The organism is Kitasatospora sp. NPDC093806, from assembly GCF_040683335.1.
In the GTDB taxonomy this organism is placed as follows: Bacteria; Actinomycetota; Actinomycetes; order Streptomycetales; family Streptomycetaceae; genus Kitasatospora.
The window spans coordinates 1-55110 of sequence record NZ_JBFBDO010000049.1; the positions used below are offsets into that span (position 1 = coordinate 1).

Here is a 55110-nt window from a genome sequence, read left to right on the forward strand (position 1 = left end):
GGACGGGCCGCCGCTGCTCGGCGCGCTCCGGCTCCCGGAGGCGGGCGCCGGGCAGCCGGGCGGCCAGAGCGTCGACGGTGGCGCGGTGGAGCGGCGCCAGCCGGAACAGCCCACCGGTGAGCGCGACCAGGGGTGCCGGGAGGCCCGCGCCGTCGGCCGCCGCGGCGGCCGCACCCGCGATCTCCTCCCCCGCCCGCCGGAACAGCCCGGCGGCCACCGGGCAGCCCTCCTCGGCCGCCGCCCCCACGTCCGGGGCGAACGCGGCGAGCAGCGCGGCCCGGTCCGGGCGCGGCTGCAGGGCCGCCGGCAGGCCGGTCACCGGGCCGTAGCGCCGTTCGGCGGCCGCCAGCAGGGCGCGGGAGCCGCCGGGCCGGCCGTCGAAGGCGCGCAGCGCCGCGTCCAGCCCGGCCCGGCCGAGCCAGGCACCGCTGCCGCAGTCGCCGAGCAGCTGCCCCCAGCCGTCGGCGCGCCGCCAGCCGGTACCGGGGCCGAGGCCGATCGCCACCAGCCCCGTCCCGCCGGCCACGGTCACCCCGGCGGCCGACCCCAGGGCGCCCGCGTAGGCCGCGATCGCGTCCCCGGCGAGCACCAGGCACCGGGCCCCGGTGGCCCGGGCGAGCGGGCCGGGCAGCCGGGCGGCCAGGTCGCGCCCGAGCAGCGCCATGCCAGCGGCACCGACCGCGACCGCGTCGATCCCGGCCCCCTCCGGCAGGTCGGCGACCAGCGACTCCAGCGCGGGCAGCAGCCGCCCGAGCAGCACCTCGGCGTCCTGCCCGCCCGCCCCGGCCACCTCGACCGTCCGCGCCCCGGCGGGCCACCCGCCGGGCGCTACAGCAACCCGCACCCCCGAGCCACCCACGTCGACGCCCGCCACCCAAGCACCCGTCATGCCGTCCGCCTCCCGCCGCTTGCCGTTCATACCATCCTCGGCCGGTGCCTCCTCCCTCATGCGCGTGAACGGCCGCCGTCGTCCGAGGACGGCGGCGGCCGAGTGGAGCGGGTCCTGATCAGGTATCAGCGCGTCAGCGGATCAGCGGACGAGGGTGGTGACGGTGAGGCCCGGGGCGGAGCGGATCTCGGCCTCGGTGAAGCGTTCGGTCACCCACTGCTTGCGGGCGTAGCGGCGGGTCTGGTCGGTGTAGTACGGAGAGGTCGGGTCGGCGGACTGCCCGTAGGTGAGCAGGGTGCGGGTGCGCGGCCCCCGGTCGGTCAGTTCGGTGGCCATCAGGAAACTGGAGCCGTGCGGGACGCTCCGGAGGTCGGCCGGGTAGGTGCCACCGCCCCCGCCCGAGTTCGGCCCGGCGGTGAGCACGTTGAAGCAGCCGATCCAGCCGGAGCAGCCGTGCAGCGGGATGCCCGCCCAGCGCTGGACCAGGCCGATCGGGGCGTCCACCGGCAGTCCGCGGGCCGCCACGGCGCGCACCGCGTCGGCCAGCGCGCGCTGGGCGGCGGGGTCGCCGGCCGCGATCCCGCGCGGCGTGGTCAGCGGCTGGGCCGGGTCGTAGGGGACGGTCTGCCAGCTCCGGGTGCGGGTGGCGGCCAGCGCCTCGCGGTAGGCCACCCACAGCACGGTGCCCCGGCTGTCGGCGTCGGCCCGGGTGTCCCAGGCGGCGAGCGTGTCGCATGCGGCGCGCACGTCGACCGCGGTGCCGTCGCTCGCGGTGAGGTCGGGGTGGGCGCGGCAGAGGGCGACGGCGTCGGCGCGGTCGAGTTCGGCGCTCTGGACCCGGTTGCCGAACATGGTCGCCTGGAGGGTGGCGAGGGTGAAGCCGGGGACGCCCAGGCCGTCGGCGCCGGACCGGCGGTCGGCGATCATGCGCAGGCTCAGCTGCGGCCGCGCCGCGAGCTCTGGCCGGGTGTTGTAGATGGCGGGCAGGCCGGTGAGCGGCGCGTCCGCGTTGGTCAGGTACGGGCCGTTGTTGGCGTTGGCCACGTAGTCGGTGCGGCTGAGCTTCGGGTGGTTGGCCGGGCCGAACACGCCCGGGAGCAGCGCGTCCGGGTCGCTGCCGGGGTCGCACGCGGTGGTGGATCCGTCCAGGACGCCCTCGACCGGGGCGTCCGGCACGACGCAGCGCCCGAGTTGGGCGTCGGTGAGGTGCGGGACGGCGGAGGAGTCGGTGAAGTAGGTGGTCCCGCTGGTGTCGACGGCCGTGGTGTAGACCCACGGGGCGCCCTGGTAGGTGCGCTGGGCCTGCCGCAGCTGGTCGAGGTTCTGGGCCCGGCCCATCGCCATCCACTCGTTGAGCGAGCGGAGGTTGTCGGCGTTGGCGTCCCGGACGGTGAACGCGGACTCGGCGGTCCAGCCCTCGCCGAGGACGAAGCCGTGGCGCGAGCGGTAGAGCGTCCGGTCGACGGTGGAGAGGGTGCCGTCGGCGGCCCGGACGGTGACCGGGACGGTCTGCCGGGTCATCTTCTCGACCTTGCCGTCCACCAGGTAGGAGGTCGGGTCGCCGGGGGTGAGCGCCAGCCGGTAGATGCTGGCGTGGTCGGCGTAGCTGGTGGTGTGGGTCCAGGCGAGGCCACGGGTGTGGCCGATCTGGACGAACGGGACGCCGTAGAGCCCGGCTCCGGCGACGTCCAGCTCGCCGGGGATGGTGAGTTGGGCCTGGTAGAACCGCTCCCGGCCGTCCCACTGGAGGTGCGGGTTGGCGAGCAGCAGGCCGTTGCCGTTGCGGGTCGCGTCCCGGCCGATCGCCCAGGCGTTGCTGCCGCGGTCGGTGGCGCCGGGGGTGTCACCGGCCCGGGGCAGCCAGGAGGTCGCCGTCTCTGGAGCAGCCGCTGTCCGTCCGGTGGCGGCTCCCGGCGGTACGGCCGCGCCGACGGCCTTCTTGACGCTGCCGGCCAGGGTGTTGACGTCGAGGACGAGGCTCCAGATGTCGTCGGAGGTGATCGGCCCGACCCAGGCCCCGCCCCGGCAGGACGGGTCCGGCAGGCGGTCGACCCCGGTGTCGCGCAGGTAGCGGTTGTACCCGGCGACGTACCCGTCGACCAACTGCCGCGCCTGGTCGGTCGGCCCGAGCGGCGCGGGCCGGTCGAGCAGCCGCCGGACCGTTCCGGCGCGCAGCAGGCCCTGCTGGTAGGTGTCGCTCACCAGGTTGGGCGGCCCGTCGACGGACAGCCCGTCGGGACCGAAGTAGCGGGACCGCTCCCCGCGCAGGGTGACCACCTGGTCGGCGAGCTGGCAGAGGTTGTCCTGCGCGAAGGCGTACCCGTAGCCGTAACCGAGCCCGGCGTAGTCCCGGGCCAGGACGTGCGGAACGCCGTGCTCGGTCCGCCGGATCTTGGCGGTGTAGCCGCCCCGGTCGGCCCCGGGATCCCCATCAGCCGCCTGCGCCGCCCCTGGCGTGAGCGTCACCACGAGCGCCGAGGTCAGCCCGAACGCGATCGCACCGGAGGCCAACCTGCCGATTAGCGATCGACTTTGACGCTGCTTCACTTTTCTGTTCTCCGTCATACCCCCACGCTGCCGCCGAAGGCAGCCGAAGGTCATCGCCCTGGGGAAGGAATCACCCCTCACCCAAACGGCGTACGCCCCCGAACGATCATCGGGGTCGCCACACCAAGGCAGGCCTTTCCGTTCGGCCATCCCCACGGGCGGGGCTGCGACACTCACCCTTCGCGGCACAGCCTCGCCCGGAGGACCATCCCCACGTGTGCGGGGCCGAGCTGATCGCGGCGGCGTCGGCGGCCAACGCGTCGGGACCATCCCCGCGTGTGCGGGGCCGAGGCTTTCTGAGCTGGGATGTTAGCGGCAGAATCGGGCTGCGGGAATCGGTTGGGGCGGGATCCCCCGGGTCGCTCCGCCCGACGCCCGTCAGCGGTACATGGCGAACCCGCGCGCGTGGGCACTTCGGCCACGGGGGCGGCGTGACTCGTGCAGGTCGAAGCCGTCCGCACGGCGCCCCGGCGCGCGCAGGCGGGCAGGCCCGCCACGGCCACCCGTAAGCCGGCCGCATCCACCGTCTCCGCCGGGTACGACCGGCCGGCGCGGTTCAGTCGGAGTCGCCGTCGTGCTCGTCGCGCGGGCGGATCCGCTGCCCCTTCGCCACCCGGATCGCCTTGTTCAGGCGGAACTTGGTCTCTCCGGCGGACGTCGTGGGGTTGTCGTCGCGGTCCTCGGACGCGTAGCCCGCCATCGCAGCCTGAGCGGCAGCCTCGGCCGCACGGTCAGCCGGGGTTGTTGAGGGGGTGGACTTGCGGAAGATGCCCATGACGGGTCGCTCCTATCAGCGAATGGTGCAGATGACCAGCAGGGTGGCGAGGACCAACACGCCAGCCGCCGAGACGGCGTAGGCGGCCGTCAGGCGCGCGGGGAGTGGCAGGCCCTGGCGGTGCTTCGGCGACGGTGCGGTACTCGGCCTGGCCGTCGTCGATCACCGCGAGCGCCGCCGCGGGCGCTCACCGGCGCGCGTGGGGGGCTCGCAGTCGTGGCCGGACACCAGCTCAGTTCGCTCGTCGACCGTGGTCACTAGGACGCCCTCGACGGGATGTTGCCCGCAGGAGGCGCACGTGCCCGTCGTCCGCACCGACTCCGGCTCGGTGCCGCCGACCGCGCTCACCTGGCCGCCCGGGGCGTGAGGCTCTGGGCGTTGCAGCCGCGGTGGCCCGCGATCCAGTTGGTGATGGGCGTCCGCTCGCCGTCGTAGGTGCCGTACCCGCAGTCGCCACAGACGCGGCAGTACCCGGTCGCTCCGAGTTCCGCCTCGGGCTGTTGGGGGGACGAAATGGTGCGGTCGTCGGTCACTGCTCCTCCTCAGGGGCGGTAGGACGGCAGGCAGGGTGCGCGACGACCAGCCAGCCGAGCCCGGGCAGGTCCGGCAGGTAGACATACCCGTCGGCCACGAGCTCGCCGGCCTCGCCCTCACAGGCGATGCACGCGCGGCCGTCCTTCTGGGCACGGCTGAACGGCATCGGCTCCGGGCGCTGGCTGGTCGTCACGGGCCCAGCATCGGCATCCCCGCAGGCGGCTACCAGGGCCACGGTGAGTACCCACGGTGGAGCGCGACAGGCCGATACGCTCGTGCCACCATCGACCCGGGAGGCCCGTCGTGCCCGCACCGGAACCGCTCCCCGCGCACGTGCTCGCGGACCCCGCCTTCGTCAGCGCGTGCGCGCAGAGAGAGATCGGGGCTGTCTTCCAGCTCGCCCGCCGAGCTGGGCTCGGCCCCGCACAGCTCGCCCGTCGTACCGGCCTGACGACCAGCCGCGTCACGGAGATCATGACCGGCGGCCGGACCGTCTCCAGCATGGACGTCATCGAGCGGATCGCCGACGGCCTGCGCGTCCCTGGGCGCATGCTCGGCCTCGCCGACCGCCCGTGGGAACCCACCCCCGGACCGACCACCTACCGACCTGCAGTCATCCCTGAGACCTGGGAAGTCCTCGACATGGTGTCCCGCTCCACCGCATCCGACGCCGCGCTGACCCACCTGGAGACAGCCGTCGCCGACGTGGCGTACCGCTACCCGGTCACCCCACCGACGGTGTCCGTGCCGATCCTCCAGCGGCAGCTCGTCGGCGTACACGAGATGCTCGACCGACCGCAGGCCCTCGCCGCCCGGCGCCGCGGTGTGCGGATACTAGCCGTCGTCTCCGGTCTGCTCGGCCTCGCCCACCACGACCTCGGCGACCGCAGCCGCAGCGATGCCCACTTCCGACTCGGGGCAGTAGCAGCTGGAGAGGCTGAGGCCGACGACCTGACCGCGTGGCTCCTCACCATGCAGAGCATCGTCGAGTACACCGCCGGACGGCGTGACACGGCCGCCGCCCTCCTGGACCAAGCCGACGCCATCGCCGCCACCGCAGCACCCCGCCGCCGCGCATGGATCGCCGCCAACCACGCTCGCGCCGTCGCCGCCTGGCGAGGCGACCGCACCGCCGCACTGGCCGCGCTCGATCAGGCCGCCCACTACCTCGACCTCGCCGACGAGCCGTGCGCCGCCCTCGACTTCTTCACCAGCCCGCGTCTCGACGGGCTCGCTGGCGAGACGTACGCCCACCTCGGTGAGCACGAGGCCGCCAGCCGCCTCCTGGAGACAGCCATCGCCGCCCGCGCCGAGGTCGACGTCAAGGGCCGGGCGGTGCTCACCCTCGACCTCGCCGAGGTGCAGCTGGGGCAGGGTGCTCTCGACGCCGCGTGCGCCACCGCGCAGGCCGCCCTCGACTTAGCCGGCGCCACCGTCGTCCAGCCGCTCCTGCTTCGGGCCCGCGCTCTTCAGCAGGCCCTCGCCCCGTGGGCGGCGGAGAGGCCTGTGCGGGAGCTTGTGGCGCGCGTGAGAGAGTCGAGCCAGCAGCTTGCACGTGCGTGAGGAGGCCCCGGTGACGGCAGCGGAGTGGCAGGTCTACGGCCGACGACAGGTGTATGGGTCGCCTTGGGTGGAACTGTGGTTGGACGACGTGGACATCCCCGGTATCGGCCGGATTGAGCACCACGTCGTCCGCATGCCCCGGGCCTCCACCACAGCTGTCGTCACCGACGACCAAGGCCGCTTCCTCCTCATTTACCGGCACCGATTCATCACCGGCCGGTGGGGCTGGGAGGTTCCGGCCGGCTGGGCTGACCCTGGTGAGGAGCCCGCCGCTGCGATCGCCCGAGAGGTCGAGGAGGAGACTGGCTGGCGTCCCGGCCGCGTGGAACTGATGACGGAGTACGACGCCATGGCGGGCATCAGCGACGCCCACTTCCGCTCGTACCACGTCACTGGCTGCACCCGGATCGGCGAGCCGGAGGACATCTCCGAGGCGGCCCGGGTGGAGTGGGTGCCGGAGGCCGAGGTAGTCAAGCTACTCGTCGGCGGTCAGGTCTCCGACGGTCCGTCGCACGCGGCGCTCTCCTACTACCTCGGTCCCCACCAGCTCGCCAGAGTCGGCCGCTGACCTGGCGCCATCCCCGCGCGGGAGGCCGAGCTGTCCGCAGTGTAGACGCCCTGGGCGAAGGCCGGACCATCCCCGCGCGTACGGGGCCGAGTCGGCCGGCAGATCGACATGTACGGCCAGTGGGGGACCATCCCCGCGTGTGCGGGGCCGAGTTTCCGTTGCCCTTCTATACGTCATCCCAGAAGGGGCCATCCCCGCGTGTGCGGGGCCGAGCGGGCACGTGATCACGCTAGGTGTGTGGGCTAGGGGCCATCCCCGCGTGTGCGGGGCCGAGGCTTTCTGAGCTGGGATGTTAGTAGCGGAAGTGGGCTGCGGGAATCGGTTGGGGTGCTCCTGCCCGCGCCCGCTACTGGTACGCCGCGAACCCGCGTGCGCGTGGGCGCTTCGGCCACCAGGGGCGGCTTGACTCGTGCAGGTCGAAGCCGTCCGAGCGGCGCACGGTGACCCGGCGCGTGCGGGCGGGCAGGACCGCCACCGACAGCCGTAGGCCGGCCGCGTCCACCGTATCGACGGGGTATGACCGGCCGGTGCGATCCGTGACCACCCAGGGGCTTCCCGGGGCGTCCGGGCCGGCGCAGGCCACGACGACCGGTTCGCGTTTGGCCCGCGCGATCAGTGCCGACGGCCCGCCGCCGTCCCGGAAGATGCCGCGGACCCGGTGCTCGCTCCCCCGCACGCGAATGGTCACCAGCACCCGTCCGTCCGGCAGTCGCTCGGCCTCGGCCGCCCACGCCCGTTCCGTCATCGCCCCTCCCCCGGCCATCGTTTCACCCTGTCCCCGTGATCACGGGGCCGACAACGTCCTGGAGTTCGTCACCGACTGACCCCTGGGGCCATCCCCGGCACGCGGGGCCGAGTCCTCCGTCTCCGGGTCCAGGTCCTCCCACAGCGGAGCATCCCCGCGGGGCGAGGCCATGGCCGTGCACAGGAAGTCGGACGGGCCGACTTCCTGCGCACACGCTACCCGGGTCAGGGCTTCGGGTGGGGGGTGGGGACGAGGCCGGTCTGGTAGGCGAGGGCGACGAGTTGGGCGCGGTCGCGGGCGTCGAGCTTGGCCATGGCGCGGTGGATGTGGGTGCGGATGGTGAAGGGGCTGACGTACATCCGGGCGGCGATCTCCTCGTTGCTGAGGCCGGTCGCGGCCATCGCCATCACCTCGCGTTCGCGGGCGGTGAGGCCGGCGAGGCGTTCGGGGGCGGCGGTGGGGGCCTGGGGCGCCGCGGGCTGGGCGAGGAGCTGGTCGATGACGGCGCGGGTGGCGGCGGGTGAGAGGAGGGGGTCGCCGGCGGCGACGCGGCGGATGGCGGCGAGGAGTTCGGTCGGTTCGGCGTCCTTGCCGAGGAAGCCGCCGGCGCCGGCGCGCAGGGCCTGGGCGACGTACTCGTCGATCTCGAAGGTGGTGAGGATGAGGACGCGGGTGCCGGCGAGTTCGGGGTCGCCGCAGATGGCGGCGGTGGCGGAGAGGCCGTCGACGCCGGGCATCCGGATGTCCATCAGGACGACGTCGGGGCGGGTCGCCTTCGCCAGTTCGACGGCCTCCCGGCCGTCGGCGGCCTCGCCGACCACCTGCATGTCGTCCTCGGCGTCGATGAGGACGCGGAAGGCGCCGCGGAGCAGGGTCTGGTCGTCGGCGAGCAGTACTCGGATGGTCACGCGGGTTCCTCTCGGGCGGCGGTGCGCAGGGGCAGTTCGGCGGAGACCAGGAAGCCGCCGCCGGGCCGGCGGTCGGCGGTGAGCCGCCCGCCGACGGCGGCGGCGCGTTCGCGCATGCCGATCAGGCCGAAGCCGGTGGATGCGGAGCTGGTGGATGCGGAGGCGACAGTCGGGGCGGCGGCCGACCGGCCGTTGGCGACGGTGAGCCGGACCCGGCTGCCCGAGTACGTCAGCGTGACCTCGGCCGTGCTGCCGGCGGCGTGCTTGGCCACGTTGGTCAGGGACTCCTGGAGAATGCGAAAGGCGGTGAGGTCGACGCCCGGGGAGAGCGGCTGTGGCTCGCCCTCGACGGTGAGGTGGACGGGCAGGCCGGCCCGTTCGAAGGAGCCGATGAGGTCGGGCAGCCGGTCGAGGCCGGGGGCCGGTTCGAGCGGGGCCTCGGGGTCGTCGGCGCGGCGCAGCAGGCCGACGGTGGCCTTGAGCTCGCGCAGCGCGGAGCCGGTGGCGTCGGTGAGGTGGCTGAGCATCTCGCGGGCCTGGGCGGGGTGGCGGTCGAGCAGGTGGACGGCGATGCCGGCCTGGGCGTTGGCGAGGGCGATGTGGTGGGCGACCACGTCGTGCAGGTCGCGGGCGATCCGGATGCGTTCGTCGGCGACCCGGCGGCGGGCCTCCTCCTCGCGGGTGCGTTCGGCGCGCTCGGCGCGTTCCTCGATCGCGGCGAGGTGGGCACGGCGGTTGCGGACGGAGTCGCCGAAGGCGCCGGGCAGCAGGACCCAGGAGATGACGCCGATCTTGACGCCGAGCGAGGCGTGCGGGTCGTTGATGATCGTGGCGCCGGTGACCAGGACGGCGGAGACGGCGGTCGCGGCGCGCGCGGTGTTGCGGTCGGTGTGGACCGCGAGGAAGTAGAGGGCGGCCAGCAGCGGGACGATCAGGCCGGGGCTGAGCTGGGGGGCGACGAAGCAGATCGCCAGGCCGCAGCCGAGGGTGACGGCGAAGACCGCGTACGGGTGGCGGCGGTGGGCGAGCACGGCGGCGCTGGAGACGACGGCGAGGGTGAGGGCGATCGGGTTCGGCTGGACGTGGTTGCCGAGGCGGTCGACCAGGGTGGTGCCGCCGGAGACGACGAGCACGCCGAGCGCGAGCACCGCGTCGAGCAGGCGGGGGTGGCGGCGGCGGAATCGGCGCAGCCAGGTGTCGGTCATGCTCGGTTCTCCAGCGCGGTACGGGTGGGACGGTCGTACTGCAGATGCAGTAGGCAACAGACAGCAGGACGGTTCGTACTATTTTGACCGGTCCGGACGCCGGACGGCCCCGCCGCGGTCCCGATCGGGTCGGGGCCGCGGCGGGGCCGACGGTCAGACGCCCACCGAGTGCCGGTCCTGCGGGGACGCGGCAGCGGGCGCGCCGGCCGGGACGGCGGCCGGGGCCGCGGTCTGGAGCTTGGCGCCCTCGACGTCGATGTCGGGCAGGATCCGGTCCAGCGGGCGCGGCAGCCACCAGGCGCGGCGGCCGAGCAGGGCCAGGACGGCCGGGACGATCGCCATCCGGACCACGAAGGCGTCGAAGGCGACGGCGGCGGCCAGGCCGAAGCCCATCATCTTGATCATCGGCTCGTCCATGCCGATGAAGCCGGCGAAGACGCTGATCATGATGAGCGCGGCGGCGGTGACGACCCGGGCGTTGTGCCGGAAGCCGGTGACCACGGCCTCGCCGGGCTCCTCGCCGTGGACGTAGGCCTCGCGGATCCGGGTGACCAGGAAGACCTCGTAGTCCATCGCCAGGCCGAAGACCACGCCGACCATGAAGATCGGCATCATGCTCATCACCGGGCCGGTCTGCTCGATCCCGATCAGGTTGGCGAGCCAGCCCCACTGGAAGACCGCGACGACGGCGCCGAGCGCGGCGGCCACCGAGAGCAGGAAGCCGAGGGCCGCCTTGAGCGGGACGAGCACCGAGCGGAAGACCACCAGGAGCAGCACCACGGCGAGGCCGACCACGACCGCGAGGTAGGGCACCAGGGCGTCGGTGAGCTTCTGCGAGACGTCGATGTTCATCGCCGTCGGGCCGCTGACCAGGACGGTCGCGCCGGTCTCGGACTTCAGGCCGGGGGCCTTGTCGCGGATGGCGTGGACCAGCTCGGTGGTCTTGGCGTCGCTCGGACCGGTCGCGGGCACGGCGGTGACCAGGGCGGTGTCCCCGGCCTTGTTGAACGCCGCGGGCAGGACGGTGACCACGCCGGGCAGGCCGGCCACGGTCTTGCCGATCCGGTCGGCGGCGGCCTTGGGGTCGGCCACGCCCTTGGCGTCGACCAGTACGGTCAGCGGGCCGTTGAAGCCGGGGCCGAAGCCCGCCGAGAGCTGGTCGTAGGCGCGGCGCTGGGTGGTGGAGGTGGGCTTGGCCTCGTCGCCGGGCAGGCCGAGCCGCAGGTCCATGGCGGGCAGCGCGAGGACGCCGAGGCCGATCACGCCGCCGAGCAGCACGGCGACGGGGCGGCGCAGCACCAGGCGGGCCCAGCGGGTGCCGCCGTTGGGGCGCGGCGCGGTGACGCCGGGCGCGTCCGGTCCGGCGGCGGCGCGGCCCTTGCCGGGGCGCGCCTTGCGGGGCAGCACCCGGCCGCCGATGAAGCCGAGCAGCGCCGGGACCAGGGTGAGCGCGACCAGGACGGCGATCACGACGGTGCCGGCCGCCGCGAGGCCCATCTTGGCGAGCAGCGGGATGCCCACCACGGAGAGCCCGGCCAGCGCGATGATCACGGTGAGTCCGGCGAACACCACGGCCGAGCCGGCGGTGCCGACGGCCCGCCCGGCGGCTTCCTTGGGCGCGTGGCCCTCCAGGAGTTCGGCGCGGTAGCGGGAGACGATGAACACGGCGTAGTCGATGCCGACCGCGAGGCCGAGCATCATCGCCAGCGTGCTGGTGGTGCTGGACAGGCCGAGGGTGCTGCCGAGCCCGGTGATCAGGGCGATCCCGAGGCCCACCCCGACCACGGCGGTGAGCAGCGGCAGCCCGGCGGCCAGCAGCGAACCGAAGGTGATCACCAGGACGACGGCCGAGATCGCCATGCCGACGGCCTCGGCGGAGCCGCCTGCCTCGGGGCCGGCCATCAGCGCGGTGCCACCGATCTCGACGGTGAGCCCGGCGTCGCGGCCGTGCTGGGCGGCCTGCTCCAGGGCGTCGGTGGCGGCCTTGCTCACCTTGCCGGGCTTCTCGCTGTAGCTGATCGTCGCGTACGCGGTGCTGCCGTCCTGGGAGACGGCGTTGGCCTGGAACGGGCCGACCGCGCCGGTGACCTGCTCGCCGTGGGCGAGCTCGGCGACCGTCTTGTCGACCGCCTGCTGGTTGGCGGCGGCGGTGATCTTCTGCCCGGACGGGGCGACGAAGACGAGACGGGCCGAGGCGCCGTCGGAGGTGGCCCCGGGGAAGCGCTCGTCCATCAGGTCGAAGGCCTTCTGCGCCTCGGTGCCGGGCATCGCGAAGCCGTCGTCGGGCGCGGCCGGCGCCTTGGCGGCCAGCAGCCCGACGGCGGCCAGCAGGGCGACCCAGAGCAGGGTCACCAGCCGGCGCCTGAGGAAGGACCATCGGCCCAGGCGGTAGAGGAAAGTGGCCACGGGAGAGCGGACTCCTTTGGAATGGCGGGCAGGGGCACGGTGGGGGCGGGCGGATCGACCGTCGACCCACGGGCTGGTGGGCCGGTGGACCGGGGGCGCCCGGAGCATGGCCATCCTGCTGCGGCGGGGGCCTCGTCGTCGTCGGCCCTGTGCAGGCATTCCGGGGTACTGCGGACGCAGCAGCGCGCCCCGGACGGAGTAGTGCCGTGCTCGGAGGGCCGGCCCCCGACTCCGACCTGCGGCGGAGGGGCGACCCCGAGGCGGCCGGCCGGGCCGGGTCACCCGTGCGGAGGCGCGGACGGGCCCGGACGGCGCGGGCGACGTAGCGTGATGTGCCTGGCCCGACTGTTTCGTCCGGCCTGGTCAGGTTTGTCGGGAAGATCCCTTATCGGGAGATTCCGCCGCGCAGTGGTGCGGCGGAATGAGCACGCCGGAGGTGGCCCATGGGCGTTCCCGCCGCTCGCATCGTGTTCGACGAGAACGACCGCGCTGCCGTCGCGGACGCGGTGAGCGAGATGCTCGCCACCGGCGCGCTCACCCTCGGTCCGTGGACCGAGCGGTTCGAGCAGTCCTTCGCCACCGAGCACGGCGCCTCGCACGCGGTGGCCGTCGCCAGCGGAACGGCGGCGCTGGAGATCATCCTGCGCACCGTCGACGTCCGCGGCCGCGACGTGGTCATCCCGGCCGTCACCTTCTACGCCACCGCCGGGGCCGTCCTGCACGCCGGCGGCCGGCCGGTGTTCGCCGACGTCGACCCGGCGACCCTCGCCCTGAGCCCCGCCACCCTGGCCGCGGCGCTCACCCCCGACACCGCCGCCGTCGTCCTGGTCCACATCGGCGGGCTGATCACCCCCGAGGTGGACGCCCTGCGCGCGCTCTGCGACGCCCGGGGCGTCCCGCTGATCGAGGACGCCGCCCACGCCCACGGCAGCAGCTACCTGGGGCGCGCCGCCGGCACCTTCGGCCTGGCCGGCGCCTTCTCCTTCTACCCGACCAAGGTCACCACCAGCGGTGAGGGCGGGATGATCCTCACCGAGTCCGCCGAGCTGCGCGACGACGCCCGGATCCACCGCGACCAGGGCAAGGGCTCGTTCGCCACCAACCACCACGTCCGGCTCGGCGCGTCCTGGCGGATGAGCGAGCCGAACGCCGCCATCGGCACGGTGCACCTGCGACGGCTCAAGGAGTTCGTGGAGACCAGGCGCCGGGTCGCCCAGCGCTACGACGCCGCGCTCGCCGCCCTCGCCGCGCAGGGCGGCCTCAGCCCCGTCACCGAGCCGGCCGGCTGCCGCGGCAACTACTACAAGTACGTCGCGCTGCTGCCGGCCGGCGTCGACCGGGCGGCCTTCAAGCGGGCCGTCGCCGAGGAGTACCAGGTGCGGCTCTCCGGCGAGGTCTACGACCTGCCGCTGCACCTGCAGCCGGTGCTGGCCCCGTACCGGCGGACGGAGCTGCCGGTGGCCGAGGACGTCTGCGCCCGGCAGATCTGCCTGCCGGTGCACTCCGACATGACCGAGGACGAGACCGACCTGGTGATCGAGGCGGTCACCGCCGTCCACCGCCGGCTCGCGGGCTGACCGGCCGGACCAGTCGGACCAGTCGGACCAGTCGGCGAGAGAACCCGTCAGGACAAGGAGAGAGAACCGTGCGGATAGCCGTCACCGGGGGATGCGGATTCATCGGCTCACACGTCGTCGACCGGCTCCTGGCCGCCGGGCACGAGGTGCTCGCGGTGGACACCACCGACAAGTACCTCAACCCCGACGCCGACCACGCCCGGATCGACATCCTCGACCTGCCCGCCCTCACCGCCGCCCTGGACGGCTGCGAGGTGGTCTTCCACCTGGCCGCCCAGGCCGACGTCGAACGGGTCGCCGCCGACCCGGTCAGCGCCGTGCGGATCAACATCGACGGCACCGAGACCGTCCTGGAGGCCGCCCGCCGCAACGACCTCAGCCGGACCGTCCTGGCCAGCACGGTCTGGGTGTACGGGGCCGCCCTCACCGAGGCGGGGCTCGACGGACTCGACGGCGAGGAACAGGAGCTCGACGAGCACGTCCCGATCGAGCTGGAGCACAGCGGACACCTGTACGTCGCCACCAAGCTCGCCGCCGAGATGCTCGTGCACAGTTACCGCCAGCTGTACGGGCGGCACTTCACCATCCTCCGGTACGGCATCCCGTACGGCCCGCGGATGCGCGACGAGCTGGTGGTCGCCCGGTTCGTGCAGGCCGCGCTCGCCGGACGGCCGATCACCATCGCCGGCGACGGACGGCAGAGCCGCAACTTCGTCTACGTCGAGGACCTCGCCGACGCCCACGTCCGCGCCCTCTCCCCCGCCGCCGAGGACCAGACCTTCGCCCTGGAGGGGTCGACCGCCGTCTCCGTCCGCGACATCGCCGACACCGTCGACCGCCTGCTCGGCCCGGTCACCATCGAGCACATCGAGGCCCGCACCGCCGACTACGCCGGCCGTCGGATCTCTGCCGCCCAGGCGAAGCGGCTGCTCGGCTGGTCGCCGCGGACCAACTTCGCGGACGGCGTGCACCGCTACGCCGACTGGTACCGGGCCGAGGCGGCGCCGCCCGCCGAACCCCGCCCCGGCGCCTGACCGCGGGACCGGGCGTGCCACACGCGCTGCTGGTCTCCGGCTCGCTCGGCCAGGGCCACGACGTGATGGCCCGGGCCTGCGCCGACTCGCTGGAGGCCCGCGGCTGGTCCACCGCCACGGTCGACGCGATGGCCCTGCTCGGACAGCGCGCGGGCGCCGCCGGGGAGGCCGTCTTCCGGCGGCTGCTCGACCTGCCCGGCGTCTACGACGCGTTCCACTTCTCGGCGCTGCGCCCCGGCACCCGGCTCGCCCTGCTCGCCGACGCGGCGGCGCGGCGCCGGCTGGTCCCGGCCCTGCGGGCGCTGCTCGCGGAGCAGCGGCCGGAGCTGGTGGTATCGGTGTTCGCCACCGCGACCTCGGCCGTCAACCGGCTGCGCGCCGGGCCGGCCGCCTTCCGCCACCTGGTCCTCTGCACCGACGTCACCCCGCACCGCCTCTGGGTCCAGCAGGAGACCGACCTCTTCCTGGTCACCTCCGAGGTCGCCGCCTGCGCGGTCCGCCGCTACCGGCCGAACGCCCCCGTCGCCGTCCTCCCCGCGCCGCTGCGCGCGCCGTTCTACCGCCCGCCCTCCCGGGAGGCCGCCCGAGCCGAGCTGGACCTGCCGGCGGGCGCGCCGTGCGTCCTGCTGATGTCCGGCGCGTGGGGCCTCGGCCCACTGGCCCGCACCGCCGCCGCACTGGCCGACGCCGGCCCGCACGTCCTCGCCGTGGCCGGCCGCAACGCCGAACTCGAACGCCGCCTACGCCAGGCCGCCCACCGCCGCCCGACCCTGCACCCCTTCGGCTGGACCGACCGGATCCCCACCTTGATGGCCGCCGCCGACCTGGTGGTCACCTCCTCCGGCGACACCTGCAGCGAGGCCCGCGCCCTCGGCCGCCGCCTCCTACTCCTCGACGTCGTCCAGGGCCACGGGCGGGACAACCTCCAGCACGAACTGGAACTCGGCCACGCCGACGTCACCAACGCCCACCCCACCGCCGTAGTCCCCTCCGCCCTCGCCGCCCTCACCCGCCCCGCCCCTCCCCCGTCCCCAGGCGCCACGCCGGACGGCTGGCGCACGGGCTTCGCGGCAGCACTACGCCAAGTCGGCCTGCCCTGACCGAACCGACGCGCCCGCCCACCTGCTCCGGATAGCATCGCGGCAGGTGTGGGCGTTGATCAGTCTCACGGTGGTGGCGGATCCCCAGAGCCGGGCTCGTCACTCTTCGTCGAAGTCGTAAGGCGGAATGGTCCATCGCAACACCATTTCGCCCGCCCCATCGGCTTCGAGCGTGACCGGATAGACCTGGTCGGCGTCACGTTCACCGTGGTGCCTGATCGAGTGGTCGCCTTGGTCCCATTCGATGCCGAGCACCTGGCAGCCGCCGACCTCGATCGCACCGACGCGAAGCGGGTGGTGCCACCCGGCCCGCCGGAAGCGATGGAAGTCGGTGTGCTCGTCGATCGAGACCATGAGGCCCTTGCCGTGCAGGCGGTCGCGCCAGGCGGTGAGTTCGGCCGAGCGTGCGGCTGCCTCGGCCAGCGGGAGGTCGAGCCAGCCGTGCGGTCCGTCGACCCCGTACTGCGCGATCCGCTCTCCGCCGAACTGCGCATACGCGTCGTCTGCGTACCGGCCCCAGTAGGTGACGTCGGCGAGCCCGTCGGCCGGCTCGTCGTCCATCCCCCTCCCTGCGTCCAGCCCTGAGGCGTCGCCGATGACCATGCCGCACCGGTCAACGGGCAGGTCCCCGAGCCGCACCGGCACCGATCGGTCCCCGTGCTCGGGCCACGGGATGCCGAGGCTGACCTCCAAGACCGCGATCGTCGGTTCCTCGTCGAACGGAGACGGTGCGGTGCTCGCCCTCACCGCCAACGGCCGGTCTCCGGCTGCCGGGACCGCGACCGCCTCGCACAACCACTCGCGAAGATGGCCTCCCCCCGAGGCAGCGGCCGTTCCGGCACGCTCGGACAGGGGCTGACCCAGTTCCTGCCAGTAATCCATCCACCCGGCCATGCCGAGCACCAACACACCGGATGGTGCATTGACGGATCCCAGATCGATGAAGGTCTCACGCATGCGCCGATTGTGCCTTCCCCGTACGACAGGATTCGGCCCGAGCTGTCTGCACCCTTCGTCAGAGCCTCCGCGCCGAGATGGTGGTCCGGGCGGGCCGGACCTGGCCGGACCGAGGCAGACGGGCTCAGTCCGCGCCGTCCCAACGCCGACCAAGGCGGCGGCCTCGCCGGTTCCGATCCGGGTGAACTCTGCCGCGGTCCACTCCGCCTCAGGATCACGGGCACGCGGCAACTCGACGACGCCCCGAACATCCTCGCCGACCGTGGCGAAGACCCAGGAGTCCTCGTCTCGTTCGGCGCGATGACGTGCCTCACCTCGGTAGCACCCGAAGACCACCTGTCCTGTTGTTCGGCCTTGTTTCACCGCCGGGCTACGCGGGCTCGGCACGCTTCGCAGGCGTGGACTCCGGCATCGCCGTACCGGTTTATGGGCGCCCCGCAGCCGGCGCACGGTCCGATGTCCCACGGCTCGCATCCATGCTCGGCTGCGGCGGCACGGCGTTGGTCTTCGGTCGTGGTCAGCCGGCGGACCTGTCGGGGGATGGTGAACAGCCGGTTGGGGACGTCGTCGAAGGTGTGCAGGCCGGTGCCGGCGGAGTTGCCGCGCCGGGGCCTGGGGTCGTTGAAGGTGAAGGTCTCCTCACCGTATCGGCAGGTCGCGTCGAGTTCCTGGTGGGAGTAGGTGATCTCGGCGTCCCCGGTTTCGGGTTCGGCCGGGGAGACCTCGTCCATGTCGGGGCCGAACATGTCGTGCCAGCGGTCCCGGTCCGCAGTGGGCACCCACATCCGGGAGACGGCACGCACGTCGCGTTGGCTGGGGATTCGCATCGGCACGAACTCGCCGCCGGCGCTGTCGACGACGAGCCGGTCGACCTCGGTCGGCGGCTTCGCGGGCAGGCACAGCGCGGGCAGGAACCATTCGGCGTGGAAGCGGCCGCAGGAACTGCCGTTGTCCGGGCAGGGCCGCGCGCTGCTCGGCAGGCACTTCCACTGCTCCAAGTGGCGAACCCCGGCGCGCACCACCAAGGCGAGTGGGGAGGCGATCTCCTTCCAGCCGAAGTCGTCGACGCGGGCCCATGGCGCGCGCTCGACCACGGCGGATCGGTCGCTGTCGGTCACCCACAGCGGGACGATCCCGTGCTCGGCGGCGGCCCGGGAACGGCGGCGGACGGTGTCGGCGCTGATCGGCGAGTACTGGGCCTCCCAGCCGATCCGCCGGCCGTTGTCACCGGTGACGAGGACGTCGGTGCGGATCCGCCCGTCGGTCGCGCGTGCCTCGACCTCTGCGTGGAGACCGTGGTGTTCGGCGACCCGGGCGATCCGTTCCTTCATCGCCTTGTGCTTCGCGCTCTCCTCCGCCGTGGGGGTGTGGCGTACCGGGAGGTGGGCGGCCACCCAGACAGTGCGGCCGCCGACCGTCCGGCGGCGGATCGTCATCCACGGGGACCGGCCGTCCTCCTCCGCCTGGCAGGCTCCGTCGCGATGGTGTTCCAGGCATTCCAGGAGCTCGCGCTCGCGCCGGTCGATCGGGGTGGTGACCTCCTCCAACAGGCCGGGCCGGTCCGGATGGCCGAGGTCGGGCAGGGTCAGGTTGATCTCGATTCCGTACACGGTATGGAACACGCCGTTCGCCATAGCCGGAGAATAGAAAAAGGTGCCGGCAATTTAAACACCACCGCGAACGTTTAGGATCGCCATAAAGGATTCTCGAATGGCGGGAGGACAAATCCCCCTTCGACGACCCGTCGATCCCGGGCCGGGCGGAGATCAGCCGACGAACTCCTTCCATCGTGGACGCGCCCCTCACAGCGCCGCTCGGAGCCGTTCTCCGGCGCATCACATGGCTCGCGCTGTCAGGGTCGTGACAGATCTTCGCGATCGCGGTGGCGCCTCAGGATGCGGTCGGCCGGCGCTCGCAGGGCAGGTGAGGTCAGTTCCAGGTCGCGGTTGTCGCGACCGTCGAGCATGTGGTCGAGCCAGCGTTCGTACCAGGCCAGGAAGTCGGTGGCCGACGAGACGTTGGGGCCCCAGAAGCCGTCAGCGTTTCCGGTGACCACCCGGCCGGCCAGCGGACCGGTGATGCCGACGAGCACCAGGTCACTGCACCCCGCCTCGATGACGTGCAGGAACAGGTCACTTCGGTGGGGCGGGCCGCCGGCGAACGTGAACCCCCGGGGGCGACCGGGCTCACCTTGGGGGTCCATTGTGAACAGCCGACATGACTCCAACGGCATCAGGCCGTAGAAGGGCGAGGCTCCACTCGCGCCCAGGGCGGTCAGGAAGCTGCGGTAGGTCTCGGGCAGTTCAATACGGTGGTCGGCCTCGAACTCGGCGACCTTCGCGTCCGGCAAGGGCGGTTCGAGGCGGAACCTGTGCTCCTCTTCACCGAAGGAGTGGCTTCGCAGCGCGGCATACGGCACCTTGGCCAGCTTGCGTCGGATGCGGGCGATCCGGGCGTCCATGCGAGCTCTTCTCTCTGTCCTCCGGCAAACTACCTGCCGACCAGCAGGTATGTCACCAGTGGATCGCGCGGCCGGGAACGAGGAACACCGCTTCCACGCCGAATCGTCCGGGGACTGTTGCCGGACATCACCACCGAGGAGATCCTCGTTCCTGCCACTGTCAGATGGCCGGCCGCGCCTCGGGGCTGATGCCGCAGCCCTGCGCGCGCCCTTGTCCTCCGGCCCCCGGCCGCACATCCTGGATGGCCCGGGCGAGGAACGGGGGTGGGGTATCGGTGAGAGCACGGGATCGCCAGGCACGGGCCGTGGCGGCGGCGGGGGCGCTGACCGTCGGCGTCACGGGGGGCGTCCTGCTGATGGGGCAGGCGTCGGTCTGGCTGCTCCACCGCTGGGCGGGCACCGCGGACCTCAACGATCTTGTCATGCTGGTGGTAGTGGCGATCTTCCTGCCCCTGGCCATGCTGCTGCTCGGATCCGCCCACCATGGCACGTGGCGGTCGCGGCTGACGACGGCCGCGTTCGTCCTGTTCACGGCCGGCTGGGTGCTCCACCAGTGGGCCGTCCTGCACACGGCCCAGGTCCAGGCCCTGCACGAACGCGGGAGAGCGGCCCAGGGCGTGGTTCGCAGCGTGGTCAAGGGCCGGGACGGCGACGTTCTCGGCCTGGAGGTCTGTCTCGCGGACGGGAGCACGCTCGGTCGCGTCCAGGTGGGCTTCGGCTCCCGGGTGCCGGATACCGGGGAGGAGGTCGTGGTCACCTTCGACCCCGACGGGCCTGTCCTCCCCCTCCTGGGCCCCGTGCCGGGACCGCCGGACAATACCGTCCGCAACGCTGCCCTGGCCGCCGTCGCCCTCGCCTCGCCCGTCATCGGCACCCGCCTCGCGCGGGCATTGCGAGCCCGCCGGACGAAGCGCGACGACCCCGGTGCGCAGGTTCGACGGTAGCGCTGTCGTGGTGCTGGGCGTGGCGGTCCGGTGCGCAGCTGCTGCTGTTCGAGCCACTGCCGGGCCTGGTCCCGCAGGGCGGCCACCGCCTGGGCCTCGTCGCCCTCGTACGGGCCGCCGGCCTCGACCGCGCGGCACTCGGACCGGACGATGAGGCCGAACGGGCCGTCGACGAGGATCCCGCACCGCTTCCTCGACCTCGTCAGCTTCACCCGGCTCCCACACAAACCCCTGTCACGTCGAATACCTCAGACGTGTCCGACGCGACGGCCCGGCGGGCGAGCTACCGCTTGAGTCAGGCGCACAGGGCCCGGCAGACGGCGGCGCCAGCAGCGAAGGTGAGTGCGACGGACAGGCCGCCGAGGAACTCGGGCAGCGCCGCGGCCAGGATCTCGCTCATCGGGCTGCCCCCGCCGCGGCCAGGGCCCGCTGGGCTACCGACCGCCGAGCCGCTTGAGCTGGCGGCGGACCCGCTCGCCGAATTCCGCGGGCAGGCCAGCGTTGAGAGCGGTCTGGACCCTGGTCTCGCCGCCACCCGCCCGGACGCGGGCGAGGGCCTGCTCGGTGGCGCCCAGGCCGCGCAGCACGGCGAGTAGCCGGCTGTCCGCCAGTTCGGCGAACAGCGCCACGGTCGCCGGGGAGCGGTGGTCGGCGAGCAGATGGTCGTCGGCTTCAGCGAGCCGAGCGACGGCCAGCGGTCTCTCGCGCGCCGTCGGCGAAGGTGTGGGCGAAGGTGCGGGCGAGTGGGCGGGCGGTACAGACCCGGTCGCCGTAGTGGCATGCAGCTCGGTGACGACGGTGCGACGCTGGCGGCCAGCACAAGGGCCTGGGGTCAGGGGAGGCGGCGCCCGGCTGATCTTCTCCGCCCACATGGCTTTTACCACGTAGGGCTTGATTCTGTCTCGAGTTCCGCTGTTCCGGACCGTCCCGGCATTTTCTCCCCGACAATCCCCCGAAGGAGTGCGGCACCAGACCGACGGCACCGCCACCGACGTTGGTGATCTGGAGTATCTCCATATGAACCGTCAGGGCTGACATGAAATCGGGAGGTGCGATGGCTGAACCGGATGATGAAAACGAAACCGGAGGCGCACCCGGGAGCGGAAACGGTGGCGAACCGGATGCGGCTATCATCTGGTACATTCTAGGACTCTTTGCCGGATTATTCCTGATGGGGAAGATATCCGTTTCCCGGGGTCTCTCCGGAAAGCCGATGTCGACGACAACATCGTTGCTGGTCGTTGCCCTGTTTCTCGCCCCAATGTTCCTCCTTGGGAGCATCTCGAAGCACCTGAGCAGCGAGGCTTCCAAGGGGAATATTTCATGGGCCACATACTGGACAACAATGTTCGGAATTACCATCTCCATGCTCGCCCTGCTAGGCATCACCGGCATTGATGATGTGATCGAACTCTTCAAGACGTGGAGTGCGCAAGACAAATAATGACGCACCTCCTTTCTCACTCCCCTGGGGCCTGCGGGTGGATGTGCCCTTGATCGAGCGCCCTCATCAGTATGATGATCCGAAAAGCTCCTGGTGGCGGCGGCCAAGGATTCCTCACCCCATGCGCAGAAGTGCTAGGAAGTCGGCGCGGCGGGTGAGATCTCCATAGAAGCAAGCCTCGACGAGATATTCAGCGCGGTGCAGTCGGCCCTCAATAGCGACCGGTGTTCCCCAGCTAAGGGCTGTCCCGTAACCCCATTGGAGCTGAGGTCATGGAGCGTCCGGGGCGGTGCCGATGGCGCCGGCCGAACGAAGTGAGCGGCCTAGGTCTCCGGTGAGGATGCGGGGGTGTCGACGCCACCACCACAGGTCAGGGCCTGGCAGGCTGTGGAACTGGCCGAGTGCCTGGCCGTCGTCGTCGATGGTCGCGGCCTTGAATCGGTCGTCCAGAACCTTGATCCGCGGGGTCCAGAGCTGAACGAGGTGCTCGTCCAGCAGGAGCCATGCCTCGTGGAGCCAGTTTCGACAGTAGAGGTCGTTGGTGTACTCGGAAATGAAGTCCTCGTAGCCGTGCTCGATGACGCTCACCAGGGCGTCCCACGCATCCACCCTGGCAGCGACCGTAAACGTTGTCCGCCAGCCGCGCTGGTACAGCAGCTCACCTACCTCGGTTTCAGTAGCCATGATCACGAGGCTCCCACGCCGAGACCACCCGGGCCACCAAGTTGCGTCCAGCCAGCGGCTGGCGGTGCCAACGGTGGTCAAGATGAGACGATCTTGATGTGGCTGGTGTGATTACGGCGTCGGTGCCTTCCTGGATGGCCCCGTTCACCGGGCTGAGCCCGCGGGACTTCCGAAAGCTGGTGATGGCCACGCGCCGTGAGGGTGCCGACACGGTGCGGCCGGGCCGGCCGTGGAGTCTGCCGTTGGAGGACCGGGTGCTTCTGGTTGCCGCCTGCTGTCGAACCAACCTGACGCTACGGCAGCTCGCGCCGCTGTTCGGCGTGTCCAAGTCGGCGGCCGACCGGATCATTGACCACATCGGCCCGCTGCTCGCACTCAAGCCCCGCCGCCGGTTCCGCAAGGACGCCGTGCTGATCGTCGACGGCACTCTGGTTCCCACCGGTGGCCGGCAGGGCAACTGCCACAACTATGGCCAGCTGATCCAGTTCGACCCTGCGTGCCTGACCCCGTGAGAAGGAGGTGACGATGAACACGGAACAGCTGTCGGTCCTGCTTGCAGCCTCCGGACTGATCCTGGTGGGCCTGGAGGAGACGGTGACCTCCTGCCCCCCGAATGCCGCGTTCGCGGCGACGGGATGCGGGCCTGAGGACGGGCGTGTCGACATCGTGGTCGAGTACGACGGCCCCGATCCGCTCGGGGACGTCGACCGGGCCTGGTTCGCCCAGGCGACCCGGTTCGGACTGCTCGGGGACTCCGGGGAGTTCCTGCTCCAGGTCAACGTGCACGACGACCCGTACGATGCTGATCTGCGGTGGGCCCGGGTACGACTCGGACCGCAATGGAGCGTCGCGGGCGACCGGACGACGACGATCAACGGACCCACCAGGGACGGACTCATCACCATGTCCCTGCGCGGTGATGTCATCGTCGAAGGATCGACGGGCCAGGAGAACATGAGGGTGCTCGCGGTCCCGAACCCGCACCGGGCGAGCGCCATCCGGCACTACGTCGGGTTCATGCTCCAGGACGGCCGCCTCTCGGGTGTCGACGCCGACAACGTGAGGAACTGGCTCGCGCGGCCGTAGCACCACCTGCAGCCCCGGGCCCGCCGGATTGTCCGGCGGGCCCGAGGCTCTTGTACGGGCCACCTCGACAGGGCGTGTTGTGATTAGGACCTGGTAGCCGAGGAGACGCGCTGCCGGGGAGACGGCACACGTAAGCTTCCATCCCGGTAGGCCGATCGCCGCGAGGCCGAGCCGAGCACACGTGCCCTTGGGCCTCCTATGTGACGGCGGTCGCCGCGCTCGTAGGCCACCAGATCTGCGGATCCCGAGTGCCGGGCTGACAGCAGCGCTCCGTAGTGTGGTTCAGCGATGCCGGTACAACTGCTGAAGGCGGAGGGCTTCGGTCTGCCAGTGGGAGCGGGCTTCGCCGGCGGTGGAGGGGACCTGTCGGCCGATGCGGGCGGCCAGGTCGCGGTACAGGCCGGGGGAGGCGGTGTCAACGACGGCCAGCATCGAGGAGAGGAGCGGTTCGTCGGCCTGGGTCCCATCCTCCACCCGCAGCAGTACCTGGACCTGGTCGTCGGGGTGGAGCCGGTGCAGGACGTCCGCAAGTTGGCGGCCGTACTTCGGTGACGAGAGGACGGACCCCTGGCGGGCGGTCTGCTGCAACGCGCTCCGTACCGTGGTCGCCACCTCTGCCAGCTCGGCCGGTGCCGATCGGCGCGGGGGCGGGACCTGCCGTTCCGCTCCGCCGACGGGCTGGACCTCGGCCTCGGTCGCGCTTGCGCGCTGCGTTTCCTCGGCCCGGGCCAGCCACCGCTTGACCGCTCTGGCCTGGCCTGGGGTGACCAGAGCGCCGGCTGATTCGGCTTCCTTGGCCAGGGTGAACACCCGGTAGCGGAGCTCGCGGTGCGGAAGCCGCTCCGCCTCACGTCCGAGGTCGCTCAGGATGCGGCTCATCCGCTCGTGGGCGGCCCGAGTCCGGCCGTTGCGATGCGACTCGGCGCGCTCCTGACTGGACCTGGTACGGATACGTCCCGCCGGCTGGGCGAGCTTTGCTTCGCGGGCGGCCTGGGCAGCTCGGCGCTTCACGTCCTTCAGGAACACGGCGGCCTGCGCGGCGATCTCGTGCTGCTCCGCGGTGCGCTCGCGAGCGGCTTTGAGTCTCACCTGGGTGAGCAGCGACTTCACTGCCTCGGCCTCACTGTCGCGCACGGCCTGCGTCAGCCTTCCGAACAGGTCCGCGCGCAGCTGCTCCTGTTGCTCCAGCCACAGTCGCGCCTGCTCGAGGAGGCCGGCCACGGTCCGGGCCTCGGTGCCTTCGTACGGGCCGCCGGCCTCGATCGTGCGGCATTCGGACCGCAGGATCGACATGGAGCCGGACTTCAGGGCGCCCTCCAGACGCTGCACGGTGGTGGGCTCCTTCGTGGGCGCCCACGCGAACGGCGTCCAGGCGGTGCGCTTCGCCGCGGCGAGGATCTCCTCGACGGCCGGCGTGCGGAACCCGTCGGGGGCCATGTGGCACTCGCCGAGGGTGAACCACTCGATCCCCCGGGCGGGGGCCTGGGTGCCGATCCGCACCCGGCGGGAGGTTCCGGCGCTGTCCAGGCGGACCCGGTGCACATACCGGCGCCGGACCAGGGTGTCGACGTCGACCGGCACCGCCGTGCCGAGGACCGGCTCGATGAGGTCGTCGTCCCACACCGGCGCCACCGCGCCGTCCAGGTGCAGGCGCAGCCCGCGGGTTCCGTGTTCCCAGGCGATGTCGACGACGGAGCCGAGCGGCTCGCGCAGGCGGACGGCGCCTTGGTGCTCCTGGTCGCGGAGCCAGGCGATGGCGGCGGACTTCACGTACAGGTGGTCGGCGCTGGCCACGTCCCGGGCCCGGCGCTCGCACACGTGTGAGCCGGTCGGGTCGGGCAGGTGTGCGAAGTGGCAGACCCGGTCGGTGTACAGCTTGGTGGTGAGCCGTTCGCCGCAGCCGCCGAGCAGCAGCCCGCACCAGAACGCGTCCGTGGTGTGGTCCTGCCGGAAGGCATCCAGCTCGATCGCCTCCAGCGGCAGGATCAGCGGAACCTCCGACTCCGCGCTGCCCAGCACCGCCGTCTGAATCCGCCGCTTGTCACCCGGCAACGACAACCCCCGAACTCGGGCCTGACCATGGCCACTTCATCGTGCCACCGCGTCACGCCGGGTAGTGGGGAAACAGCGCAGATCCCCCTCAGCCGCTCGGCTGCCCGTGGCGCTGCCCGGGAGTCATGGCGCCGGCGGCGGCGTGACCTGGCAGACGACTACGAGCTCGAGGCGCGGGACGACGTAGTAGGGCCGGACGACGTCGCAGACTCCGGAGGCCGAGACACGGCTGCGGAAGAACGTGACCGAGCTCAAGGAACGGGTCTCCGAACTGACCGGACAGAACTCCGAGCTGAAGACGCAGCTCACACGCCTGGCCCTCGCGGGCGCGGTCCTGGCTGACCGGCTACACGGGTCTGAGGAGACGTCCCGGATGCCCGACAACGTCGTGCGTTTCCCCAAACCCTGACCGCCAACAACGTCGACTGACTGTCAGGCCCTCATGATCGGCGTCGCACCCTTCCATCAAGTTCTTGACTCCCTCAGATCTGGTGTCGCGAGGGTCGAACTGGGGAAGTTTCCCGGACCCTGATCGAACCGGAGGGAAAGCATGTCCGACCCCGACAACGTTGCACGCCTCATCGCTGGCGGTAGTGCTCTGGCCGCTGCATTCAATCTGGCTCTCTCGTACGCCACTTATCGAAGGAAGCGGCCATCTCTATGGTTCAAGGTCAAGGTTTACCCGCACTCCTTTAGGGACCGCGACGGCTGCAAAGAATCTCACATTCGCTTTCACCTGAAGCTTCGCAACCGCGGCGAAGCACCCCTGAAGATTGAAGGGGCAGAGTGGCAAGTAAGGCTGGACGAAAGGCCACGCACGCTGATGCTGAGCCTGCTTCGACGGCTCCCCTGGTACGTCCATCGGCGCACTAGCCTTCAGCCAGATGTCGGAGACTTTCCGATTGATTTGGCGGGCTTTGAACGACGGATAGTGAGCGCCGAGTTTCCCGGATGCCACGCAGACTGGTTCGAAACTGGAGGAGCGAAGGGGCGGATGAGGATCCGACTTCCCGGAGGGGAGGAGCTATCCGATCGCTGGAGGAGGCTGTAATTCCTCGCATGCACATGCGAAGACTGCCGGCCGTCGGCCAGCCTTCAACTGAGCTTCGATGACCTCGAAGAATAGCTACGGTCTTAACCAGCTCCGAAGGAATGCAGGGCGGGGACCGCGCACGCTGCCGATGACCGCCTGCTGCCGCCAGTGGAACGTGAGGCAGCCGAACACAAATACTTGACAGACATCCCATGAGCTGGCGTGTCAAACAGCGAGTGCGCGGGCCAGGGGGCCAAGCGGTCCGGGAATGGTCCGCCGCCTTGGCTGTGGTCAGCCTGCTACCGAGCGTGATCTTTCGGTAAGGGCGCCGACCTCGGCGGAGGTTGTCTGGCAGAGCTGCTCCGCTGCCGAGCGAAGCGCGATCTCCCAGGCCTGGAAGGCGTCAGGACGCGCGTCCGCGATGAAGTCAACGTGGTACTCGTCGCCCACGGCCAGAAGAAACGCACGTTCGGGACCGGTTCGCGCTACCGTCAAATCCTTCTGCCAGACCATGGCTGCCACCTCACCGGGCGTCTTGGTACCGGCCACCAGTTGGCCTGCCAGGTAGTGGAGAAGACAGCGTTCGGCGCTCTCCTCGTCGGGGATGGCGGTGCCGAGCTCGCCCACGGCCTGCCGGAACAGTCCTTCGATCTCGGCGGTGTCCTCGCGTCGGGTGCGTCCCGCCACGTCACGCAACGCGGGGGAGTCCAGGCCTATGGCCAGCAACTGAGCCGCTTCCATCGGCAGATCCTCGGGCGGAACACGACCGACGACGTACTGCCACGCGACTGCGAACACCTGATCCATGCCCAACATCCTGCCGAATGCCGGGTTCCTGCGACGAACCAAATCCGTACCAGCGGTGGACGCGGTCTCAGCTGGGCTGGAGTGTCAAGCGGCGAGTGCGTGGGCTCGATGGGACCAGGCGGTCGCATCGTCGTACGGTGTGCCGGTTTTCAGGCAGCCGTGCAGAATGCAGAATACCGACGAGCCGGTTGGCGAGTTGGCGCAGGGCGGCGTTGAATTCGACGCCGCGGGCGCGTTGGTTCTCGTAGTAGGCCCTGGCACCTGGTGAGACTCGCAGCGCGGAGAAGGCTTGGGCGATCAGGGCGTCGATGAGCCGGTCGTTGCGGACGTGCTGGGCGGTCACGACCTTCTTCTTGCCGGAGGCGCGGGTGATCGGGCTGGTGCCGGCGTAGTTCTTGCGGGCCTTGGCGCTACAGTAGCGTAGCGGTGCGGGTCGTCGCCGAATTCTGCGCTCGGCGTTCGGGTGCCGGCCGAAGAAGTCCTCGACCTGCTCGTGCAGGAACTTGACCTGCTCGTCCAAGGTGGCCAGCATCGCGATGAGCGCGCGTACGGAGACTGCGTAGGCCGCCGTTACAGCGGTAGGCTGACCCAGTCCCCCAAAATCGTTGGCATGCCGTCTGCCCGTAGGCTACGCCGCCGCCGACGAACTCCCGCACCACCGTCCTGTGTTCGCTGCCCGCCCCGGAAGCGCGCCAGTCGGCGGTCATGCCCGTCAGCGGCTCGTGTGCTCCGGGAACCCCTCGATCCGCGGCCCCTTCGGCGGCGCGAGGACGTCGCGGTAGCGGCGATCGCCGGGCGCTGGAGCCGCCAGGCGAGGACCGCGTTGACGGCGTCGGCCAGGCCGCGCTCGTGCCCCTGGTACTGGCGAAGCAGCTGCTCGGCGTCGGCGTACATGCGCCGGTCGGCCGGCGGGAGGACGACGAAGCCCTGCCCGGCAAGCGCGCCGAGCCGGGCGATGGCGTTGACGGCCTCGGCTTCGCCGGCCCGGCGGGCCAGGAGGTGGTCGAGCTCGGTCATCACCATCGGGGAGACGATCAGCACCCGGGTGAGGGAGAGGCTTCGGCGCCCTCGCGGTGGGACCATGGTGCGGGGGGTCGGGCGGGTGGTGCGGCCACTGGGGGCGTTGGGGGCGTCGGCACTGCGGGTACGGGCGATGTCCTGCTCAAAGCCGTCGAGATCTTACTGGGGCGGTCGGCGAAGTCGGAACAGGTAGCCGCCGCAATGACGTAGCAGTGAGTGACAATGGTGACGGTAGGTCACGCACGTGGTTTGGTCGAGCGGACTCGCCTCCTGGCCGACACGGTGCTTGCATGGAGGTAGGCCATGATCCGGAGGCGAAGAACCATGGGCGCCTACGTCAAAGACAACGCGAGCTGCACGTCCGAGATCATCTTCATGGGAACGACAGGACTCCGCCCTTGGAGCCTCTCGACGCCCCCGCCGCCGGATTGCGACACGGAGATGTTCATCGACGTCATCGGACCGACCGCGTACGACACGACCGACTTCGAGAACGTCACACTCACCCTTGAGATCCTCAGCCCGGACGGAGCGATGTTCGTCCGGAACCCGAGGATGGGGTCCGTGCTCTGGGGCGTGCCGAAGCCGGGCGGCACATGGGACGAGTCCATCGTCCCCAGCCCGCCCACGTCTGTGCTGCGGCTCCGCGTCCCTCAGAAGACTAGGATTGTCTCGACCAATCCGAACGACGGCCTGTCATTCTGGCTCGCCATCTCGGGGCTGGCCAGCGGAGCAACACTGTCCTTCCACGCCGCCGCCACCGCCGATCGAGTCCTGGCCACCACGGCCGGCTGCCCGATAGAGATGAAGGACCTGGCTGTCGGCGAGACGATCAAGGGCCGGTTCGGCTAAGCACCCGTTGCCCCTCACCGCCGCGCCAACGCCTCCAGCTGCCGCTCCTGACGCATCAACCTCAAGGGTTTCGGTGCCCTGGGTGTGGAGGTCGTCCTTGCGGTTGAACGCCGCGAGCAGGACTGAGGTGTCGGCGACCGCGACGCCGAGCGGGGCGGGGCTCACCGGCCGGTGCCCTCGTGCAGCCAGTCGCCGGCGCCTGCGGCCAGGTCCGGCGGGCCGTCGAACAGCCCCCAGTCCACCGGCGGTAGTGGTTCGGTGGGGATCGGCAGGACACCGGCGGGGTGCTCGATCGCCAACTCCTCCGGGGTACGGCCGAGCACGGCGGCCAGATCCCGCAGAATCTGCGCCTCAACCCCGGACACGGTCACGCTCGCGGTGATCGACGGCTGCGCCGGCGGCTCCGGGGCCGGTTCCGACTGAGTGCTCATCTTCGCTCCGTACAAGGGGCGGGGGTTGCAGGACGGCGGTAGCGGTCGCGGGGTTACTGACTTCGGCTCGTCAGGGTGAGGTTGGGGTGTCGAGGGTCAGGCCGGTGCCGGCTATGAAGCCGTCGAGGGTGTCGGGTCGGTACTGCAGGCGCTTGAGCCGGTTGCGGACGAGGGCTTCGAGTCGGTCGAGGGCCATGACGGTGAGGTTGGCGAGGCTGTGCTTCACGTGTGCCCAGACCCACTCGACGGGGTTGAGGTCGGGCGAGTAGGGGGGCAGCAGGAACACCGTCAGCCAGGCGCGCTCGGCGATCAACTCGCCCATGGCGTGGGAGACATGGGTGTTCAGGCGGTCCCAGACCAGCACGATCGGTGCCTTGACGAGCTGGTGGACACCGTCGACCAGGGCGATGAAGTCGCGCTCGCCCATGCTGCGGCGTTTCCCCCTACCCGCGGGATGGGTGCGCAGTCGATGGCACAGCCGGGTGCGCGAGCCGGGCCGCATGGCGATCATCCCGGCCACTGACAACCGTCCGGAGCGGCGCCCGCTGACGGTCACGACCGGCGTGCGGCCCCGTCGGCCCCAGGTGCGTCCTCGGGGCGGTCGGCGGGTGAAGCCTGCCTCGTCCTCGAAGCAGATGTAGCCCCCGCAGGCCGCCCGGGCTCTTTTACCTCCGCCCAGGTCGCCTCCTTCCACACGGTGACAGCCTGCTCGTCCCGCTCGGCCACCCGCCGTGCCGGGACCTGGGGGCTGAAGCCGAGCCGGTGCATCAGCCGCGTAGCCCCGGACACGCTGTACGACACGTGGAACTTCCGCCCGATCAGTGTGGCCACCCGCGAGGCCGTCCACACCTGGTCCTCCACCCAGCCGTGCGCGGCCGGACCCTGGTCCAGATACGCGGCGAGCTTCTCCAGGCAGCGCGGGGACAGGCGGCACCGCGACCCGCCCGGGCCACGCGATGCCAGCGCCTCGATCCCGCCGTCGCGCCACAGCTGGTGCCACTGGTAAGCCGACTTCGAACTCACCCGCAGGCGCCGGGCCACCTCCGCTGGCTTGACCTCCTGCTCGAACAACTCGGCTGCCTGCACCCGCACCGACTCCCGGCGCAGCCGTCCCGCAGCGGTCAGCCCGCCCCCATCCGCATATCTCACACACCATCGGATACAGCCACCGCTTCAGGCTCATCAGGCACTTCGCACAGATTCACCCTGACGAGCCGAAGTCAGTAGTCCGGGGCTGGGGTGCAGGAAGGCATCTGGTGCCGGCCACGAGCAGCCGGCGGTGGTTCAGGCTTCTTCCGGGTCGAGGTCGGCCGGATCCACCCACCGCAGGATCGGGGTGCTGCCGCCCTGGATGGTCAGGGTCTTCCCGATGGGCGTGCCGTCGGCCCGGACGGTGGTGCGGACCGTCTGGGTGACGATCACATCACCGGTGTAGCCGAAGGCATCCAGCTCTGCCTGCGTGGCGAACCGGGAGGTGATCTCGGTGTCTTTCCGGACCGCACCATCGCGCCGAGACTGCCCGTGGCCGCCATCGGCGGCGCGTGCCCGGGTGAAGGCCTCAGCGGCCGGGGTCCACTGCTGGCCGCCGATCGGCGTGGCGAGGGAGTTCATGGCCTCGGGGCTGGTGCGCAGGGTCAGGCGGTGGCGGTAGGTGGCGGCGACCTCAGCGACCGCACCAGCGGCCCGATCTTCATCACCCGCACCGGCGCCCGGCTGCGCGAGTCGGAGGTGTGGAAGCTGCTGCGGCGCCGGGGCCGCCGGACCGGCCTGCCGCAGGCCGGCTCCATCCACCCGCACGTCCTGCGCGGCGACGGCATCACCGACGCCCTCGACGCCGGCGACAAACTGGAAGACGTCCAGGACGCCGCCGACCACAAGGACCCGCGCACCACCCAGCGGCACAACCGACGCCGCCGTCGCCTGGAGTCCCACCCCGGGTACGGCCTAGCCGCCCGGCTGGCCGCCGTCGCCGAGCACCAGGAGCTCCCGGCCGGCATCCCCGGGTAGCGGGCGGAATGCGACAGCGGTCGCGCGTATCGTCACGCGCGGCCGCTGTTGGTTTTCCCGGGCCCCGGTCGGGAGCGCGGCCCAGGCGGCTAGACCCCCTGCGGGCGGGCGCGCCACGTCGAGCAGATTGTCAGTGAAATGCTGACATCGGCGCCGCGTCAGTGGAATGCTGACGCCATGGACGAGATGAACGAGTACGACCGGCTCGAAGCCGCCCGCAAACTGCTGGCCGACCGCTACAGCCGACCCTCCTGCACCCCGGCGCTCGATCTGCTGCAGGAGGCCTTGGCGGAGATCGCACGGTCCGCCCGCCCGGGTGCCGACGACGCGGAGGCCCCCGAGGAGGTACTGCTGGCCGCCCTCACCGTCCTCAACGAGGCCCGCGCCGAACTGGACGCCAGCGAGGTCTCCCTGGTCCGGAGCACCCGCGCCCGGGGGGTCAGCTGGGACCTGGTCGCCGGGGCGCAGGGGCTGCGGACCCGGCAGAGCGCGGAGACCCGGGCCAAGCGGCTGCAGAGCATCGTCCGGGGCTCGCTTCCGGGCCGGGACCGGGTGGCCGTGCTCCGCCGCGAGGAAGCGCACGAGCGGGCGCGGGAGCAGTGGGTCGCCGACCATGCCGACCGGGTGCGCGGAGTGGCCGACGCGCTGATCGACACCTCCGGAGCCTGGACAGGCGGGGGCCTCTTCATCCACTTCAACATGCTCGCCACCCAGCTCGCCGCCGACAAGGTGGCCGAGGTCTGCGGCACCCTGGGGATTCTGCGCTACGAGCTGACCCCTCCTCGCTTCAACGAGGCCGACGAGCCGCCGGTGCCCACGGGTCCGAGGGCGGCCGAGGCCGAGGCGGCCCGGCGCGCGCTGGAGGAGCTGCTGGACGAGCGACGGGATGCCGAGCTGGCTGTCGTCCGGGAGCGCGACCGGGTCACCGCCACCAGGCGGCAGAAGACGGCGGAGAAGAACTGACGGCCGGTGCTCCCCGCCGAAGCGCGGTGTCAGCGAACTGCTGACACCGCGCGGGGGTCAGCCGACGACGGGGTCGTAGGAAACCGGCGGGGCGACGTCCTCCCCGCACCCGCGGGGGTCAGCCGCCGGCGCTGCCGAGCAGGACGGAGACGGAGGGGTCCTCCCCGCGCCTGCGGTGATCGGGGCCGGGGCGAGCTGTCGGGGTTGGTTAGGTGGTCACCGGGGCGTCCCGGTGGTGGTCGGGCCGCAGGTTCGACGGTAGCGGTCGGCGGGCGGGCAGTGGAGCGGTCCTGATCACGCGGCACCGCTGAGGATCATCGGCGGGCGGGCCGGGCGCAGCGGGACGGCGGCGCCACGGGTAACAGCGAGGGCGGCGCGGTGGCGGGCGGGGAGCTCGCGAGCGCGGGCGGCCCGGGCCAGGGCCTCCTCGTCCTCGACGGACGGGCGGTGATCCCGTTCGGGCTCGCGCAGGCGGTTGTAGTGCTGCCGCAGGACCTCCTCCCGCTCGGTTGTGGCCTCGTCGAGCACGGCCTGGCGGGTGAGGGCCTGCTCGCGCATCTGGCGGCGCAGGTCAGTCGCGGGTCATGTCGACGAAGCGGGAGTAGTGGCCCTGGAACGCCACAGTGATGGTGGCGGTGGGGCCGTTGCGGTGCTTGGCGACGATCAGGTCGGCTTCGCCGGCGCGCGGGGACTCCTTATCGTAGGCGTCCTCGCGGTGGAGGAGGATGAGGACGTCGGCGTCGTCCTCGAGGGTTCCGGAGTCGCGCAGGTCGTAGGTCTGGGGCCTCTTGTCGGTGCGCTGTTCGGGGCCGCGGTTGAGCTGGGAGATCGCGACGACGGGGATGTCCAGTTCCTTGGCCATCAGCTTCAGGTGACGGGAGATCTCGTTGATCTCCTCATAGCGGCTCGCGAACTGGCGCAGGCCGTAGTCGAGGAGCTGGACGTAGTCGATGACGATCAGCTTGATGCCGCGTTTCTGCTTGAGCCGGCGGCACTTCGACCGGATCTCGGTGAGGGTACGCGCGGAGTCGTCGACGTAGAGCGGGGCGCCCGCCACGTCCGGCATACGCCTGGCGAGGCGGGTCCAGTCGTCGTCGGTCATGTTGCCCGAGCGCATGTGGTGGAGTGCGATCCTCGCCTCCGCGCTGAAGGTCCGCATCGAGACCTCGTTGCGGCCCAGCTCCAGTGTGAACAGCACCGCCGGCAGCTTGTTGTGGACCGTGCAGGCCCGGAGCAGGTCCAGTCCCAAAGTGCTCTTGCCCATCGCCGGCCGGGCGCCGATGACGATCAGCTGGCCGGGCTGGAGGCCGTTGGTGAGGGCATCGAGGTCGGCAAAGCCGGTGGGAACACCCGACATCCGGCCAGCCACGGAGCCGATCGCCTCGATCTCATCGAGGGCTCCCTCCACCACGTCGCAGAACGGCGGCACCTCGAGGACGTGGTCGGGGTCGGTGGCCGAGAGTACGGCGTTCTCGGCCAGGTCGATCACGTCGTCGATCGGCGCGTCGGACGCCACCGCGTGGTCGATGACCGTGACCGCCTCGGCCAGCCGCCGCCGCACCGCCGCCTGACGGACCCGATGAGCGCGCTTCACCGCACGACCCGCCCGCGCATCGGCCGGCATGACCTTGTCGAACGCGGCAGCACCTCCAATGGCCTCCAGGTCACCCCTGGCCGCCAGCGCCACCGAGACCGCGGCAGGATCGAGCGGCCCGTCCCCCGCGTACGCCTCCAACACCGCGAGGAAGACCAGACCGTGGGCCGGACTGCGGAAATCACCGGCGCTGACAACATTCAGCACGTCCGCGACGACCGCCCTCGAGCTCGTCATCGCACTGAGAAGGTCACGCTCGTCCTGGAGCTCCGCCTCCGCCTGCCGCGATGCTGCCATCTCATCCGGTCCGAGCCCGCCCGCTTCGCCACCCACAAACGCCCCCTGCTCACCGTGCTCCACCTCCGGAAAGCCTGCGCCCGCCGGAGCCAGAGACTCTACTCAGCCCCGCCGACCGCGCGGTCCGCAGCCGCACGAAGCCGGGCCGCAGCCAGCACCGCGCCCGCCCACCGGGATCGGCCCGCCCCCGGCACCGGCCGGGGGTTCAGGTTCGCCGACCCGTCCAGCCACCCGCGCGGCAACCGCAGCAGATCCTCCCGGCCGCGCCGCCACTGCTCCTCCTCCACCCGTTGGCGCACCAGCCGCTCTCGTAGCCGCTCACGGGCGAGCTCGCCTTGGTCAACCGATCCCGACTCAGCCCCGGCATCTCCGTCGGCGAACGCCGCGTCAGGGAACACCGATTCGGGGAACACCTCGGCGAACTCCGCTTCGGTAATCACCGGGAAGTCCTCCTCCGCCAGCGACCGCGGGCCTGCCCGGGGCACAGGGGCCTTCGTGGCCGGTTGCTCAGGCCGGGGACCTGCCGCTGGGAGCCGGCTGCTGGAAGGATCTCGCACCGTGACCCGGAGGCCGGTGGGGGCCGCACCCTTGAGCTCATGACGCAGCCGCTGCAGTAGCTGCCGCTCCAGGAACTGCACCTGGGTCGCCCACGCCTTCGAGGCCGCGACGAGATGGAGGACGCCGGAGTACTCGCTGAAGCGTTCCGGGACAAGGTTCCGGGCAAGGTCCGGTCCCAGGATCTCCGCCCAGCGGCCCCGGATCGCCGCCAGAGGCGGAATCACCCAGCCCCGGTCGGCCATGGACTCCTCGATCAGCTCCGCCAGCAGCAGCGGCTCACTGCCGAAGGGCCGACGCAACGGCCCACGTCGCACCGGCCGGTCCGGCACGAAGCGGCGCTGCCCGGCCTGACGCCGCATCGCCCGCAACAGATCCCTCGCGAGATCGCCCCCGTCACCCCCGTCAGCCTGCATGAAGACATCCTGGTGCATCCGCCCCACCCATGGAACCGGCCCGGCAGCGGGCTGCGCCCTTCGTCTGCCCAAACCCAGTGGGACGAACGAGGTGCCCGGCGACGGTACCGGCTCACGGATTCGGACGGCGGACCGGCCTGGCAGGCCAGCCACGGTCGGGGGGATCACGTAGCACCGCGACGGGAGCCGGCCCCGGCTGGTGGGCGGCGCGCAGCGGGACGGCGTCGCCGAGGGCGACGGCGAGGGCGGCACGGTGGCGGGCGAGGAGCTCGCGAGCGCGAGAAGCCCGAGCCAGGGCCCCCTAGTCCTTAACAGAGGGACGGTGCGCTCCCTCGGGGGTCGCTCCCTGCGCGCACGGGCCGGACCGCGCCCCGGAGGGGGCGGGAGTCCCACGGCGGGGTCGCTCCCCACGCGCACGGGCCGGACGGCTCCCTGGATTCCCCTACTCCACGCTTGGGCGCTCCCCAGGCCTGCGCACGCATTGGTCCTGTCGGTGGCGCGGGCCCGTGTGCGGCTGGATGGGTGTAGTTGGGCGCCTGGTTCCGGTGGCATCCGCCCGGAGGGGTGCGCGTCCGGGTTGCATGGGCCTGTGCCTCGGCGTGGGGCGTGCCGGTGGGCTTCAGGGCCTCGGACCCGACGGATGAGAGAGCACCATGGCAGAGCACGACCCTCGTCACCGCACCGGTCGCGGCCCGCTACTTCGCGGGCTCGCCGCTGCCGTGCTCGCAGTCGGCACGCTGGTGGCCTCGGCGGGGTCCGGGTACGGGACCGGTGCGGCCGCGCTGGCGCCCGGTACACGGTTCACGCCGCTGACGGCGGCGGTGATGACCGAACCGACGCCGTTGGACGCCACGGACGGCAGGACGCACCTCTCGTACGAGTTGCTCACCACGAGCGCGCTGTCCGGCAGCACGCCGGTGCGGCTCGACCGTGTCGACGTCATCGACGCCGGCACCCGACAGGTCGTCGGCTCGCTGAGCGGGCAGGCGTTGGCCGAGGCCGCCAATCCGGTGGGCGACCCCCTGCCCGGTGCGGACGGGTACACCCCGCCGCCGCCGGCGCCGACGCCGACCGTCATCCAGGGCTCCCAACAGTGGATCATCTGGCTCGACCTGGCCCTCGACGCCGGCCGGGCGGTGCCCGAGGTCCTCGAACACCAGCTCTCGGGTGCCATCCTGACCGCCTCCGGCCCCGCCGCGTTCGAGGAGACGGTGCAGGCCACCCCGACCGCCCGCACCGCGCCCTTGGACCTGGACCCGCCGGTCCTCCCCGGCACCTGGTACGCCAGCGAGTCGTGCTGCGGCAACACCCACCACCGGCGCGGCCTCGCCCCGGTCAACGGCCGTTTCGGCGTGCCGCAGCGCTTCGCGATCGACTGGTACCGGCTCGGCGAGCGAGGGCAGGCCTGGGAAGGCGACCCCGCCCTGCTCACCAGCTACCTGAGCTACCGTCAGCCGGTCGCGGCCGCGGCCGGCGGCAGAGTGGTGGAGGTCCAGGACGGAATCCCGGACAACCCGCCGCCCCACACGCCGCCCGTCCCGCCGATCGAGGACACCGTCGGCAACCACGTCACCCTGGAGGTCGCACCGGGCCGCTACCTGCTCTACGGCCACCTGGAGCCCGGCTCGCTCAAGGTCCGGGAGGGCGACTGCGTCGAGCCCGGCCAGGTCCTCGGGCTGATCGGCAACAGCGGCAACTCCACCACCCCGCACCTGCACTTCCAGGTGATGACCACGGCCGAGTTCTTCCCGACCGACAGCCCGCCGTTCACCTTCCGGCAGTTCCGCGTCCTCGGACAGGTCGAACCCCGGATCTGGGACGACAACCTGGGCCTGCAACCGACCGGCGTCCTGCCGATCACGCCCTCGCCGTACGAGGGCCCACACCGTGCGCGGTATCCGCTCGACCGCGAGGTGCTGGAGTTCTGACCCCACTCCGGCACGGCCCCCGGGCGGGCGCTGCGCACCCCACGCTGTCGGCCACCGCACGCGTTTCGTCACACCCGCTACTCCGTTGCACGGCAGACCGTGAAACCTCACCCGATGGAGGGGGTGGGGCCGGACGAACCCGGAACCACCACACCCCCTCCCCCCAGCACCTCACCCGCTCTGACCAGAAGTGAGGCCGACGGAGTGTGATGCTCGCTGAGATTGGCTGTGGCGGATCTTTCGTGACGTGACGATCACGGGTGACTGTGTTCACGGGCTCGCAGCAGCCGCTGCTCGCTGCTGCGGGAAGCAACCGAGGAGCGGCGAGGTCGATGTTCACCAGTCAGAATCCGACGGGGATTCACACCCCTATGGCAGCGCCGGAGGCGTGTGCGTCCCCGGCTCGACAGGCCTCAGCCCCGCTCACCAGACACGGGGTAGCGGTCGGTCCGGGAAAGGATCCCGGTGAGGGACGCTGCGAAGGGCTCTCGCTTCGTCCGTGGCAGCGGCACCTCGGCCAGTGTGCCGTCATAGATCATCCACAGGCCGAAGCAGTCGTCGTCCTCGTCACGGACGAGGACTTGGACGGAGTGCGGATTCGGCCAGTTCAGAGACTCCAGGTGCTTCAGCAGCCCGCGCCAGTTGTGGCGGATGAACTGAATGACCCAGGTGTAGCACTCCTCGGACGGCCTGTTCAGTCCGGCGAACACCCAGTCGTCCACCCGCGTGAAGCACTGGTGCCATTCCCGGTTCTCATCGGGGCGGGTCAGGGGCTCCATCACCTCCTCCGCCCCCCGAGCCAAAACGATGACCTCTGCGTATCTACTCATGAGCCCACTATGGCCTCAGCCGGTCAGCGCGGGATCGGCGGGTGATCAGATGGGCGGCCGCGCCAACCGTAGTCCCTGATCTTTCATAACCCACTCACACAAGCCCGCGGACGCCTTGGGCGTCATCGCCTGCCTGGCGTCCGCGTTGCTGTGCGTCCTCGTATGATCAGCTTGATACGTGTGACCTGGCCTTCGACGGCGCCGGAGCTCCAGTTCAGTGCCAGACCGTTGACGACGGCGTCCCAGTCGTTCTGGAGGAACGGGGTGGCGCCCTTGCGGAACGCGAACTCGTCGATTCCCAGCACCGTGACCTGTCCGGATTGGCGGGTCCGGGAGCCGGCGGACTTCCCGCAGGATCACGTCCCGGCTCGTCGCACGGGCAGGTAGCCGGCGAGCCGGGCTCCGGCCCACGGGTCATGGCGGATGTTTGGAGCTGACCGTCACGAGATATCCGCCACAGCCGTTTTCCGAGATCCTCATCAGCGCCGCAGCGGTCCGCCAGGCCCGCGCGGGGGCCGATTCAGGGGATGGCGTGGTCGCGGAGGGGGCCCAGGGTCAGGCCGTGGGTGTGGCAGTGGGTGGCGATGAGGGGGAGGGCGGCGAGGGTGGCTTGCCAGGAGTCGGGGGCCGAGGTGCAGTCGGAGTCGTGGAGGAGGAGGGTGGCGCTGCCGGTGAGGGATGGGCGGGCGGTGGCGTAGACGGAGGGGCCGGTGGCGTCGGCGGTCCAGTCGCGGCCCCAGGCGGTCCAGAGGACGGTGCGCAGGCCGAGGCGGTGGGCGGCGAGGGCCGGGCCGGCGGTGAGGACTCCGTACGGTGGGCGGTACCAGGTGGGGCGGGCTCCGCACAGGTCGGTGACGGCTTCGGTCGCGCGGCGGAGTTCGCGCAGGTCGCGGGCGGGGGCCGGGTGGTACTGGCGGCGGTGGTGCCAGCCGTGGACGGCGACCTCGTGGCCGCGGAGGACCAGTTCGCGGCCGAGGTCGGGGGCGCGTTCCAGCATCGCGCCGAGCAGGAAGAAGGTGGCGCGGATCCCGAGGTCGTCGAGGGCGTCCAGGATCGGCGGGGTGCCGCGCGGGTCGGGGCCGTCGTCGAAGGTGAGCGCGATGTGGCCGGGGTCGCCGTAGCCGGCGGTGCGGCGGGCGAGGTGGCGTTTGACGGGCGGCAGGCGGACGGCGGCCGGGGCGAGGTGGAGCAGTTCGACGCCGACGGCCGCGGCGCCCAGGCGGAGGAGCACCCTCAGCCGAACCGGGACGCCATCCGCCGGAACAGGCCCGGCGCGGCGCCGTGCAGGCGGGCCGGGAAGTCCAGCCAGTGCGGGAGGAAGAAGCGGTCGCGGTCGGTGGTGAGCGCGGCGAGGACGAGGCCCGCGACCGCGTCCGGCTGCACGGGGCGGGGGCGTTCGCGCTGGTAGGGGGTGCCCCGGGCGGCGAAGAACGGGGTCTCCACCGCCCCCGGCAGGATGAGCCGGACGCCGACGCCGGTGCCGCGCAGCTCGTACCAGAGGCTCTCGGCGAACATGGTCAGCCCGGCCTTGGTCGCCGCGTACGCGGCCTCGTCGCGGACCCCGACCTGACCGGCCATCGAGCCGAGCAGGACGATCCGGCCGCGATCACGTTCCAGCATGCCGGGCAGGAGCAGGCGGGCCAGCCGCAGCGGGGCGGCGAGGTTGACCTCCAGCATCCGGTCCAGGGTGTCGGCGGGCGTCTGCGCGAACGGGCCGCGCCAGCCCAGACCTGCGCTGGCGACCAGCGCGTCCACCCGGCCCGCCGCGCCGACGGCGGCCTCGGCGAGGCGCTGCGCGCCGTCGGGTTTGGCGAGGTCGGCGGGGAGCGGACGGCCGCCGGTGCGGGCGGCGATCGCGTCGAGGCGGGCCTGGTCGGTGCCGGAGAGCAACAGCCGCCAGCCCGCGGCGGCGAGGCGGACGGCGGTCGAGGCGCCGATGCCGGAGGAGGCGCCGGTGATCAGGACGACGGGCGGGTCGTCCGCCGGGCGGGGGCGGGCCCGTCGGGAGGCCGTACGGGCAGCTGGATGGTGGACGTCGTCCGTGGTCATGGCACCTGCCGCTCTGTGCGCGCCTCGCCGTCCGTTTTGTCCGGCAAATCACCTTCGCATGGCGGCGCCGTTCGGGCGACCGGGGTGGGGGCGGTGGCCGGCGAGAGCGGGCCGTCCACCTCGGCGTCCACCTCGCCGAAGCGGGACAGCACGAAGGTCCCGCCGACCGCCACCGCGAAGCCGGTCAGCGCGCACCAGGCGTAGCCGGGCCGGGCGGTGTCGCCGAGCGCCACCACCCCGACCAGCGCCGGGCCGAAGGTCTCGGAGACCGTCCCGGCGGCGGTCGCGGCTGTCACCGTGCCGCGCTGGAGCGCGAGCGCGTAGGCGAGGTAGCCGCCGAGGCCGCCCAGCGCCAGTCCGTACGCCGCCGGATCGGTGAACACCCCGAGCGGGCCGGACACGTCGAGGATCCGGACGGCCAGGCTGGTCACGCCGAACCCCACCCCGGCGAGCAGGCCCAGTCCGGCCGCGGCGGCGTTGCCGCGGCGGCGGGCGAGCATGAAGGTGAGCAACAGCATCAGTGCCGTCGTCGCGAGCAGCGCCCAGTGGAACGCGGGTGGCGCGTGGTCCCGTCCCTCGCTGCCGGAGCCGAACGCCAGCAGGGTCAGCCCGGCGACCACGGCGACGATGCCGACCAGGTCGCCCCGGCGCAGCCGGGCGCCCAGCAGTCGGGCGGCGGCGAGCGCGGTGACGGCCAGGCTGGAGTTGGTGACCGCCTGGACCAGGAACAGCGGGAGGCTGCGCAGGGCGACGATGCTCAGGACGAAGCCGGCGATGTCCAGGCCGGTGCCGAGGAGGAACCGCCAGGAGCGGACCAGCGCGGCCAGCAGGCCGACCCGCACCCGGTCCGCGCGCGGCGCCTCGCGCGCGCCGCTGGCCTGGAAGACCGAGCCGAAGCCGAAGCAGACGGTGGCGACCAGGGCGGTGGTGAGTCCGAGCAGCATGGCCCTCCCGGCGACACGAGCGGCGGCGCGACTGGCCCCACGGTCCCCGGGGGCGCGATCCACCCCCAGTCTCCGCCGGGCCCGCACCACGCGCAGCGGGGAGAGGAGGGAAGTGGCGGGCGATGCAGCGGGCCGGCGACGTTCGTGTGCCGGTGACCGGGCTACGCCGCACGGGGCCGCGCAAGTGGCGCGGACCACGGCCGTGGCAACCAGCGGCAGAGCGATCATCAGAACGACCGGCCCCTGAGTTTCGGATCGGCGAGAATCGGCAGCCAATGGTCGGCCGCCGCAGACCCGACCGACCACAACAGCCGGACCGATGCTCACGGCCCTATTCCCCCGATAACATCGCAGCTCAGTAAGCCTCGGCCCCGCACGCGCGGGGATGGCCCCCGGGTTGATGGTCCGGCAGCGCTCGCACTGCGCTCGGCCCCGCACGCGCGGGGATGCGCGGTGGGCCGCGTCCGGGGATGGCGTGGCCGCGGAGTGAGACCGTGGGTGTGGCGGTGGACAGCGAGGGTGGGGGCCGGGCGTCGTGGGAGAGGAACAGGGTGGCGCGCGCCGGTCAGAGCCCGGTGCGCGCCCGCACACAGCGGAGGTGGGGCGGGTAGCGGGTGTCAGCCTGCCCGGCCGGCGCCCTCGGTCGTGGGTGGGGTGGCGGTCCAGGTGGGTGGGAGGGCGCTGGTGTGGTGGTGGATGACGTAGTACTGCGGGGCCATCGCGGTGTCGCGGCCGGGGAGGGTGGCGATCACCGCGTGGTGGGCGGCGGCGGGGGTGAGGGTGGGGTCGGTGGTGGCGATCCGGGCGGTGAGGCGGTCGTCGGCGTAGCTGACCTGGATCGCCGTCGCCGTTGGGCCGAGGGCGTCGGCGAGGAGGGTGCGGACGGCGGCGAGGTCGATCCAGTTCGCGTCGATCCGCTGCCAGTCGCCGGTGCGGGTGGCGGGTGGCAGGCCGCTGAGGGCGGCCAGTTCGGTGAGCGGGAGCGGGCGGTGGGCGGCGGCCGCGAGGACGGCGGGCAGGGCGCGGGCGAAGCGTTCGGTCTCCGCGCGGTCGAGGACCTGGGGGCAGGCGAGCAGGATGAACTCCAGGCTGCCGGCGGTGCGCAGGATGTTGAGCAGCAGGCGGACCGGGAGCGGCTGGTCGGGCAGCCACTGCACCTCGGGGTCGGCGGCCGGGCTGGGGCGGGTGTCGTAGACCGACTCGGGGATGGCGAGGCTGAGGTCGTTGACGGCGACCTGGCGGCTGAAGCGGGCGCCGCGCCGTTCGGCGACGTCCTCGACGAGCTGCCACACCTTGTCGGCGTTGAGGGTGCTGTGCCAGTAGCCGGTGAAGGAGGCGGCCTTGGTGCGGCCGATCAGTTCGTCGAGGTCGGCGGTGCCGGTGTCGAGGGAGAGCAGCGCGTCCTGGGCGAGGGTGCCGATGTGGTCGGCGAGCGCGGCGCGCTGGCGGTTGGCGGAGAGGGCGGCGAACACCAGGTCTGGGCGGTCGGCGCGGTGCGCGGTGAGCGCGGCGAAGACGGCGAGCAGGACGACCGAGGGGCTCGCGCCGGTGCGGCGGCAGAGGGCGTCGAGGTCGGTGGCGGCGGCGCGGGAGCGCAGCAGCAGGGTGGCGAGGCCGTTCGGCGGGCCGGTGATGCCGTCGGCGGCGAACACGGCCTGCGGGCCGGTGGTGAGGATGGTCTCCCAGTGCTTGAGCGCGGCGGCGGTCTTCCGGCGGCCCTGCGGGCTCTGTTCCTGGGCGGCGACTTGGAGCGGGGTGCGGGAGGTGGCCGGCGGGAGTTCCTTGCCGGCGGCGAGGTCGAGCCAGTCCTGGATGAGCAGGGTGACGGCCGCGCCGTCGACGCCCGCGTGGCAGGCCACGACGACCAGTCGGCGGACCAGTCCGCCGTCGGTGAGGAGGAGCAAGCGCAGTCGGGGGGCGGCCGCGAGGTCGAACGGGACGGCGACGTCGGCCCGCCCCACCTCCTCCGCCAGCGCCTGGACCTCGCGTTCGTCCCGGCCTTCGACGGGGACCGTGGTGACGGTGAACTCGCCGTCGGGGCGCACCTCCTGGCGCTCCGGGAAGCCGTCGGCGCCGGGGCCGGGCGGGAAGGCGGTGCGCAGCGACTCGTGGCGTTCCAGCAGGGCGCGGAGCGCGTCGAGGGCGGCGGGCAGGGTGGTGCGGTCGGGGACCGGCCAGACCGATTCCTTGTTGATCTGTTCGGGCCGGGAGGTGCGGATGCAGCGGATCATGTTGTCCTGGCCGAGGGTGAGCGGCCCGGAGCCGCTGCTCGCGCCGCCGTAGCGGACGGTGATCCGGCTGCCGCTCCCGCTCATGCTCCCGCTCGCGTCGTGGGTCACGTCGGTAGGCGTCCTTCTGCTTGACGGGTCGTCAACTGCCGAGCAGTTGACGTTCATTGGCGTGCCAGGTGTGGACCGCCAGGTGGAACGGGCGGGTTCCGACGGCGGCCACGGCGGCGCGGAACGGGCCGGGGACGGGCACGTCGTCGACCCGGCAGGGGCCGGTTCCGAGCGCGCCCGGGTCGGCGAGCAGCACCGGGGCGGGGCCGGTCACCGGCAGGCCGAGGCCCTGGACCAGCCGGCCGCCGTACGCCTTGACGCAGGCCTCGCGGCGGCACCAGAGGGTGGTGAACCGCGCGGCGGGGTCGGGGGCTTCGGCGATCAGGGCCGCCTCCCCGGCGGGGAAGTACCGGGTGGCGAGCCGGGTGGCGGTGCGGGGGTCGCGCACCTCCTCGACGTCCACGCCGACGGCGCGGCCCTCGTCCGTCAGGGCGAGCGCGGCGAGGGCGCCCGAGCCGGACTGGTTGACGGCGATCCCGTCGATCGCGGGTTTGCCGCGCGGCCCGTACCGCCAGGTGAGGGCGGCGGGGTCGCGGCCGAGCCGGGCGCCGACGAGCTGCCGGACGGCGCCGTGGGTGACGGTGAAGCGTCGGCCGAAGCGGGTGTCGGGGCCGGCGGCGCGGGCGCGTTCGGCCGGGTCGAGGAGTTCGTACAGGGCGCGGACCACGGGGTCGGGCTGGTCGGTGGGGATCAGCCAGACGTCGATGCGGTCCTCGGTCACGGGCCGGCCCGCAGGGTCAGGGTGGACAGGACGCCGAGCCGCCGGTCGAGGTCGGCGAGCAGGACGGGCCGCCGTTCGGCGCGCCAGGCCTGGAGCCGGGCGGCGAGTTCGGACCAGAGGCCGGTGAACGGCTGCCCGGGGGGTGTGACGACGGCATCGGGGTACGGCACGTCCAGGCCGGCGGAGAGCAGGACGGCCGTCCGTTCGCCGAGCGCCTCGGCCTGCTGTCGCACCTCCTTGGCGGCGGATTCGTCGTCCGCCATGCTTTCCTGATGGATCGTCAGATCACCGTCACCCGCGGGGACTTCCTCGCAGACCAGGACGACCGCGCAGTGCCGTTCGGGCAGCGTGACCGGCTCGGCGGGCCGGTAGTGCAGGGTGGTCTGCTCGGCGAGGACGACGACCGCGCGGCGGGCGGCGCCGGTGCGCTGGTACGCGTCGGCGACGCGCAGCGCGCTGAACGCGCCGGCGGTGCCCTGGTCGCAGAGGGCGAGTGCGGTGGGCGTGCCGGCGCAGGAGCGGCTGAGGGCGAGCGAGGTGGGTGCGCCGGGGCGGACGTCGGGTGAGTCGAAGGCCTGGATCAGCAGGTCGGCGGGCTCGTCCGGGCCGAGGGCCGCGCCGAGCAGGCCGGCGGCGAGTTCCTCGTAGGCGTGGCCGGCGCCCTCGGTCAGCAGGTCCTCGCGCAGCGGCAGGCCGTAGGGGCGGACCAGGTCGGAGACGAAGACCCGCAGGTCGGGGTCGAGGGAGTGTTCGGAGCGGCCGTCGGCGTGCCGCGTCAGCACCCGGGTGAGGGCGAGGGACCGTCCCGCCGGGGCGGGTGCGGCGGGCACCGGTCAGTCCTCGGCGATGAGGTGCGTGGCGACGTAGTCGGCGAGCTTGCTCACCGAGCGCAGGTCGTCCTCGGTGATCTGCTCGACGTCGACCTGGATGTCGAGCGCCTCCTCGACCTCCAGGATGAGCTCGATGGTGCCCGCCGAGGTGAGGCCGAGGTCGTCGAAGAGGCAGGCGTTCTCGGGGATTTCGGGCAGGTCCCGCTTGAGGACGCGCGGGATCAGCTCGCCGAGGCTGTGCAGGATCCGGTCGCGCAGCTCGGTGTCGGTGGTCTGGACCACTTGATCTGACATGGATGGGACCGTCCCGTCGTGCGTGGTGGAGTCGTGGTGGAGTCGTGCTGGAGTGGGCGGGGACGCCGGGAGACCGGCGTCCGGAGCGGCGGGCCGACGAAGGCGTCAGTGCTCGACGACCATGGCGGAGAAGGTCGCCCCGATGCCGGCCGAGGCGAGCAGGTACCGGTCGCCGCGCCGGAGCTGCCCCCGCGTGGTGGCGGAGTGCAGGTTGATGAGGCCGTCCGCAGCGAAACTGTGCCCGACCGCGGGGACGTTGTCCAGCACCACCTTCCCGATCGGGAAACCGATCCGGCGGCAGATCATCCGCCAGGAGGCCTGGTTGACGTTGTGCGGGAGCAGTACGGCGAGGTCGTCGAGGGCCAGGCCGGCCTGGTCGAGGGCGGCCTCGATCGCCTCGATCATCACGGCCGGGTACTCGCGCTGGTAGCGGGCGAGCAGGTCCGCGTCCTCGGCCAGCCGGCCGTCGAACTCGGGGCGCTGGCGCACCGCGTAGGAGAGCACCCGGTCGCGTTCGCCGTGGGCGCTGACCAGGCAGGCGGCCGCGCCCTCGGCGAAGATGCCGGTCTCGGGCACCACCTGGGCGTCCTTGGTGAAGGTCTTCTCCCCGGTCAGCACCAGGGCCAGCGCCTCCCGGTCGGGGTCTCCGGCGAGCAGGCGTCCGGCCAGGTCGACGGCCAGCAGGCCGACCGCGCAGGCGTGGTGGGTCACGGTGAAGGCCTGGGCGTGGCCGAGGCCGTACCGGTGGAGCAGGTCGTGCAGGGGGTTGAGCGGGTACGGCACGGCCACCGGCATGCTGCGCGCGTGGATCACGAAACGGACGTGCCGTTCGCGTCCGCGCAGCTCCGGGAGGGCGTCGACGGCGGCGCCGAGCAGGTCGGGCAGCTTCCCGTCCGGGTCCAGTCGCAGCTGGTCCAGGCCGTGGAAGCGGCGGAAGAGTTTGAGTTGACGTGGGGTCAGGCCGATGCGCTCGCCCACTGCCTCGATGGGCACGGTGTGGTGGGGGAGGTGAACGGCCACTGCCTCCAGTGCGGTCACGCGGGCTAGTATTCCCACGCCCGACGGGTCCGCACAAGTGATCTCGGGCGGTTGCGGCACACATCCCGCACACCTCACGCACGGATCGCGCATGTTTCGCGCCCGTCCCGTGCCGCCGTTTCCTCGCCCCCGCGCCGTCGAGCAGGTGGAGTACCGGATGACCGATCGTGAACCCATCGCCCCCGTCCCGCCGGTCCGGCCGGCCGTGCTGGCGCTGCTGACCGAGGCCGCCCAGGCGCCGCCCGAGTGGGGCCTGGCGGTGACGCCGCAGGACCGGCTGGACGGTGACCTGCTGCTGGACGAGGTCGAACTGACCACGCTCGACTGCCTGCTGCGCGAGCGCTTCGGGCCGGCGGCGGACCTCGGCGCGCTGCGGGCCGGCCTGGACCTGGCCGGGCTGGAGGCGCTGACCGTCGCCGACGTCGAGCGTCTGCTGCCCGCGCCGGACGGCCACACCGAGGTCGCCCGAGCGACCGAACCCCGGGCCACCGAACCCCGAGTGGAGGACGCCCGATGAGCCGGTTCCTGCTGGTGGTCCCCCCGCTCACCGGGCACGTCAACCCGACCGTCGGCCTGGCCCGCGAGCTGGTCGCACGCGGCCACGAGGTGGCCTGGACCGGCACCGAGTCGGTGCTGCGGCCGCTGCTCGGCCCGGACGCCCGGGTCTTCGGCACCGGCACCCGGGCCTTCCGGGCGCAGGGCGGGCACGGGCTGGCCGCGGTCCGTTCGCTCTGGGAGGGCTTCATCGTCCCGTACGCCCGGTTCACCGCGAAGGCGCTGGACACGGCGGTGCGGGAGTTCCGGCCGGACGCGCTGCTGGTCGACCAGCACACGCCGGCCGGGGCACTGGTGGCGCACCGGCACCGGCTGCCCTGGGGCACGCTGGCGCCGGGGGCGATGGAGCTGGGGCGGCCGCTGCGCGGGCTGCCGCAGGTGGAGGCGTGGACGACCGGCCTGCTCCAGGGGCTATGGCGGCGGGCCGGGCTGCCCGAGGAGGAGTACGCCGACCCGCGCTTCTCCCCCGACCTGGTGCTCGCCTTCACCGGGCCGGCGCTGACCGGGCCGAAGCCGTTCCCGGCGGAGTACGCGCTGGTCGGGCCGGTGCTGGCGGACCGGCCGGCCGACCCGGCGTTCCCCTGGGACGCCCTGCTGCCGGGCCGGCGGCGGGTGCTGGTCACCATGGGCACGCTGGCCGGCGAGCTGGGCGCGGACTTCCTGGCCCGGGCGGTGCGGGCGGTCGCGCTGTGCGGGCCCGAGGTGCAGGCGGTGTTCGCGGCGCCGCGCGAGCTGCTGCCCGAACTGCCCGCCCACGCGCTGGCGGTGGACCGGGCGCCGGTGCTGGAGCTGATGGGGCGCGGGGCGCTGGACGCGGTGCTCTGCCACGGCGGGATGAACACCGTCGGCGAGGCGTTGGCGCACGGACTGCCGGTGGTGGCGGCGCCGATCCGGCACGACCAGCCGTTCGTGGCGGCCCAGCTGACGGCCTCCGGGGCCGGGCTGCGGGTGCCGTTCGCCCGGGTGACGCCGGAACGGCTCGCCGCCCGGCTGCACGCCGTGCTGACCGAGCCCGGGTACCGGCGGGCGGCGGCACGGGTCGGCGCGGAACTGCTGGCCGGCGGCGGGGCGGTGACGGCGGCCGACCGGGTCGAGGCGCTGGTCGCGAACGGTGCCCGCCCGGCCGAACCCACGGTCAATCCATTGGTCTAGGCCATTGTTTCCGGGGCGCCGCAGCCCCTAGGGTGGCCCGCAGCACCACTTCTCCGGTGCCCCGCGCGCCGCTTCCAGGCGCCCCGGAAATCCATCCCCGCTCGGGAGTTCTGGTTGATCGAGACCAAGGGGCTGCTCAAGTCCTATACCTCCAAGAAACGCGGCCAGCCCCCGGTCGACGCAGTCCGAGGCATCGACCTGGACGTGGCGGCGGGTGAGATCTTCGGTTTCCTCGGCCCCAACGGCGCCGGCAAGACCACCACGCTCCGCATGCTCGCCACGCTGATCCGCCCGGACGGCGGCACCGCCCGGATCGCCGGCGCCGACCTGTTCGCCGACCCCGCCGAGGTCCGCCGCCGGATCGGCTACGTCGCCCAGGGCGGCGGCACCACCGACGCCGTCACCGCCCGCGAGGAACTCGTCCTCCAGGCCCGGATGCACGGCGCCGGGAAGGCCACCGCGCAGGCCCGCGCCGTGGAGGCGCTCAAGGCCTTCGAGCTCACCGAGTTCGCCGACCGGCCGTGCCGCACCTACTCGGGCGGCCAGCGCCGCCGGGTGGACATCGCGCTCGGCGTCATCCACGCCCCCAAGGTGCTGTTCCTGGACGAGCCCACGGTCGGCCTCGACCCGGCCAGCCGCGGCCACGTCTGGACCGAGATCCGCCGGCTGCGCGACGAGGGCATGACCGTCGTCGTCACCACCCACTACCTGGACGAGGCCGACGCGCTCTGCGACCGGGTCGCCATCGTCGACCACGGCGGAATCGTCGCCGAGGGCACCCCGGAGGCGCTCAAGCGCGAGATCTCCGGCGACGTCGTGCTCATCGGCCTCGGCGCCGGGGAGGCCGAACGGGCCGCCAAGGCGCTGCGCGAGCAGCCCGGCCTGCCGGACCTGCACCGGCTGGAGCTGCGCGACGAGGACGGGCTGCGGCTCTACCTGGACGACGGGGCCGCCGCCGTCCCCCGGCTGCTGCGCGCCCTGGACGGCGCCGGCGTCACCACCGGCACCGTGCAGCTGCAACGGCCCAGCCTGGACGACGTGTTCCTGGCCCGTACCGGCCGCTCCATCGAGCAGGCCTGACCGCACCTCCGGATCCCCGAGGAGGGGCCCTCATGAAGCTCGCCCGCGACACCTGGCTGGTCTTCCAGCGCCAGTTGCTGCTGATGTGGCGAACGCCGGTCTGGATCGCCGTCGGGGTGATCCAGCCCGTCTTCTACCTGCTGCTCTTCGCACCTCTGCTGAAGAAGGTGCTGGCGCCGATGGGCGCCACCAGCTACGCCGAGGCCTACCAGATCTACGTGCCGGGCCTGTTGGCGGTGCTGTGCATCTTCGGCGGCCTGTACACCGGCTTCAGCCTGCTCGGCGAACTGCGGGCCGGGATCATCGAGCGGGCCCGGGTGACCCCGGTCAGCCGGCTCGCCCTGCTGCTCGGCCGGGCCCTGCGCGAGACGGTGGCGCTGCTCTTCCAGGCGGTGATCATCACGCTGATCGCGCTGCCGTTCGGCCTGCGGGTCGGGCCGCTGGACCTGGTGCTGGCCTTCCTGCTGATGGGCCTGCTGGCGCTGATGACCTCGACGATCTCCTACGGGATCGCGCTGGTGCTGCCCGCCGACGAGGCGATGGCGCCGGTGGTGAACACCGTCGCCCAGCCGATCGCGCTGCTCTCGGGCACGCTGCTGCCGCTGGCGCTGGCGCCGATGTGGCTGCAGACGATGGCCAAGTGGAACCCCTTCTACTGGGCCGTGGAGGGCATGCGCGCGCTGTTCGCGGGCCACGTCGGGGACGCCGTGGTCTGGCAGGGCCTGCTGGTGGTCACGCTGATGACGGCCGCGGCGGTGTACTGGTCGGCCCGGCTGTTCTCGACCCGGGTGCGCTGAGCCCCTCGGACGGCGGCAGCAGGCGGGACGGGTCGCTCGACTGTCGGTCCGTCATCGGTGGTCGGACGGTGGACGGTTGGTTGTCGCGGCCGATGGGCGGGCCTATCGTCGGGTCAGCCGATCGTCCGTTCGTCGAGAGGAACCGCATGAGCACCCCGTCCGACCACACCCCTGCCGCCGGTCGCGCCGCCGTACCCGCCCGGCGCCGGGGCACCCGTCTGGCCGTCGCGGGCGGGGTGATCGCCGCGCTGCCGGCGGTGGGCCTGCTCGCCGCGACCCCGGCCGCGGCAAAGCCGCCGGTCAAGGCCGCCGAGGCCCGGCCGGCGGCCGTGGTCGTGGCCGACGGCGTGGCGGCGAAGCCGCCGGTCAAGGCGGTCGCCGCCAAGCCCCCGGCCAAGGTCGCCGCGGCGAAGCCCTCGGTGAAGGCGGTCGCCGCCAAGCCGCCGACCAAGGTCACCGCCGCGAAGCCTCCGGCCAAGATCGCCGCGGCCAAGCCCCCGGTGAAGGGCGCCGAGAAGGACCCTCGGGCAGCCGACGCCCGCTGAGGCCTGCTGACGGCCGCCGGGCAGTCGGCCGCCACTCCCGCGCGCGACGACGGCGGCGCCCCCTGCTTCCAGGAGGCGCCGCCGTCGTGCGTACCGGGACCGGGCTCGCCGGTCGGTGGACTACCGCGCCACCGCGTGGGCGGTCTCGGCGCGGATGAAGTCCGCCAGCCGGCCGACCCCGTCGGTGATCTGCCCCGGCGTCAGCGAGCTGATCGACAGCCGGAGCCGGTGCTCGCCGCCACCCGCCGGGTAGAACGGCGCCATCGGCGTCCAGAGCACCCCGAAGTCCCGCGCGCAGCGCTCCATCGCCGCGTCGTCGGCCGCGAAGCCCACCGTGAGCACCGCGAAGAAGCCGCCCTCCGGCACGTTCCAGGACAGGCCCAGCCGGGCCCGTTCGGCGGCCGGGAAGTGCCGCTCCAGCTCGGCCAGCAGGGCCGCCATGTTGGCCGCGTAGTGGGCCGTGGCAGGGGCGTTGGCGGCCCGCAGGCGGCAGTCGTGGGTCAGCAGCATGCCGCCGATCACGGCCTGGCTGAGGGCCGGGGTGTTGACCGTCGTCATGCTCTTCAGCTTGGCGAGCTCGTCGGCGAGCAGGCTGCGCCGCCCGCCGGGACCGGCCACCTCCTGGTCGGCGACCACGTAGCCGAGCCGGGCGCCGGGGAAGCAGGTCTTGGCGAAGGAGCCCAGGTAGACCACCCGGCGGTCGCGGTCCAGCGCCTTCAGGGTGGGCCGCTCGGCCGCGTCGCGGGCGAAGAAGCCGTACGGGTTGTCCTCGATCACCAGCAGGTCCGCCGCGGCGGCCGTCGCCAGCAGCCGGGCCCGGGCCTCGACGGGCATCGAGGTGCCGGAGGGGTTGGCGAAGTCCGGGACGACGTACAGGGCGCGCGGGCGCCGCCCGGAGGCCCGGACGGCCTGCGCCGCGGCCTGCACGGCGGCCGGGTCGGGACCGCCGTCGGGGCCCTCCGGGACCGGGACGGTGGCCAGGTCGAGCAGCCGGGCGGCGCCGGTGACGCCGACGTAGCAGGGCGAGCTGACCAGCACCACGTCGTCCGGCCCGGCGCACAGCGCGCGCAGCGTCAGCAGCATGCCCTCCTGGGCGCCGACGGTCAGCACCAGGGCCTCGGGGGCCACCGCGAGGCCCTCGTCGTTGGCCAGGGTGCGGGCGACCAGGTCGGCGATGACGCCCTTGGTCGGCCCGTACTGGAACAACGTGGTGCGGATCGCGTCCCGGCTCAGGCCGGTGGCGGCCAGGTGGTCGAGGTAGGCGTCCAGGTAGGCGGGGACGTCCTCGGGTTCGAAGAAGCCCTCGTAGGGGCGGCCGGGGGCGAAGGAGACGGCCCCCGGGTAGCGGGTGGTGACCTCGTTGAGGAAGGTCATCGCGTCGAGCAGCGGGTCGGCCAGCGAGGCGTGCAGCTCGGCGAGCGGCAGCGGGGCCGGGCCGGTCAGCGCCGGACCGGTCAGCGCCGGGGCCGTCACGCCAGGGCCTCGCGCAGCCGGGCGGCCGCGTACGCCTGGGCGGCCGCGGCGTCGTCCAGGGTGCCGGTCATGGCGAAGAAGCCGTGCGGCATCCCGGCGTAGCGGCGGGTCTCGACCGGGACGCCGGCCGCGCGCAGCGCCTCGGCGTACCGCTCGCCCTCGTCGCGCAGCGGGTCGTACTCGGCGGTGACGACGGTGGCGGGCGGCAGGCCGGACAGGTCGGGGACGCGCAGCGGGGAGGCGTGCGGGTGGGCGCCGTCGGCCGGGTCGGCCAGGTAGTGGCCCCAGTACCAGGCGACCGAGCGGCGGTTGAACAGCGCCGGGTCGTCGTGCTCGCGCAGCGAGGGGGTGTCGGCGCCGTGGTCGGTGTTGGGGTAGACCAGCAGCTGGTGGCGCAGGGCCGGGCCGCCGTGGTCGCGGGCGAGCAGGGTGAGCGCGGCGGCGAGGTTGCCGCCCGCGCTGTCGCCGCCGACGGCCAGCCGGTCCGGGTCCAGGCCGAGCGCCTCGGCGTTGGCGGCGAGCCACCGGGCGGCGGCGTGGCAGTCGTGGACGGCGGCGGGGAAGGGGTGTTCGGGGGCGAGCCGGTAGCCGACGGAGGCGGTGGCGCAGCCGACCGCGTTGGTCAGGGCGCGGCAGATCGCATCGCTGGTGTCGGGCGAGCCGAGAGTCCAGCCGCCGCCGAACAGGTAGAGCAGGACGGGGAGCCGGCGGCCCGGAAGGATGGGGTCCGCAGGCCGGTAGAGGCGCAGGGTGAGCTCGCCGTCGGGGCCGGGGAGGCGGTGCTCCTCGACGGCGGCGACGGGCTCGGGGGTGCCGGCGGCGGCGCGGATGTCGGCGAGGTCGGCGGCCCGGGCCTCGGCGAGGGTGAGCTCGTAGAGCGGGGGTGTGCCGGCGCTCGCGCGGCGGTCGCGCAGGGCCTGGGCCTGGGGGTGCAGTGGCATGGTGGGTCCCTGGGGTGAGGGGTCAGCGGTCGGCCTCGACGTAGACGGTCTCGTCGGTGCGGAAGGCGGTGTCCAGGTCCGCGACGTCGGCGCGGGCGCCCTGCCGGTAGGCGCAGTGGCGGATCCGCCCGGCCTCGAAGCCGGCCAGGGTGAGGACGTGCCGCAGCTCGTCGAGGTCGTAGATCCACTGGTGGCCGAAGTGCCGGAAGATCTGGTTGACCAGGAAGGCCGGGCGCTGCGGCATCGGCGGGCCGAAGCCGAGCGTGCTGAGCCGGCGCCGGTGCCTGGCCAGGAAGCCGTCGTTCGTGGCATAGCCGACCAGGTAGCGGGCCAGGTCGGGGGTGGTGATCCGGAGGACGCCGCCGGGGCGCAGCACCCGGCGGGCCTCGCGCAGCCAGCCGACGGCGACGGGCATCGTGACGTGCTCGATCAGGTGCTCGGCGTAGACCCAGTCGACGCTGGCGTCGGCGAAGGGCAGCGGCTTCGAGATGTCCAGCTGGGTGAACCAGCGGTCGCCGTCGACCCGGTAGAGGGTGCCGGGTTCGGTGGTCGCGTCGGGGGCGCGCAGGGCGGTGAGGTCGGTGCCGAGGCCGGCCGGGTGGGCGGTGCGGAAGGCGGCGAACTCGATGCCGGTGAGGCCGAGCTCGGTGAAGTCCCGGTGGTCGTGCGGGAGTCCGCCGGCGGCCGGTTCGAGGGTACGGCAGGTGGCGACGTCGGCGCTGAACCGGTCGAGCTGCCCGGCGAGGCCGTCGGGGTCGTCCCAGTCCCAGCCGGGGAAGGCGTCCTGTGCGGTCATGGTGTCGGTCTTTCGGTCGTGCGGTGGGTTGTCAGCGGGCGGGCGCGCGCTCAAACCGGCCAGCGGGTGAGCGCGTCGCGGTCCAGGTCGGCGGCCCGGGGGCGGCCCAACAGGGCCATGGTGTGCTCCAGTTCGTCGCGGAGCAGGTCGAGGACGCGGCCGACCCCGGCTTCGCCGCCGGTGGCCAGGCCCCAGAGCGCGGGACGGCCGACCAGGACGGCGCGGGCGCCGAGGGCGAGGGCGACGGCGATGTCGGCCCCTTCGCGCACCCCGCCGTCGAGCAGCGCCGGGATGTGCGGCGGCAGCGCGTCGACCACCTCGGGCAGCGCGGCCAGCGCGGGCAGCGCGCCGTCGAGTTGGCGGCCGCCGTGGTTGGAGACCACGACCGCGTCGACGCCGTGGTCGGCGGCGCGGCGGGCGTCCTCGGCGGTGAGCACGCCCTTGAGGACCAGCGGCAGCCGGCTGCGTTCGCGCAGCCAGGCCAGGTCGGCCCAGCTCAGGGTGGGGTCGAACTGCTCGCGGGCGTGGTCGGCGATGCCCGAACCGCCCGGTCCGGCGCGGTGGCTCGCGGCCATCAGGCCGGCGTCCAGGTTGACCGCGCGGATCTCCGGCGGGACGGCGAAGCCGTTGCGCAGGTCGCGCAGCCGGCGGCCGATCCGGGGGGCGTCCACGGTGAGCATCAGCGCGGTGAAGCCGGCCGCCTCGGCGCGGTCGATCAGCGCGGCGAGGGCGTCGCGGCGGCGCAGCCAGTAGAGCTGGAGCCAGAGTGGTCCGGTCGCGGCGGCGGCGATCTCCTCCAGGGTGCGGCTGGCGAAGATTCCGGCGACCAGCAGGGCGCCGGCCTTTCCGGCCGCCCGGGCGGTCGCGGTTTCCCCGTCCGGATGGACCAAACGGTGGTAGGCCATCGGGGCAATTCCGACCGGCAGCCGCAGGGTTGTGCCGAGCAGGTCGACGGCCGGCGCGCAGTCCGAGACGTCGACGAGCGTGCGGGGGCGGAACGCATAGCGTCCGAACATTTCCCGGTTGGCCGCCAGGGTGCGTTCCGCACCGCTGCCACCTTCTATGAAGTCCCAGATTTCCGGGCTGAGTTGCTCGCGCGCAGCGCGTTCGATCCCGGCCAGCGTGAGTGGTGTCACGGGCGTCCTCGTTCCCGGACCGGCCGCGCTCGGGACCGGTCCCCGGGTCGGCAGCGTAGGAGGTCTGGACCGGATTGGTATAGACCTTGATTTGACCAATCGTCTGTGCAATGGTCTGGCAACGGAATTGGACGCATTGCTGGTGATGGCATGTAGACAGCGTTCATGACAAATCTCCTCACTGTGTGGAGTGGCGTTGACCGGCTTT

Annotated in this window: 58 protein-coding genes, 1 pseudogene and 1 CRISPR repeat array (1 of these 60 only partly in view); of the genes and pseudogenes, 20 read left to right on the top strand and 39 right to left on the bottom strand. The window is 72.6% G+C overall.

The features are described from left to right. From AB0N76_RS22440 to AB0N76_RS22460, 5 genes are all read right to left on the bottom strand, one after another. A partial coding sequence (locus AB0N76_RS22440; RefSeq protein WP_363559514.1) for a BadF/BadG/BcrA/BcrD ATPase family protein occupies positions 1–919 on the bottom strand: 919 nt, incomplete at its 3' end. Between the two features lie 111 nt (positions 920–1030). Further along, complete coding sequence (locus AB0N76_RS22445; protein ID WP_363559516.1) at positions 1031–3400, bottom strand: penicillin acylase family protein; 2370 nt, start codon at positions 3398–3400, stop codon at positions 1031–1033. A 592-nt stretch (positions 3401–3992) separates the two neighbouring features. Further along, positions 3993–4211, bottom strand: a complete 219-nt coding sequence (locus AB0N76_RS22450) for a hypothetical protein (RefSeq protein WP_363559518.1) — start codon at positions 4209–4211, stop codon at positions 3993–3995. 344 nt (positions 4212–4555) lie between these two features. Next, a complete protein-coding gene (locus AB0N76_RS22455) occupies positions 4556–4744 on the bottom strand; it encodes a hypothetical protein (protein ID WP_363559520.1) in 189 nt (62 codons plus the stop codon). Continuing rightward, the gene (locus AB0N76_RS22460; protein ID WP_363559522.1) at positions 4741–4938 is read right to left on the bottom strand and encodes a hypothetical protein; all 198 of its coding nucleotides are present in this window, start codon (positions 4936–4938) and stop codon (positions 4741–4743) included. Before AB0N76_RS22460 ends, AB0N76_RS22455 begins: the two co-directional genes overlap by 4 nt. Before the next feature lie 110 nt (positions 4939–5048). Between AB0N76_RS22460 and AB0N76_RS22465 the strand changes: the two genes are divergently transcribed. Together AB0N76_RS22465 and AB0N76_RS22470 are read left to right on the top strand one after the other, a co-directional pair. After that, on the top strand, positions 5049–6308 hold the full coding sequence (locus AB0N76_RS22465) for a helix-turn-helix transcriptional regulator (protein WP_363559524.1): 1260 nt from the start codon (positions 5049–5051) through the stop codon (positions 6306–6308). A 10-nt stretch (positions 6309–6318) separates the two neighbouring features. Then, positions 6319–6876: an NUDIX hydrolase gene (locus AB0N76_RS22470; RefSeq protein ID WP_363559526.1), complete on the top strand. Its 558-nt coding sequence runs from the start codon at positions 6319–6321 to the stop codon at positions 6874–6876. 7 nt (positions 6877–6883) lie between these two features. After that, positions 6884–7150: direct repeats of the CRISPR family, unit length 25 nt; unit sequence CCATCCCCGCGTGTGCGGGGCCGAG. A 72-nt stretch (positions 7151–7222) separates the two neighbouring features. On the opposite strand, the gene AB0N76_RS22475 is transcribed toward AB0N76_RS22470, so the two are convergent. The 4 genes from AB0N76_RS22475 to AB0N76_RS22490 all read right to left on the bottom strand — a co-directional run bounded on the left by AB0N76_RS22475 (position 7223) and on the right by AB0N76_RS22490 (position 12140). Further along, positions 7223–7621: a hypothetical protein gene (locus AB0N76_RS22475; RefSeq protein ID WP_363559528.1), complete on the bottom strand. Its 399-nt coding sequence runs from the start codon at positions 7619–7621 to the stop codon at positions 7223–7225. 224 nt (positions 7622–7845) lie between these two features. Further along, positions 7846–8529 (bottom strand): response regulator transcription factor, encoded by a 684-nt coding sequence (locus AB0N76_RS22480; protein WP_363559530.1) that lies wholly within the window; start codon positions 8527–8529, stop codon positions 7846–7848. Continuing rightward, positions 8526–9734, bottom strand: a complete 1209-nt coding sequence (locus AB0N76_RS22485) for a sensor histidine kinase (protein ID WP_363559532.1) — start codon at positions 9732–9734, stop codon at positions 8526–8528. The genes AB0N76_RS22480 and AB0N76_RS22485 overlap by 4 nt, the downstream gene beginning before the upstream one ends. Before the next feature lie 153 nt (positions 9735–9887). After that, complete coding sequence (locus AB0N76_RS22490; RefSeq protein WP_363559534.1) at positions 9888–12140, bottom strand: MMPL family transporter; 2253 nt, start codon at positions 12138–12140, stop codon at positions 9888–9890. A 443-nt stretch (positions 12141–12583) separates the two neighbouring features. Between AB0N76_RS22490 and AB0N76_RS22495 the strand changes: the two genes are divergently transcribed. The 3 genes from AB0N76_RS22495 (at position 12584) to AB0N76_RS22505 (ending at position 15851) form a co-directional block, all read left to right on the top strand. Then, on the top strand, positions 12584–13717 hold the full coding sequence (locus AB0N76_RS22495; RefSeq protein ID WP_363559536.1) for a DegT/DnrJ/EryC1/StrS aminotransferase family protein: 1134 nt from the start codon (positions 12584–12586) through the stop codon (positions 13715–13717). Between the two features lie 68 nt (positions 13718–13785). After that, positions 13786–14751 (top strand): NAD-dependent epimerase/dehydratase family protein, encoded by a 966-nt coding sequence (locus AB0N76_RS22500; RefSeq protein WP_363559538.1) that lies wholly within the window; start codon positions 13786–13788, stop codon positions 14749–14751. 14 nt (positions 14752–14765) lie between these two features. Next, positions 14766–15851: a hypothetical protein gene (locus AB0N76_RS22505; RefSeq protein WP_363559540.1), complete on the top strand. Its 1086-nt coding sequence runs from the start codon at positions 14766–14768 to the stop codon at positions 15849–15851. A gap of 99 nt (positions 15852–15950) precedes the next feature. Here the strand turns inward: AB0N76_RS22505 and AB0N76_RS22510 are convergent, their stop codons facing one another. The 3 genes from AB0N76_RS22510 to AB0N76_RS22520 form a co-directional block, all read right to left on the bottom strand. Continuing rightward, a complete protein-coding gene (locus AB0N76_RS22510) occupies positions 15951–16808 on the bottom strand; it encodes a hypothetical protein (RefSeq protein WP_363559542.1) in 858 nt (285 codons plus the stop codon). Positions 16809–17167: 359 nt separating this feature from the next. Continuing rightward, positions 17168–18442, bottom strand: coding sequence for a hypothetical protein (locus AB0N76_RS22515; RefSeq protein ID WP_363559544.1), 1275 nt, complete (start codon positions 18440–18442; stop codon positions 17168–17170). A 218-nt stretch (positions 18443–18660) separates the two neighbouring features. Continuing rightward, a complete protein-coding gene (locus AB0N76_RS22520) occupies positions 18661–19269 on the bottom strand; it encodes an SMI1/KNR4 family protein (protein ID WP_363559546.1) in 609 nt (202 codons plus the stop codon). Positions 19270–19544: 275 nt separating this feature from the next. On the opposite strand from AB0N76_RS22520, the gene AB0N76_RS22525 reads away from it, so the two are divergent. After that, complete coding sequence (locus AB0N76_RS22525) at positions 19545–20213, top strand: hypothetical protein (protein ID WP_363559548.1); 669 nt, start codon at positions 19545–19547, stop codon at positions 20211–20213. A gap of 434 nt (positions 20214–20647) precedes the next feature. Here AB0N76_RS22525 and AB0N76_RS22530 read toward each other — a convergent pair whose 3' ends face one another. Next, positions 20648–20842 (bottom strand): hypothetical protein, encoded by a 195-nt coding sequence (locus AB0N76_RS22530; RefSeq protein ID WP_363559550.1) that lies wholly within the window; start codon positions 20840–20842, stop codon positions 20648–20650. Positions 20843–21267: 425 nt separating this feature from the next. On the opposite strand from AB0N76_RS22530, the gene AB0N76_RS22535 reads away from it, so the two are divergent. Beyond that, positions 21268–21657, top strand: a complete 390-nt coding sequence (locus AB0N76_RS22535) for a hypothetical protein (protein WP_363559552.1) — start codon at positions 21268–21270, stop codon at positions 21655–21657. Positions 21658–21927: 270 nt separating this feature from the next. On the opposite strand, the gene AB0N76_RS22540 is transcribed toward AB0N76_RS22535, so the two are convergent. Then, complete coding sequence (locus AB0N76_RS22540; protein WP_363559554.1) at positions 21928–22341, bottom strand: hypothetical protein; 414 nt, start codon at positions 22339–22341, stop codon at positions 21928–21930. A gap of 98 nt (positions 22342–22439) precedes the next feature. On the opposite strand from AB0N76_RS22540, the pseudogene AB0N76_RS22545 reads away from it, so the two are divergent. Beyond that, positions 22440–22781, top strand: a pseudogene (locus AB0N76_RS22545) (transposase family protein); the annotation flags it as partial. 85 nt (positions 22782–22866) lie between these two features. Continuing rightward, positions 22867–23427 (top strand): hypothetical protein, encoded by a 561-nt coding sequence (locus AB0N76_RS22550; protein ID WP_363559556.1) that lies wholly within the window; start codon positions 22867–22869, stop codon positions 23425–23427. 282 nt (positions 23428–23709) lie between these two features. Here the strand turns inward: AB0N76_RS22550 and AB0N76_RS22555 are convergent, their stop codons facing one another. Further along, entirely contained in the window at positions 23710–25446 is a 1737-nt protein-coding gene (locus AB0N76_RS22555; protein ID WP_363559558.1) for a hypothetical protein, read from the bottom strand. A 274-nt stretch (positions 25447–25720) separates the two neighbouring features. Here AB0N76_RS22555 and AB0N76_RS22560 point away from each other — a divergent pair, with 274 nt between their 5' ends. Then, positions 25721–25888, top strand: a complete 168-nt coding sequence (locus AB0N76_RS22560; RefSeq protein ID WP_363559560.1) for a hypothetical protein — start codon at positions 25721–25723, stop codon at positions 25886–25888. A 915-nt stretch (positions 25889–26803) separates the two neighbouring features. Here AB0N76_RS22560 and AB0N76_RS22565 read toward each other — a convergent pair. From AB0N76_RS22565 to AB0N76_RS22575, 3 genes are all read right to left on the bottom strand, one after another. Then, entirely contained in the window at positions 26804–27319 is a 516-nt protein-coding gene (locus AB0N76_RS22565; protein WP_363559562.1) for a hypothetical protein, read from the bottom strand. A 67-nt stretch (positions 27320–27386) separates the two neighbouring features. After that, positions 27387–27839, bottom strand: coding sequence for a transposase (locus AB0N76_RS22570; protein WP_363559564.1), 453 nt, complete (start codon positions 27837–27839; stop codon positions 27387–27389). Positions 27840–27889: 50 nt separating this feature from the next. Next, positions 27890–28360 (bottom strand): hypothetical protein, encoded by a 471-nt coding sequence (locus tag AB0N76_RS22575; protein WP_363559566.1) that lies wholly within the window; start codon positions 28358–28360, stop codon positions 27890–27892. Positions 28361–28663: 303 nt separating this feature from the next. Here AB0N76_RS22575 and AB0N76_RS22580 point away from each other — a divergent pair, with 303 nt between their 5' ends. Next, entirely contained in the window at positions 28664–29191 is a 528-nt protein-coding gene (locus AB0N76_RS22580; protein ID WP_363559568.1) for a hypothetical protein, read from the top strand. A gap of 161 nt (positions 29192–29352) precedes the next feature. On the opposite strand, the gene AB0N76_RS22585 is transcribed toward AB0N76_RS22580, so the two are convergent. The 4 genes from AB0N76_RS22585 to AB0N76_RS22600 form a co-directional block, all read right to left on the bottom strand. Continuing rightward, entirely contained in the window at positions 29353–29622 is a 270-nt protein-coding gene (locus AB0N76_RS22585; protein ID WP_363559570.1) for a hypothetical protein, read from the bottom strand. Between the two features lie 70 nt (positions 29623–29692). After that, complete coding sequence (locus AB0N76_RS22590; RefSeq protein ID WP_363559630.1) at positions 29693–30259, bottom strand: transposase; 567 nt, start codon at positions 30257–30259, stop codon at positions 29693–29695. Continuing rightward, complete coding sequence (locus AB0N76_RS22595; RefSeq protein WP_363559632.1) at positions 30175–30747, bottom strand: winged helix-turn-helix domain-containing protein; 573 nt, start codon at positions 30745–30747, stop codon at positions 30175–30177. The genes AB0N76_RS22590 and AB0N76_RS22595 overlap by 85 nt, the downstream gene beginning before the upstream one ends. A 159-nt stretch (positions 30748–30906) precedes the next feature. After that, positions 30907–31233 carry a hypothetical protein gene (locus AB0N76_RS22600; protein WP_363559572.1) on the bottom strand — a complete coding sequence of 109 codons (327 nt, stop codon included), beginning with the start codon at positions 31231–31233 and terminating at the stop codon, positions 30907–30909. Positions 31234–31263: 30 nt separating this feature from the next. On the opposite strand from AB0N76_RS22600, the gene AB0N76_RS22605 reads away from it, so the two are divergent. Together AB0N76_RS22605 and AB0N76_RS22610 are read left to right on the top strand one after the other, a co-directional pair. Next, positions 31264–31629, top strand: a complete 366-nt coding sequence (locus AB0N76_RS22605) for a tyrosine-type recombinase/integrase (RefSeq protein WP_363559574.1) — start codon at positions 31264–31266, stop codon at positions 31627–31629. A 177-nt stretch (positions 31630–31806) separates the two neighbouring features. Then, positions 31807–32592 (top strand): hypothetical protein, encoded by a 786-nt coding sequence (locus AB0N76_RS22610; RefSeq protein ID WP_363559576.1) that lies wholly within the window; start codon positions 31807–31809, stop codon positions 32590–32592. Positions 32593–32886: 294 nt separating this feature from the next. Here AB0N76_RS22610 and AB0N76_RS22615 read toward each other — a convergent pair whose 3' ends face one another. From AB0N76_RS22615 to AB0N76_RS22625, 3 genes are read right to left on the bottom strand one after another with little or no spacing between them, the layout of a single operon-like run. Next, positions 32887–33150 carry a hypothetical protein gene (locus tag AB0N76_RS22615; protein WP_363559578.1) on the bottom strand — a complete coding sequence of 88 codons (264 nt, stop codon included), beginning with the start codon at positions 33148–33150 and terminating at the stop codon, positions 32887–32889. Between the two features lie 13 nt (positions 33151–33163). Next, positions 33164–34546, bottom strand: coding sequence for a replicative DNA helicase (gene dnaB / locus AB0N76_RS22620; RefSeq protein ID WP_363559580.1), 1383 nt, complete (start codon positions 34544–34546; stop codon positions 33164–33166). Between the two features lie 35 nt (positions 34547–34581). Beyond that, positions 34582–35472 carry a DUF721 domain-containing protein gene (locus tag AB0N76_RS22625; protein WP_363559582.1) on the bottom strand — a complete coding sequence of 297 codons (891 nt, stop codon included), beginning with the start codon at positions 35470–35472 and terminating at the stop codon, positions 34582–34584. Positions 35473–36107: 635 nt separating this feature from the next. Between AB0N76_RS22625 and AB0N76_RS22630 the strand changes: the two genes are divergently transcribed. Then, the gene (locus tag AB0N76_RS22630) at positions 36108–37382 is read left to right on the top strand and encodes a M23 family metallopeptidase (protein ID WP_363559584.1); all 1275 of its coding nucleotides are present in this window, start codon (positions 36108–36110) and stop codon (positions 37380–37382) included. A 413-nt stretch (positions 37383–37795) separates the two neighbouring features. Here the strand turns inward: AB0N76_RS22630 and AB0N76_RS22635 are convergent, their stop codons facing one another. The 10 genes from AB0N76_RS22635 to AB0N76_RS22680 form a co-directional block, all read right to left on the bottom strand. After that, positions 37796–38212, bottom strand: coding sequence for a hypothetical protein (locus AB0N76_RS22635; protein WP_363559586.1), 417 nt, complete (start codon positions 38210–38212; stop codon positions 37796–37798). Between the two features lie 122 nt (positions 38213–38334). Next, positions 38335–38517, bottom strand: coding sequence for a hypothetical protein (locus tag AB0N76_RS22640; RefSeq protein ID WP_363559588.1), 183 nt, complete (start codon positions 38515–38517; stop codon positions 38335–38337). A gap of 215 nt (positions 38518–38732) precedes the next feature. Then, a complete protein-coding gene (locus AB0N76_RS22645; RefSeq protein WP_363559590.1) occupies positions 38733–39443 on the bottom strand; it encodes a polysaccharide deacetylase family protein in 711 nt (236 codons plus the stop codon). Positions 39444–39445: 2 nt separating this feature from the next. Then, positions 39446–40261, bottom strand: coding sequence for an SDR family NAD(P)-dependent oxidoreductase (locus tag AB0N76_RS22650; protein WP_363559592.1), 816 nt, complete (start codon positions 40259–40261; stop codon positions 39446–39448). Then, on the bottom strand, positions 40258–41205 hold the full coding sequence (locus AB0N76_RS22655) for a hypothetical protein (protein ID WP_363559594.1): 948 nt from the start codon (positions 41203–41205) through the stop codon (positions 40258–40260). Before AB0N76_RS22655 ends, AB0N76_RS22650 begins: the two co-directional genes overlap by 4 nt. A gap of 617 nt (positions 41206–41822) precedes the next feature. Then, positions 41823–43544 (bottom strand): condensation domain-containing protein, encoded by a 1722-nt coding sequence (locus tag AB0N76_RS22660; protein ID WP_363559596.1) that lies wholly within the window; start codon positions 43542–43544, stop codon positions 41823–41825. Positions 43545–43575: 31 nt separating this feature from the next. Continuing rightward, the gene (locus AB0N76_RS22665) at positions 43576–44265 is read right to left on the bottom strand and encodes a 4'-phosphopantetheinyl transferase superfamily protein (protein WP_363559598.1); all 690 of its coding nucleotides are present in this window, start codon (positions 44263–44265) and stop codon (positions 43576–43578) included. After that, positions 44262–45095, bottom strand: coding sequence for a hypothetical protein (locus tag AB0N76_RS22670; RefSeq protein ID WP_363559600.1), 834 nt, complete (start codon positions 45093–45095; stop codon positions 44262–44264). Before AB0N76_RS22670 ends, AB0N76_RS22665 begins: the two co-directional genes overlap by 4 nt. A 3-nt stretch (positions 45096–45098) precedes the next feature. After that, complete coding sequence (locus tag AB0N76_RS22675; protein WP_363559602.1) at positions 45099–45389, bottom strand: acyl carrier protein; 291 nt, start codon at positions 45387–45389, stop codon at positions 45099–45101. A gap of 105 nt (positions 45390–45494) precedes the next feature. Continuing rightward, complete coding sequence (locus AB0N76_RS22680; RefSeq protein ID WP_363559604.1) at positions 45495–46427, bottom strand: 3-oxoacyl-[acyl-carrier-protein] synthase III C-terminal domain-containing protein; 933 nt, start codon at positions 46425–46427, stop codon at positions 45495–45497. A gap of 157 nt (positions 46428–46584) precedes the next feature. Between AB0N76_RS22680 and AB0N76_RS22685 the strand changes: the two genes are divergently transcribed. The 5 genes from AB0N76_RS22685 to AB0N76_RS22705 all read left to right on the top strand — a co-directional run bounded on the left by AB0N76_RS22685 (position 46585) and on the right by AB0N76_RS22705 (position 50556). Next, on the top strand, positions 46585–46944 hold the full coding sequence (locus tag AB0N76_RS22685) for a hypothetical protein (protein ID WP_363559606.1): 360 nt from the start codon (positions 46585–46587) through the stop codon (positions 46942–46944). Next, a complete protein-coding gene (locus AB0N76_RS22690; RefSeq protein WP_363559608.1) occupies positions 46941–48134 on the top strand; it encodes a glycosyltransferase in 1194 nt (397 codons plus the stop codon). Before AB0N76_RS22685 ends, AB0N76_RS22690 begins: the two co-directional genes overlap by 4 nt. A gap of 114 nt (positions 48135–48248) precedes the next feature. Next, positions 48249–49214 carry an ATP-binding cassette domain-containing protein gene (locus AB0N76_RS22695; protein ID WP_363559610.1) on the top strand — a complete coding sequence of 322 codons (966 nt, stop codon included), beginning with the start codon at positions 48249–48251 and terminating at the stop codon, positions 49212–49214. A gap of 32 nt (positions 49215–49246) precedes the next feature. Then, on the top strand, positions 49247–50011 hold the full coding sequence (locus AB0N76_RS22700) for an ABC transporter permease (protein WP_363559612.1): 765 nt from the start codon (positions 49247–49249) through the stop codon (positions 50009–50011). 146 nt (positions 50012–50157) lie between these two features. Next, positions 50158–50556, top strand: coding sequence for a hypothetical protein (locus tag AB0N76_RS22705; RefSeq protein ID WP_363559614.1), 399 nt, complete (start codon positions 50158–50160; stop codon positions 50554–50556). 120 nt (positions 50557–50676) lie between these two features. On the opposite strand, the gene AB0N76_RS22710 is transcribed toward AB0N76_RS22705, so the two are convergent. From AB0N76_RS22710 to AB0N76_RS22725, 4 genes are read right to left on the bottom strand one after another with little or no spacing between them, the layout of a single operon-like run. After that, entirely contained in the window at positions 50677–52029 is a 1353-nt protein-coding gene (locus AB0N76_RS22710; protein ID WP_363559616.1) for a PLP-dependent aminotransferase family protein, read from the bottom strand. Next, a complete protein-coding gene (locus AB0N76_RS22715) occupies positions 52026–52970 on the bottom strand; it encodes an alpha/beta hydrolase fold domain-containing protein (RefSeq protein ID WP_363559618.1) in 945 nt (314 codons plus the stop codon). The genes AB0N76_RS22710 and AB0N76_RS22715 overlap by 4 nt, the downstream gene beginning before the upstream one ends. Before the next feature lie 22 nt (positions 52971–52992). Next, the gene (locus AB0N76_RS22720; protein ID WP_363559620.1) at positions 52993–53766 is read right to left on the bottom strand and encodes a methyltransferase domain-containing protein; all 774 of its coding nucleotides are present in this window, start codon (positions 53764–53766) and stop codon (positions 52993–52995) included. 50 nt (positions 53767–53816) lie between these two features. Further along, positions 53817–54902, bottom strand: a complete 1086-nt coding sequence (locus tag AB0N76_RS22725) for an alpha-hydroxy acid oxidase (protein ID WP_363559622.1) — start codon at positions 54900–54902, stop codon at positions 53817–53819. A gap of 196 nt (positions 54903–55098) precedes the next feature. Between AB0N76_RS22725 and AB0N76_RS22730 the strand changes: the two genes are divergently transcribed. Further along, positions 55099–55110: the start of a fatty acid--CoA ligase family protein gene (locus AB0N76_RS22730; RefSeq protein ID WP_363559624.1), read on the top strand. The gene runs 1413 nt beyond the window's last position; only the first 12 of its 1425 coding nucleotides appear in the window; it begins with the start codon at positions 55099–55101; its stop codon lies beyond the right edge, outside the window.

What these genes read in the sequence shown, in the direction of transcription:
- AB0N76_RS22700 (WP_363559612.1), top strand. Translation starts at nt 49,247, where the DNA reads ATGAAGCTCGCCCGCGACACCTGGCTGGTCTTCCAGCGCCAGTTGCTG.
- AB0N76_RS22655 (WP_363559594.1), bottom strand. Translation starts at nt 41,205, where the DNA reads ATGCTGCTCGGACTCACCACCGCCCTGGTCGCCACCGTCTGCTTCGGC.
- AB0N76_RS22600 (WP_363559572.1), bottom strand. Translation starts at nt 31,233, where the DNA reads ATGAACTCCCTCGCCACGCCGATCGGCGGCCAGCAGTGGACCCCGGCC.
- AB0N76_RS22580 (WP_363559568.1), top strand. Translation starts at nt 28,664, where the DNA reads ATGGGCGCCTACGTCAAAGACAACGCGAGCTGCACGTCCGAGATCATC.
- AB0N76_RS22515 (WP_363559544.1), bottom strand. Translation starts at nt 18,442, where the DNA reads ATGGCGAACGGCGTGTTCCATACCGTGTACGGAATCGAGATCAACCTG.
- AB0N76_RS22585 (WP_363559570.1), bottom strand. Translation starts at nt 29,622, where the DNA reads ATGAGCACTCAGTCGGAACCGGCCCCGGAGCCGCCGGCGCAGCCGTCG.
- AB0N76_RS22520 (WP_363559546.1), bottom strand. Translation starts at nt 19,269, where the DNA reads ATGGACGCCCGGATCGCCCGCATCCGACGCAAGCTGGCCAAGGTGCCG.
- AB0N76_RS22705 (WP_363559614.1), top strand. Translation starts at nt 50,158, where the DNA reads ATGAGCACCCCGTCCGACCACACCCCTGCCGCCGGTCGCGCCGCCGTA.
- AB0N76_RS22630 (WP_363559584.1), top strand. Translation starts at nt 36,108, where the DNA reads ATGGCAGAGCACGACCCTCGTCACCGCACCGGTCGCGGCCCGCTACTT.
- AB0N76_RS22535 (WP_363559552.1), top strand. Translation starts at nt 21,268, where the DNA reads ATGGCTGAACCGGATGATGAAAACGAAACCGGAGGCGCACCCGGGAGC.
- AB0N76_RS22685 (WP_363559606.1), top strand. Translation starts at nt 46,585, where the DNA reads ATGACCGATCGTGAACCCATCGCCCCCGTCCCGCCGGTCCGGCCGGCC.
- AB0N76_RS22495 (WP_363559536.1), top strand. Translation starts at nt 12,584, where the DNA reads ATGGGCGTTCCCGCCGCTCGCATCGTGTTCGACGAGAACGACCGCGCT.
- AB0N76_RS22610 (WP_363559576.1), top strand. Translation starts at nt 31,807, where the DNA reads ATGGACGAGATGAACGAGTACGACCGGCTCGAAGCCGCCCGCAAACTG.
- AB0N76_RS22550 (WP_363559556.1), top strand. Translation starts at nt 22,867, where the DNA reads ATGAACACGGAACAGCTGTCGGTCCTGCTTGCAGCCTCCGGACTGATC.
- AB0N76_RS22540 (WP_363559554.1), bottom strand. Translation starts at nt 22,341, where the DNA reads ATGGCTACTGAAACCGAGGTAGGTGAGCTGCTGTACCAGCGCGGCTGG.
- AB0N76_RS22720 (WP_363559620.1), bottom strand. Translation starts at nt 53,766, where the DNA reads ATGACCGCACAGGACGCCTTCCCCGGCTGGGACTGGGACGACCCCGAC.
- AB0N76_RS22625 (WP_363559582.1), bottom strand. Translation starts at nt 35,472, where the DNA reads ATGCACCAGGATGTCTTCATGCAGGCTGACGGGGGTGACGGGGGCGAT.
- AB0N76_RS22565 (WP_363559562.1), bottom strand. Translation starts at nt 27,319, where the DNA reads ATGGATCAGGTGTTCGCAGTCGCGTGGCAGTACGTCGTCGGTCGTGTT.
- AB0N76_RS22615 (WP_363559578.1), bottom strand. Translation starts at nt 33,150, where the DNA reads ATGCGCGAGCAGGCCCTCACCCGCCAGGCCGTGCTCGACGAGGCCACA.
- AB0N76_RS22475 (WP_363559528.1), bottom strand. Translation starts at nt 7,621, where the DNA reads ATGACGGAACGGGCGTGGGCGGCCGAGGCCGAGCGACTGCCGGACGGA.
- AB0N76_RS22635 (WP_363559586.1), bottom strand. Translation starts at nt 38,212, where the DNA reads ATGAGTAGATACGCAGAGGTCATCGTTTTGGCTCGGGGGGCGGAGGAG.
- AB0N76_RS22450 (WP_363559518.1), bottom strand. Translation starts at nt 4,211, where the DNA reads ATGGGCATCTTCCGCAAGTCCACCCCCTCAACAACCCCGGCTGACCGT.
- AB0N76_RS22650 (WP_363559592.1), bottom strand. Translation starts at nt 40,261, where the DNA reads ATGACCACGGACGACGTCCACCATCCAGCTGCCCGTACGGCCTCCCGA.
- AB0N76_RS22510 (WP_363559542.1), bottom strand. Translation starts at nt 16,808, where the DNA reads ATGCGTGAGACCTTCATCGATCTGGGATCCGTCAATGCACCATCCGGT.
- AB0N76_RS22690 (WP_363559608.1), top strand. Translation starts at nt 46,941, where the DNA reads ATGAGCCGGTTCCTGCTGGTGGTCCCCCCGCTCACCGGGCACGTCAAC.
- AB0N76_RS22675 (WP_363559602.1), bottom strand. Translation starts at nt 45,389, where the DNA reads ATGTCAGATCAAGTGGTCCAGACCACCGACACCGAGCTGCGCGACCGG.
- AB0N76_RS22715 (WP_363559618.1), bottom strand. Translation starts at nt 52,970, where the DNA reads ATGCCACTGCACCCCCAGGCCCAGGCCCTGCGCGACCGCCGCGCGAGC.
- AB0N76_RS22485 (WP_363559532.1), bottom strand. Translation starts at nt 9,734, where the DNA reads ATGACCGACACCTGGCTGCGCCGATTCCGCCGCCGCCACCCCCGCCTG.